The organism is Woronichinia naegeliana WA131, from assembly GCA_025370055.1.
GTDB classification, from domain to species: Bacteria; Cyanobacteriota; Cyanobacteriia; order Cyanobacteriales; family Microcystaceae; genus Woronichinia; species Woronichinia naegeliana.
Genome location: CP073041.1, coordinates 4,844,405 through 4,902,075 on the forward strand (window position 1 = coordinate 4,844,405; position 57,671 = coordinate 4,902,075).

Genomic DNA, 57,671 nt, shown 5'->3' on the forward strand with positions numbered 1-57,671 from the left:
TGAGCAATTTTTTGATGAGACAATCCCTGACTTTTTAGCCATAAAACTTCCATCTTTAGCTGCACTCTAGGATGCGGGTGATTAAACCGACCGTAAGACAACAGTCTTTTGTCTTCTTCTGTAAATTCTAACTTAATCATTTCTCAGCCTCTTGACTAATTTTTCTATTTTTATTATATTATCTCTTATTTTTAGAATTCGCAACCTGTGACCGTGTTTAGTATAGCTTAAAAAGAGGGGAGCCGATAGGCAGGGTCTTACAATTTTTAACGTCTAGCCACTTAGTTTAGGGATTAATGGGGCTTGGTTTGGCTGTAGATTCGGCGGATTTAGCCCAAACAAAATGTTCACAGGTTTCTTTGGCTTCCCAGGCGACATCGGTGCTGGGTTCCTTGAGGTTGGGATGATTTTGTAATTGGTTGCAAAGGATGGGGAGCAAATATTCCCAGGAAATATGCCAAATCCTTAGCGTATTGTCATTACTACCACTGACGATACGCTTACCATCGGGACTAAATGCCACTGAAATCACTTCTCCTGTATGACCTTTGAGCGGTTTACCAATCGCTTTTCCCGTCTCTGCATCCCAAAGTCGTAGGGTTTTATCATAACTACCACTGGCGATACGTTTGCTATCAGGACTAAATGCTACTGAATTAACTTCTCCTGTATGACCTTGCAGAGTTGTGAGCGTCTTTCCCGTCTCTACATCCCAAATTCGTAGAGTTTTGTCTGAGCTACCACTAACTATACGTTTGCCATCGGGACTAAATACCACTGAGTAAACCGTATCTGTATGGCCTGGAAGAGTTGCGATCGCTTTTCCCGTTTCTGTATCCCAAATTCGTAGAGTTTTGTCTAAGCTACCACTGACGATACGTTTGCCATCGGGACTAAATGCTACAGTCCTGACCCAATCTGTATGACCTGAAAGAGTTCTGATCGCCTTTCCCGTTTCCGCGTCCCAAATTCGCAGAGTTTTGTCGTCACTGCCACTAACTATACGCTTGCCATCGGGACTAAATGCTACTGAGTTAACCTCACCTGTATGACCTTGCAGAGTTGCGATCGCCTTTCCAGTCTCGGCATCCCAAAGCCGTAGGATGTTCTCTGAGCCACCGCTAACGATGTACTTTCCATCAGGACTGTAGGCTAATGCTCGAACTGGTGCTGTATGACCTTGAAGGGGGTTCCCAATCGTCTTTCCCGTATTCCCATCCCATAATCGTAGAGTTTTGTCTGGGCCACCACTGACGATCTGATTGCGATCGGGCCTGAAGGCGACTGCAAAGACTTGATCCTCGTGACCCCGCAAAGGTTGGCTAATGGGGGGTTCCTTGCCGTTATCCCAGAGGGCTTTTACCTCCCAAATCCGTACCGTTTTGTCCGCACTCCCAGAAGCCAAGGTCTTGCCATCGGGGGGAAAACTCACACTAACTACCCCATTTTGATGCCCATTGAGGGTTTTGAGTTCTTTTCCCGTCCCCACGTCCCACAATTTCACCGTTTTGTCCAAACTCGCGGCAGCCAAGGTTTTGCCATCGGGGGAAAAACTCACACTATTGACCGCTTCTGGATGCCCCTTGAGGGTTTTGAGTTCTTTGCCCGTACCTACGTCCCACAATTTCACCGTTCCGTCCCCACTCCCAGAAGCCAAGGTTTTGCCATCGGGGGAAAAACTCACACTATTGACCTCTTCTGGATGCCCATTGAGGGTGTTGAGTTCTTTGCCCGTACCTACGTCCCACAACTTCACCGTTTTGTCCCAACTCGCGGAAGCCAGGGTTTTGCCATCGGGGGAAAAACTCACACTAGCGACCCCATTATGATGCTCATTGAGGGTTTTGAGTTCTTTTCCCGTAACCACGTCCCACAATTTCACCGTTTTGTCCGCACTCCCAGAAGCCAAGGTTTTGCCATCGGGGGAAAAACTCACACTAGAGACCGAATCTTGATGTCCGTTGAGGGTTTTGAGTTCTTTTCCCGTAACCACGTCCCACAATTTCACCGTTTTGTCATAACTCGCGGAAGCCAAGGTTTTGCCATCGGGGGAATAACTCACACTAATGACCTGATCTTGATGCCCGTTGAGGGTTTCGAGTTCTTTTCCCGTCCCCACGTCCCACAATTTCACCGTATTGTCCGCACTCGCGGAAGCCAAGGTTTTGCCATCGGCGGAAGCCAAGGTTTTGCCATCGGGGGAATAACTCACACTCCAGACCTGCGATGGATGGGATAAAACTTTTGTCGATTGCTCTGCCTGGATAATCTTCAGCAAACTTTCCTCCACCGAGGGAAAAGGAGGATATTCGGGAAATTGCACCAAAGTTGAGTGACTTAGCCCTGTGGCAGTAATCGCTTCAAACACATTGTTCACAACAGATTCCCCCGTAGAAGTCGTTTCCGCCGCCGTCAATAAAGCTCCCACTCGCCAACGATGCCACTGTTGCAGCCCAAAAAGCGGTAAGAGCGTGGCCCCTGTGATGATTACCGCCGCGACGAGCCATTCCCCGAAAGTACGAGGCAGAGTTCGAGGCAGCAGGTTTTTTCGTTTCAGGGAATCCCTTAATTCATCGGGTACTTTCGTCGCCAGAATCGGTTTTCCCTGCATAAAGTCCAGAAAAAGATAGTCGCGTAAAGGACTGCCATCCTCAGACCTTTTACTCAACAAGCGAAGCATCGGATTGAGCAAATCGGGCAACATTTTTTCGTACTGAGTTGCCACTTCTAATTGCTGTTGATTTACCGTTCCCTGCACCGAGCTAACCAGTAAATTCTGGAGGGCGGAACGAATGGTTAATTCCTGTTCTTTAGTCAGTTTTAAAATCAGCAAACTCCTCAACCAATCAGGCATATAACCCGACCGAAACCAGGGTAAACGGGCCAACTTGATGGGGGAACAAACTTCGGCTAGGGATTGGTTTGATTGCGTTTTTAGTTGAGTTCCCAGATAGAGGGTAATATTCCAATGTAGCTCTGGAAATACCGCACAGGCCGTAAACCAGTAATAACCATCGTTTCCCAAATATTCTTCTAGAGACTTGAGCATTGAGGTAATTTCTGCGGCAGTGGGAGGAGAGCGATCTAACCAATGGAAAGAATGGATCAACAATTGCTCAGGTAAGGGCGTTTGCACCTGCCCAGAAAGCAGATAGGATTTGATCACTTCGGGGTTCAAAACCTGGCTTAAGACCTGTAAACCCTCCGCCGTTGCAGGTAAAACAATGAAATTTTGGGCGAGGAAAAATTCCTGATTACTCCAATTACTGATGGGATTGGGAGTCAAAACCGCCCGTTTCTCCCAGGTTTTAAGCTGACTTACCCAGGGTTCTAATTCACCGCTAATGTCACTAAAAAAGCGATCGCTATCGGAAACCACAATCAAACAGCGATCGTGATATTGATGAATAATTTCCTGGAGTTTGCGAGGAGAATTATTACGCTCTTTAGAAAAACAAATGCGGGGATCGCCTTCAAAAAAATAAACCGTAATCAAAACACCATCTTTTTTAAGACAGTTAATCATCTCCTCCACAAATTGGGCTTGATGATCCCGAAAACTAGCCGAATCTACCAGAAAAAGATACTCCACCAGCGTTTGGTAGGTTCCATAGACGGGTGAGAGCCAACTACCTTTTTTCAGGGTTGCCTCAATCGTTTTATTTACATCAAGCTGCTGAGAGGGAATATGAACTCGACGTTTTAAACCCCGCGCAATTTGGTTAAAGATTAGGGGAGGAAATAAATCTTGCTCAACCCCCTGAATAGAAATTTTCTCAAGTTTTGGTTCCCGATCCATTCCCAAACGTTTTAGAAACAAATCAGCCTGTTGAGACCAGAGACCACGCCGAAGGGCATAAAGAAAAACGGTAATAGGTACAGCAAGGATAAAAAAGATCAACCATTTTTGTTGCCAACCACAGAAAAAAGGTGATGAAGCGTTGACAACAGGTTTGAAGACAAGCTTCGAGGATTCAGACGGAGGAGAAGGTTTAATTGAGGGTTTGGGACTAGGGGACGGAGTTGGGACAGAACTCGAAGCTTTTGGAGTGGGTGAAGCTAAGGTAGGTGAAGGAGTTGCGACGATGGTTGGTGTTCGAGACGGATTCCAGATCAGGGGGAAAAGGGCGGCAATCAGAACAGTGGCCACAATCACTAAGCCAACGGTTAACTGATTAGCGTGAGACTGTATATCGCTCAACTCCTGGGACAAAACTTGAGCTTTAGTATCGAGGGAATGAACTTCTGAAGTCGTGGTTTCGGGTGCGGGGGAAATGGGTATAGAGTCAAGCCAAAGCTTAAATCGTTGCTGAAAATCCTCTTGTTCAGTAGGGGAACTACAAAAAATTGGCCCTAAATATCCTCCCAGAGAACCTGGACTATCCAACGTTTCTCCCTGGTCAATGAGGGTAAGAACAAGCTTTTGGGCAGCAATATATTGAGAAATGCCGATTTTGTAGCCTTCCTCTCTCAATTCTTCAATAAAATCTGTCAAACGATCAGACTTTATCCAATCAGGGATTTCATGGGTTATTTGCTGATCCATTGCTTTGTTCTTTGATCCATTGTTTGACAATTTCTTGCGCTTTTTCCTGATCCTCAGTGGTTTTAATTAAACTGCTCAGGGTTTGACGAATATTGGTTTCCGTCAAGACAATTTCTGGCTCCGTTTTAAACCCTTGTAGGGCCAATAACCAACTTAACAATTCCGCCGTTGCTGGTTTCTTTCTCAGTCCAGATTTGCGTAATCGTTCAAATAGGGCGATCGCATCTTGCAGAAATTTGCTGTCACTTGCCAGGTCTAAATGATTAGACACAATCTCCTTAAGGCGATCGGGTTCAGGAAAGGGAATATTGTAATAAATACAACGGCGTAGAAAAGCTTCAGGTAAATCCTTTTCAGAATTGCTAGTAATAATAACAATCGGTTGCAGCGTGGGATCGGCTTCAATCTTGACATTGCCTAACTCTGGAATCCGAAAATATAAATGCTCTAACTCATTGAGCAGATCATTGGGAAAATCACGGGGAGCTTTATCCATTTCATCAATTAAAACCACAGAGCGGGACTTGCCAACATGGGCAAATTCTGCCGACAAAAGACTTTTAACTTCACTGGGTTCCTTCGTCTTTAAAATGGCTAATCCTAAAGCTTGATAGGTAATATAATGTAATAATTCAGAAGAAGAAGAGGTCTTACTTTGAATATCCTGAAAACGCTTCAAAGCATCATAGGTATAAAACAGGTCTCTAGCGGTGCTAGTGGATTTAATTTCAAACTTTAACGGTGGCTCAAAACCGAGTTCCCACGCTAAACTAGCCGCAAATTGAGTTTTACCTGTGCCTGGTTCTCCTGTCAGCAATAAAGGTTGTCCTAGCAATAAAGCGACATTACAAGCATCCTTCAACCCTTGATCGGCAATATAATTTTCGGGTTTAAGCAACTGCGATCGGCGAGAAATTGGCAGCGTAACAGGGGCTGAATCATCTAATTTCTTACCCCTACCTTCGTAAAATGGAAATTTCATCAAATCCTCCTAATTATAATTAACAGTAAAATCTTTTAGTAATTTAGTTAATTCTTGAGCTAAATCACGCATAGGAATTGTATCAGATGGATGGTTTTGGAAAATTTCGTCAATTTTTGCCATAATTGAGTCTTCGGCTATCTTTTCACCGAAAGCTTTTTTAACATCATCTCTGGCGACCCAATTATAAACGTCTGATTGAGCAATTCCTGTTAATTGTGGCAAAACGATCCCCGACAGACCACTAAATTGTTGAAAATTTTCTTTGGAAAGTTTTTCAAGTTCTGCCTGAATTTTTTTATTTTTAGATTGACAATTCTTACATTTAAAATAATTAATCAAAAAACCAAAAAAACGTGTAAAAACAAATTTTTGACTACTGCTTTTTTTCCCAGTTTGATATTTAACTAAAAGGAAAATAATAATTTTATTGCCAGAAGTTAACTTGGGCCAATTGTGCCAAAAAGACAATAATTCATTCAATATATCACCTTGTTTTTGCCAATTTTCAGTAAGTAATTGGATATTAATCAGGGCTGGTGATGGGGATTGACAAAAGAATTGATTGATTTCCTCTTTCGTAGAATTATTATGATTTAAAAATTTTTTCGCTAAATCGTTACACAGCCAATATTCTAAGTCTTTCATCTTGTTGCGATCAAGATCATTCGGCCATTCAATTGGTTTTCGCCTAATACCTTCATCACTTGAACATAATCCTGTCTGTTCAAAAAAAGAACTATCTATAAGTCTATCTAAAAATTCAACATGGCATTGGTATTGATCACCATGAAGAATACAAATCAGAGGCTTAAGATGAGCTTGATCGAGATGTTTTTTGACTGCCTTGGCCAGTTCACGCTCTTGCTGATTGCGGTCTGGCATATAGGGCAACAGAGGGGGGACTTTGTTAGAAGGGGTGCGACCTTTAGTTGATAAAAGCTGTTGTAATCAGGGTTCTACAGGGAACCCATATTGATCAAGTTTTGCCCAAAATTGACTCCATCGTTCCTTGGTCAATACCAAAGCTCGTAGGCTCAAAATAATTCCTGCTCCTTTTTCCTTCCATCGCATCCCTGAACAACATAATCGTTGTTTGACCAACGTCTTACAAGCTGCTTCCGTAACACCTGAACCAATCGGATACTTTTTCTCTAAGTATTCAGCATAATCCATTTGATGCTGATGATTCTCGTAATAAGTAATCGCCGCTTGTAGTTTCTCGGTAAGATTCTTAGAATGACTTTTTTCTTCTTTGACTTCTTTCATCAGATTTAGCAGTTCTCCTGCTTTTCCTTTTTCATGCTTGAGTTCTCGACAATTTTCAGTCAACCATTCTTTTTGTTTTGACACGGTATTCGGATGCAACGCTTCTGCCAAGGCACCTAAGTAACCAGAGGCATGATAGAAATCTAATATCTGTTCTTCCGTTTGCTTTTCTAAAAACTTCCAATTTGATTCTGCCCCGTCTGCTATCCCGACCAATGTTGCCTCTGGATAACGGTTTTTCGCTCGCTCAATTTCTCTTTCTAATCTTTCTAGAAAACTCTTTTTTCCATACTCTGGTGCCGCACCTAGATAGATTGTAGGTTGACGTTCGCCTTCACTATCGTATAGGGAAACGGTTCCCACCATTGCTTCACGGTAGCCATCCTCACACATCAGCATACAGGTTCCATCTAATCCTATTCCCACTGTTGCAATTTGGCTATCCTCCTTGGGCGGGGCATAACTCCACGCTTCTTCTTTTGCCTGTACCACACTTCCTACTGCTTCACTCAATCTTTGGATATAGGATAGCGCTACTTTTCTACCATGATTTTCTAATAAATCATTTTTCACCTCTTTGCCTGCCATCCCTGACATTTTTGAGGATACCTGTTTTGCCAATAATGGCGTTGATGTTATGATTATCCTTGCTTCTCTTTCTAAGGGGCAATACGTTTTTCCTCAAAGGTGAACGCTGATATACATGACGATTCACTATAACCTCACCATAAGGTGTTTGATATTCTTTCGGTTGCTCTCCCTTACTCTTCCAGATTTCTTCACCGATTTTTAAGGGTGAACCATCTGTATCTAAATATTTCAAGGCTTCTTTGCTGGCGATGCAACCTACTTCGTTTAAGCCTTTTTGAATATTTATTTCTGTATCCAACATTGAACGACTGAGTTCTAATGTTAGTTCTATTTTTATCTTTGAACCCTCTACATTAATTAGTTTTGCTGTCATCATTGTTTCCTCTTTGTCACTTTTCATCCCATGTTAACACTTTTCTTTTCCTTCATCAACTAAAGGTCACACCCGTTAGAAGTTAGAAGATGCTTTTGGGTCGGCTTTCTCTTCAGAATTTTTTTGCGGAGAGATGGCAACTTGTCCTCCACCAGATACACTCACAACAATACCACCGTTCACTTGCCCGACAACTTGGTTCTTATCACCCTTCGTATTCTGTTCAATTTGGGAGCCGATATTGGAAGGATCGGTTGCCAACGAATTATCAGTCATTGATTATATTTCCTTAAAAGGCTTGCTACGGAACGTTACTCTGAAAAGTACCGCCACTCATCTGGCCAATAATCACGTTTTTATCCCCCGTTGTCGTCTGAGTAATTTGTACTGCTGCAATGACCTCTGGGGAAGCCTCTGCCAGAATTTTGGCGATCGCTTCAGCTAATTCTTTATTCTGCTCTAGTAGTTTCTTCAACTGTACCCGTAGAGCGGCTTGTAAGTCTTCATCGTCTGGATTATTCGCTACATCTATTGCGGCCTCCTTAGCTGACTCCTTAGCTTCAATCCGAGGACTCAACTTTGCCCAGATTTTTTTGACCGTTTCCCAAGTATCGGCACCAACCTTGCTGGCGGCACTCTCGGCGGCCTTACCACCAAGTTTCATCAAAGTAGGTAAATGGGGAGCGAGAAGGGCTGTCAAAGTTACAATATCCATTTTGTTTAAATGAGTACCAATAAATTCTCGTATCATAGCATTTCTTCTGTGATACAACACTTTATAGTCCAACAAAAAATTGGGGATGACTTTAACCAGCCCCAACCTTCTCCCAGTCTCCTAGTCCCCTAGTCCCCCAGTCTCCTAGTCCCCCAGTCTCCTAGTCCTCTAATTAACAGCAGACTGAACCGTTGAACTTCCCCCTTTAGCAACCTGTTGTTTGAGGATCTCAAAGGCTTTAGCAAATTGGGGATCAGCTAAGGTGCCAATTTTCTCCCGATCCTTTTGCAGGGCTTTGCGTTGGGCATCGGTTAACTCAATTACCACATCGGGATCAATGCCATGCTTATTGATATCGCGTCCATTCGGTGTTAGATATTTGGCGATCGTCACGGCTAAACCGGAACCATCCCCAAGACTGCGAACGGATTGCACCAGACCCTTACCAAAGGTTTTTGTCCCCACAATCACGGCCCGTTTATGATCCTGTAAGGCTCCCGATAGAATTTCACTGGCACTGGCCGAACCCCCATCCACTAAAACCACGAGGGGTTTATTCGTTAATTGCTGATTATTGGCACTTTGCTGCTCAACTTCCCCTTGGCGATCAACCGTAGAGACAATTTTGCCATCCTTTAACCAGAGACGACCAATATCGACACTGGCATAGAGTAAACCGCCTGGATTAGACCGTAAGTCCAAAATATAACCCTTGACATTTTGCTTCTCTAAAGCCTGCATAGCTGTCCGCATTTCATCTCCAGCGTGAGCACTGAATTGATTTAAGCGGATATAACCGATCTTGCCGATCGCCGTATTCTCTGCTTCAGCCCGGACAGGATGGATTTCGATCTTGGCTCTTACTAAGGGATAATCAATGTTGCGATTGCCGCGTTTAATGGTGAGAACCACTTGAGTCCCTGGCTTACCACGAATCAACTTCACCGCATCATCCACTTCCATCCCCTTAGTCGATTTGCCATCAATTTTGACAATCACGTCTTTGGCTAAAATACCTGCTTTATAGGCCGGGGTTGACTCAATGGGCGCAATGACGATTAATTTTTTGCTATCCTTATCCTGGGCTAACTGGATACCCACACCTGATAATTCTCCAGATGTATCGATTTGCATAGCCTGAAATTCTTCTGGGTTCATAAAGCGGGTATAGGGATCGCCCAACTTTTTCAACATTTCCCGAATGGCTTTGTAGGCCTCATCTGGATTTTTGTAGGTACGACCCAAATAATCCTTGCGGACGGCTCGCCAATCGACCTGATTAAAAGTGCCATCCACGTAGGTTCGATTCACGATTTGCCAAACTTCATCCACCACCTCTTTGGGATTATCCTGAAAGAAAGCCTGAGAGCGAGCCAAACGAAGTCCCACGCCTGTCACCGTTACGGTGGTTAACAACAAGGCCGTTGCTCCTAAAATTAGCCCGCGTTTCTGCTTATCCATAATGTTTCCTTTTGCCAATGGTGAAGATTGATGAAGAAAAAAAACTACTTTATTTTGAAATAGTCACCCAATCTAGTTATAACATTTCAGGATAGTGGTTGTAGTGATTGTATGACGGATCTAGTTGTGTCTGATTCTCTCAAAGATAGACGGCGAACCTTAAAAAACCAACGTCAGTTGAAAGTATGGCAATCGCTTTGGCGTTTTTCTGTACTTTGTAGTGCCGTGGGGGGGTTGGTTTGGCTGATGAGTTGGCCAGAATGGAGCATTCGCGATCGCACTCAAGTTCAGTTAAAGGGGAATCAATGGGTTTCCTCTGACCAATTATACAAGCAAGTACCTTTAGTCTATCCCCAATCCATTTGGCAACTTTCCACTCAGCAGATTAGCCAAAAAATGTCCACCATTCCATCTTTGGAGAAGGTGGATGTCACCCGTCAATTATTGCCAGCCCAATTAACCATCACCGTAAGGGAACGTCGCCCTGTGGCCCTAGCGGTGACAACTGAAGGGCCGGGATTTGTCGATAGAGAGGGCATTTTTATTCCAGCCGCTTCCTATGAAAAAACTGCGATCCAAGTCAAACTCCCCAAATCGCCGTTGTTTCTTGGCTATGATCCCCAATATCAAACATTCTGGAAAAATTTATATCCGCTTTTAGCCCAATCTTCAGTCAAGATTGACATTATCAACGGTCGTAATCCTAGCAATCTGACCATGAAAACCGATCTGGGTATGGTTTACCTTGGCTCAAACCTCTCCCAATTCCCCCAGCAACTTCAGGTGCTAAATCTCATGAAACAATTGCCTTCGCGTGTTCCACCCCATCGAGTTGCTTATATTGACTTGACTCAACCCAAAGCACCTTCTGTCCAAATCACGATGCCATCTCCAAAGCAATCACCTGCCAGTAATGTCAAGAAGCCATGACAATCATTGATGCCCTCTAGACTTGCCCTACCGGAATCATCTCTCTTTGTATTGACAAACTTCAGCAATGTTTCTAATCTAAGGACGTAAAGCTGAGTTTAGGCAATTTTAAACAATTTGTAGATAAAAAAGGTTTATAGATTTTATAGAATTGCTGTTCAACTCTGGTGATACTGTTGATAAACTAACCCTATCCCCAAATCTTTATTTCCGTCTCTAAAATTTTATAGCGTACTGCATTTATCCTTTTCCCACTACAATGATTTTTAACAATGACATTAACCATGATTTTTCCCTAGATCATCCCAGCCTCAATGGAGCAGAGAGCGGGGAGTCGTCTGATAGCCTAGACGATTTGTTTGCCGATCAAGACGATTTAGCGATCTTTTCTACTCCTGCCGATCCCAAAACCTCGATTCAGTTAGATGCAAGGAGAAGTCAGATTGTGCCTAGTAGTGTTGCCAGAATTAAAGTAATTGGTGTTGGTGGTGGCGGTTGTAATGCAGTCAACCGTATGATTAACAGTGGTGTAACGGGAATTGAGTTCTGGGCAATTAATACGGATTCCCAAGCACTAATACAAGCGGCGGCTCCCCAGCAGTTACAGATCGGCCAAAAATTAACCAGGGGTTTAGGGGCGGGTGGTAATCCGGCGATCGGACAAAAGGCTGCGGAGGAATCCCGTGAAGATATTGCCAAAGCGTTAGAAAATACGGATTTAGTCTTTATTACGGCTGGCATGGGTGGAGGCACTGGCACTGGCGCGGCCCCGATTGTGGCCGAAGTGGCCAAAGAAATGGGCTGTTTAACGGTTGGTATTATTACTCGTCCCTTTACTTTTGAAGGACGACGAAGAGCCAATCAAGCAGAAGACGGGATCAATGCCCTCCAATCCCGTGTGGATACTTTGATTGTCATTCCCAACAACCAATTACTGGCTGTGATCCCCGCAGAAACCCCGTTACAAGAAGCTTTTCGGGTGGCTGATGATATTCTGCGTCAAGGTGTACAAGGAATTTCCGATATTATTACTATTCCGGGTTTAGTCAATGTGGACTTTGCGGATGTCAGGGCTATTATGGCGGATGCAGGTTCGGCCTTGATGGGAATTGGTGTGGGTTCAGGTAAGTCTCGTGCCAAAGAAGGGGCTACGGCGGCGATTTCTTCCCCGCTTTTAGAATCATCTATTGAAGGAGCCAAGGGTGTTGTCTTTAATATCACTGGCGGTTATGATTTGACCCTTCATGAGGTGAATGTTGCGGCGGAAACTATTTATGAAGTAGTTGATCCCAACGCCAATATTATTTTTGGGGCGGTTATTGACGAGAAAATGCAAGGGGAAATGCGCATTACGGTGATTGCAACGGGTTTTAGCGGAGATCATCGCCCTGTTAAGGAACTTGAGGTCGTTGCCCCCAAACCAGTTGTTCCTTCCCTATCGATATTAACCTCTGCCCCTGTCGAGAATCCCCCTCGGCGTGAGACCGATATTCCTGGCTTTTTACGTGATCGTCGTGATCGTCGTTTTCCGAAGTCTTAAGGTGGATTTGGTGAATTAATTTGTTGCATTGGTTGGTTTTTCGCGCTTGCTCAACCAAAGGTTTGCTTGAGGCTGATCTCAGAAGAGGTGAGCCTAATTTGGCGTGACAACCTGGAAACCGTCCGTCAAATGTTAAGTTTGTTTGCAGAAACTTGATTTATGTGTTAAGTTATGTTTCAAGGGGCATACCTTTGACCACGCTGAATCGATTATTAGGAGGCGTAAAACCATGCTCTGCTGTTCAGTCCACTCACTTCATCCCTACAGTTGCTGATTGAACCTTTAGAAATTTTGACCAGATAATATCGCCATCTGCCTTTAAGTCTTCACAAGATCAAGGTTTAGACCGATTTGGAATAGACCGATTAATGCACCGAACAGAACAAAGAATCTTGTTTAGGCATTCATTCGGTTAGTTTACTCCTAGCTTGCGATGGGGATAGGCTCCAAATTGAAGACTAGATGGTTTAGACATCTCACCTCAACCATAGGAGGTTGCATTATGAATTTACAGGCAAAGACTGCTTTAGTAACTGGGGCATCCAGAGGAATTGGCCGGGCGATCGCCCTTGAATTAGCTCTATCGGGATTACAACGTTTGATTGTGGTTGCCCGGAATCAGGAAAATCTGGTACAACTGGCTCAGGAAATTGCACAGCTTAATGCCAACATTGAGGTTGTGGTTCTGCCGTTGGATCTCACTCAACCGGTGATGGTAAATACGGCGATCGCCAAAACCTGGCGGGATCATGGCCCCATCCATCTTCTGGTTAACTGTGCGGGAGTTGCTCACCAAAGTTCCTTTTTAGAAAGTCGTTTTCCAGAGGTCTATCAAGAAATTTCTCTGAATCTATTAGGACTCTATACCATTACCCGTTGTGTTGCACGGCGAATGGTTTCCCACAAAGAAGGAACGATTGTCAATGTCTCCAGCTTAATGGGGAAAGTGGCCGCTCCGACAATGGCGACCTACTCTGCTACAAAATTTGCCATTCTGGGTTTTAGTCAGGCTCTCCGCAGTGAACTCGCTGCCCATAATATTCGGGTTGTCACCTTACTGCCCACCCTGACCGATACCGATATGGTCAAAGAACTCAAACGCTTCCGTTGGGTTAGGGCTATGACTCCTAAGCGAGTTGCCACGACTTTTATGCGAGGACTTCAACAAGGAAAGACAGAAATTTTGGTCGGTTGGCAGAGTCACTTAGCGGTGTGGTGTCAGCGTTTAGCCCCTTGGCTGATGGATCAGATTCTCGCTTTCTCGGCTCCCCAATCCGTCTAATCTCTAGGTAATTTTTTAGCCCCTCTTCAATCTTCAGAGGCTTCTTCCTGAAACCTTTCTTTAAGGAGCCTCTATTCTCCTGGGAACGCTAAGGCCTACAATATAAGGGGATAAGCTTATTTCCCATAACTCAATTTTCCAGGTGTTTCTCGTTGATCGATATGAATGATAATTTGCCCGTTGTCTATCTATCAGGTTTACTTCTCCTATTATTTGGCCTCACCATTTTTGTTCTACGTCAAATTATTAAAAGTCGTCGTATAGAAAGTACTGCCTCTAAATTACAGAAAAAAATTAAGGATGGTGGTGGAGTTGCCCAAGATTACTACCAGTTGGGGAGTATTTTTCTTGATAAAAAACTCTATGTTCAATCTATTAATCTTTTTCAAAAAGCCTTAAAGTTGGCCAATGAAATAGAACCAGAAAATAAGGCATTAATTTATAATGCCTTGGGTTTTGCCTATTTTGCTCAGGAACAATATGATCTGGCCATTCGTAATTATAAGGAAGCTCTAAAACTCTATCCAGATTATGTGATTGCCCTTAATAATTTAGGGAACGTTTACGAGAAAAAACAGATGGTTAATAAGGCCGTAGAAGTCTATGAGCAAACCTTAAAATTTGATCCTAAAAATAGTATTGCAAAGCGTCGTTTTGAGTCTCTTCAAAAACGGTTAGTAGAATCCAATTAATTTAGTCTTTGTGGTTCAAATATCTTGGACTAGAATTCACTGCAAGCGACTAACTTCTGTAAAATAGCGATTTAGAGAGGACGTAAAATTCCTATGACTAAATATAAAGAACTCTGTCAAGCCTATGCAAATGCGCGCCAAGCCTCTCTCCAATCTATTGAGACATGCCAAGGGTTTGCGGAAATTTTCATTGATCACATGAGTGAGTATTTTCAATGTCGAGTGGAAATGCAAAATGTTAGTTTTGATGAACAGGGATCTATGCACTTTTATCCGGCTATTACCCTCTATACCAATCCCCATCAACCCGTAATGGATAATGGTGAGGTGGTCGTTGTTTCCCTGTCGTTAGAAAAAATGGAAGATATTTATTTAGTCACCTTATTTCCCTGGGAGAAGCCTTTCCCTTTGAGAAAAAGCCAATTAGAAAAGCTAGATGATTTCACCCCTGTTTATGATTTCATCTATGAACAAATTTTAAATGCCTATGCTAATGCCATGATTTCGGTTCGGGATAGTCAAACTAATATTCGTAATTTAGGCTGGGATTTCTAAATCGGTGATGATTTCCTAACCAATGCAGAATCATTTAAGGTTTAGGTCTAAATATTTAGGTTAGGATCGGTAGCAAGCTTAAGGAGGCTAAATCTTATGTCTGAAACGATTGAAGAACTCTATACAGAACTAGAGAATCTTGACCAAGCTGATCCGGTTGAGGGGGCAAAGTGTCGAGAACAGGTTCAAGAAATTTTTGCTAATCCTTCTATTGCAGTACGGATTAAAACCGCGATCGCCGATCTGCTGATGCAAGCCAACCAAGCGTTAGTCCTTAAAACCGTTAAGGAAGAGGATAGTTATTAAGTTTTGACATTGGATTAAACGAGATTGAAACATTGGTGGCGATTAATATTGATCCTCGGTTTGCCTGGCTGTAGTCAGGCGATTTTTATTCAACCCCAATTACCCAGTGGTGGGATTAATAGTTTCGCGCCGGATGAGTCTCCCACTTATAGTGCTGATGGTCGCTATTTAGCTTTTGCTTCGGATCGCAACGGACGACGGGAAATTTTTCTTTATAACTTAGAGCAACGTCGCCTTATCCCTTTACCGAATTTGAATCAGCCTAATAGTACTCAATCTGAACCGTCTCTCAGTGCGGATGGTCGTTGGTTAGCCTACGTTTCTACGGCTAGGGGCAAAACCGATATTATGCTCTACGATCGCGATCTCCAACGTTCGGAACTGTTAACGGCCAATGTGCGAGGTTCGGTTCGACATCCGACGATTAGCGGTGATGGTAAACAAGTTGCTTTTCAAAGTAACCAATTAGGACAATGGGATATTGTTTTAGTCAATCGTTAATTGGGGTTTGCCGAATAAAGGCAGAACCTTTATCAGATAAGCTTTTCAGCCATTTTGAACACGATTAGGTGCAAGCTTATGGCATTTGAAGGCTCAAAATCCATGCACTTTGCTAGAAAATTGTGGGTTAAAATCGGAAACTGATTTCTGAAGTCACCATTTTTCGCGCCCTGTGGCATCTAGGTTCGATTTGCAGACTTATTCAGCAAGCCCTAATTGGTTAATAAAACAGTCAAAATCAACTAACGCAAATAATCAATAATGCCGGCCGCGATCGCCTCTGCCATCCGTTGTCGATAACGGGGATTAGCCAAATTACGATTATCTTTTTCGCCGGTGACAAATCCCACTTCCACTAAGGTAGAAGGCATTGAAGATTTTCGCAATACATAAAATCTGGCTCGTCGGATGCCTCGATCTGCAATATCAATACGCCGTAGCACACTGCGATGAATACTTTTAGCTAGACCATAGCCGCTTGAATAGTGATAGGTTTCCAAGCCATTGATCTCTGCTCTCCCCATTCCCATGGAATTGGCATGAATACTGACAAAAATAGTGGCATTGACCGCTTCAGCCCGCGCCACTCGGCCTTTAAGGGAAATAAAAGTATCGTTAGCACGGGTTAGCACGACTCCAATCCCCTGTTTTTCCAATTCTTTGGCAACGGCTAAGGAAATCGAGAGAACAATATCTTTTTCCTGTTGACCCCTTAGTCCGATCGCGCCTGGATCTTGTCCCCCATGACCGGGATCAATAATCACCGTAAACTGTTTAATGGGCCGAGGTGCTGGTTCAGGAACGGCGATCGCCACAGGCTCGGTCGGAGGCGTATATTCTGACATCATTAAAAACTTGGGCAATTGGGCCGCCCAACGGTTCGGAGCTAGACCCCGCACTTCCACTTCCCAGGGACGCATACTATAGGCTTCGTTCAACTCCACCACAATGCGAGTGGTTGCACGGTTCACCTGACCGACCCGTACCATCTTTACATAGCTACTGATCGCTTTTTCCAAAGTGGGGCCGCGATGATAGATACCCGGTAAATCAATGACTAAACGAGTTGGATTGGCTAACAGTTGCACCTGGGGTCGGACATTATCATCGGTAATAATGTCTAAACGACTATCTTGAAGATCAAATTTCCAGTACTCCAGCGATCCTGCCAGGACAGAACTGCAAAATAGAGGTAAGGCCAACAGATTGGCTACCAGATAAGCAAAGCTTTTTTTCACTAACACACTCCTCACCCTTGCCAAACCATTCAATCCTCGGCAACAGCGTGATTATAGCGCATTAGTTCCAGACTCTCCTCACCGTAAACTCCCTCAATCTGTTGACAGCAGCAGTCTATGGCAAAATCATTAAAATCTTCTGCCCCAACGCCAAACATGCTCGCAAAGGTATCAGGTCGCACGCGACAAAAACGAGGACGGTCTTCATAAATGCGACATTCTCGCAATTCCGCATCATAGTTAATACACCAGCCATCCTCACCCACGAGACTCAGGTACAAGCCTAAGTCCTCCGTCGTGAGATAACTCTCCAATTCGGGGCGATCGCTGGGATCGAGATTACAACAGGCTCCACAGCCCTGAATACATTGCCAAGTTGCCATAATGCTTCTTCCTGAATAACTTGTAACAAAACTTTATAGATTTTTGTATCTTTACTGAAAAAGAGAGAAACCAACCCAGGTATTATAGACAAGGGTTTTCTTTACATATTGTCCTTCGAGTTAATACCATCGGTAAATTTTCAGGAGAAAACATGGATTTAATAGCCGCTCTTAACCTACAACCTATTTTTCAGCTAACTTTTGTCTCTCTCATTATGATTGCTGGCCCTGTTGTCATCTTTCTGTTAGCCTTTCGAGGTGGCGACCTCTAGACCGACTCAACGGAAGACGTGGAAAAGCAAGCTAGACAGTCAAACTCAGCGATTGTTGGTAAGTACCTTCCCATTGGAGGGTATTTTTTTTATTATTTTTTAGCGATCGCTATCTAGCTCGAAACTATCCGATTAGTTAGCAACAGAGAACTCTAATTGGCTATATAGGCATCAAAAAAATAAGCTTACGGCGATCGCTTTTTTGTAAACTGTTAAAATCCACATTCAGCAGCTTGAAATTAGGCGTTGCACATTGACAAAATCTCAATAAAGTATAATTAACAGAGAGATTTTTATTAACACCTCAGTTCACGTCTCAATAGAAGGTTTTAACAAGCTCTCAATCTGTAAATATTCTCTTAAGGATTGGCATCTTTTTCGCAATACTGAATCAGGTTCTTTTAAAGATTGCTCTAGACTAATATCTTGATCCACTAGGGTGATAATTTTTTCGATTTCTGGATAGTTTTGTAAATTGGTTAATTGGCTATTTCCTGCTAAGATGATCACTTTTCGCTGATACTTTTTGGCCAAGGCTAAAATTCCTGAAATGACTTTCCCCTGTAAGGATTGCTGATCAAAGTTACCTTCTCCTGTAATCAGGCGATCGCTGTTGGTCATCTGTTGAATTTTTTCTTCCAAACCGGTCAAGCTGGCAATAACCCTAAAACCACTTTCAATCGTGGCATCTAAACCGAACTTTGCTCCAGCCCCTAACCCTCCGGCGGCTCCAGCTCCAGCAAAGTTTAAATCCATACCATACTGCTTTTTAATCACTGCGGCAAAATGTCGTAGTCCTTGATCTAATCTTTCTAGCATAGGGCGATCGCCCCCCTTCTGTGGCCCGTACACAAAAGCGGCTCCCTGTTCTCCATAAAGTGGATTGGTGACATCGCAAAGTACTGTAATAGGAGGAAGATGTAAATTTTCAGGAGCTATAAGGCGATCGATATTTATTAAAGCTTGACCACCATAGCCTACTGATTCACCTTTTTTATTTAGAAATTGCCAACCGAGAGCCATTAACATTCCTAAACCAGCATCGTTAGTAGCCGAGCCACCGATCGCCAAATAAATTTTTTTTGCCCCTTGTTTGAGAGCATGACGAATCAACTCTCCTGTTCCATAGGTTGTAGTGAGTTCAGGATTACGTTCTTCCGTTTTTAATAAGGTTAAACCACTGGCTTGGCCCATTTCAATAAAGGCTTCTTGCGATTCTATTAGCCAAAGATACTTGGCTTTAACTCGTTGTTTGGGTAACGGGCCACAAACCTCTAATTCGATCCATTGACTATTCGATAAACTCGTAAAAATTGCCTCTAAAGTTCCTTCTCCGCCATCAGCCAGGGGATGACTAATAATTGGAAAAGTATGACCCAATTCCGCCTCGATAATTTGGCAGATTTCTAGGGCAGATAAGGTTCCCTTAAAAGAATCCGGTGCAACTAATAAACGCATTTTTGACACTCTCTTAAACGCATTTTTGACACTCTCTGATCTCTGGGAGCATCCCACCATTGTAACTCTCAAATTAGGTTTTATGTCAAGCTATCTTGAAAGCCTTGCTACAAGACAATTTCGGACATAAGTACAATTACCTGATTGCATAAGCAAGTACAATTACTTGATTGCATAAGTGAGATGCTCCCTAGCTAAGGCTTACACCCCGTATCGGCACCCAAGAGACCATCGATGGTGTCGTTATATGAGGTACCAAACAGTATGTCGTTGCCATTAGTTCCTGTAATTGAGGCCATAAATTTAACCTTCTACTTTTGAATTAGCGAAATAGAAAAACACATGATTAGAAATTAGAATTGTTGTTGATAACGAATCCTCGCTTGATTAAGATTATAGTCATAATCCACTCGAATTACTTGATTTTTATCGAGACGATATTGAGTGGAAAGAGTCGGATAAATCTGTAATGTATCCAGACCGATTTGATTACCCCAGGTAATAAACTGCATATTGGCATCAAAAATCCAATTTTGTACCGAAGGAATCACCGTTGCTCCCACCTGAGGAAATCCTGCTTTAACCAGTGGTTGATCATTTTGTTCCTGCAAACTGATATTAGGATATTGATTGGCAAATAGCGTTAAATATTGATTGCGCGTCATCGGCGGAACACTGGAAATAGAAACGAGCGGCGAACGAACTAAATCCTGCATAGAACTAATTCCCAAGGAATGATTTTTAAGACAATCACTAACTTGAGATAGGTTTGTGGGTGAAAGCAGAGTTTCGGATGAAAAAGGTGGTTGCTCATTTGATAATACAAGACAGCGATCGCGTTGTAGCCTGGCTAATTTAGGTAAAGCTTGTTCCGGTAATAATTGGGCTGCATTACCTTGAATGCCAATATTTAATAATAGAGATTGAGACTGCCCACTTTGCACCAAATCATCAGGAATACTATTATCTCTGGACGTGATTAAACCCAGATCAAATAAATACATTTGCAACTTTAAATCGACGACGGGATTGAGGATGCCCTGGCGAGGAGAAAAGGTTAGGGTATTAGGTTGATGTTCATTAATAAACACACGACTGGGAAAGAAATCCATAAAACCTTGATTAACTCGAATTTCTCCCCTGGGTTCAATTGAATGGAGACTATTTAACAAGCCATTAAACATTAAAATTCCACTAACATTAAAGGCAAAACGAGGAAATTTTTGTTCTTTTCTGAGTTCAACCTGATCCAAAACAATTTCTAGATCTTGGAATTGGGGAACCTCTAATAAAAAAAGCTGAGGATTTTTCTTTTCAAACCATTGTACTTGAATAGGAGAAGTTGAAGAAAAAATCGGAAGGGAGGCTGGAAGGGATAAAATGCCATCTTTTAGGAGAATTTTTCCACCGATAATCGGGGTTAAAGCCGAGCCCTTAATCCTGATATTGCCCTGAAATTCGCCTCGATATAAATGACTCGGATCATCATCTCGCTGAGTGAAACTAAGGGTTAGGGGATTGCTTAAGCTCGCCTTGTCTTTAGGGGGAGGAAATAACGGCAAAATACCTTGACTGATGATACCTTGACCACCAATATTACTCTTAAAATTTTCAAAAATAAAATGATCATCCTTGAGGATAAGGTTGCCATCGAGGTTTAATAATTGACGGAAAAAGGGCGTTTTCAAGGCAACATCGGCCAGAGAAAGACGAATTTCACTCTGCGGATCTAAATTTAATTGTAAAGGATTGCCAGGGGTTATTGTCCCCTTGGTTTGGAGGTGCAAGCTACCTTCTCCTTTTTTCCAGATGAGGCGATCGCTGGTCAGATTATCTAGTAAGGCTAGGGCCTCGGTGGTCAGCGTAACTTGCACAGCAAAAGAATAATCTGTATTACTCTGATTTGGTAAGGAAAGATTGGTTGCCAATTGAATAGCATCAGGAGCCGTAGTTGCCAGAGAAAAATTCCGATCTTGATAGGCAAATTTTCCGGCAATATCTTGGCGCAATAATTGACCATTCCATGCTAAATCCTGTAAATTAAAAATACCTTTCAATTGGGGTTGTTTAAAACTACCTTTAACGTTTCCCGATAGGTCAATAAAACCACTAATATCGAGGGGAAATTTAACAAAATCTTGGACTAAATCTAAAGACAAATTATTCACTCTAAAATTGGCTGATTCTAGCTGCAATTCTGAACCTTGGCGAAGGGCTTGAAGATTTGCTTCTCCTTCCATACCACTGCTTTGTAAATAGGATTCCAAAGAAAAATGATGGCCGTGCCAAACCCCCTTAACTGAAAATTGATCAAGGGGGATAACTTGAGACGATTTAATCACTAAACCCAAGGGATCAATTAAGGCAGGAGCAGGAGCCTGGGTTTGCCAGAGCCAATGCTTACCCTGTACTTGAAAGTCTAAGGTCGGCACAAGTAAGGTTCCCCCTAAATTAAAATTGGCGGTAAATTTTCCCCGTAAATCTAACACCTGCGGCCAAGGATTTTCGCGCTGTTGTTGAGTCTGTTGTCGAATGAGCCGATCAACCTGCCACAGTTGATTTAATTGTTCGGATAAGGGAGAATTTTGGGGATTAATAACGGTGTTTTTGACTGTTCCTAAGGAAGTTTGTAGCCTGGCTAGAAGAGGAGCAATTTCATAAATATTCCATTCTTGCAATAGGTCGTGAATATTGGCATCCCGAATGCTTAAATTTGCTAAAAGTGCGCCCGATCGCAGATTTAATGAACCGTTGGCGATCTCATAGTCTTGTTTACCTAGCCTTAAAATCGTCTGCTGAAGTGAAATCAATTGATCCGCATAGCGAAAATCAGTATTAAAACGCTCGGCTTGTAAAAAGTTGAAATGGGGACGATCAATGCTTAAAGTTCCCAAGGCAGTGCTATCGGCTAAATTAAAGATAAGATTTCCCTGGGCCATTCCTCCCAAGGGTTGATCAATGCCGAGGGGCTGAAGCCAAGCTAATTCTAATAATTCAACGGGAAAAGATTTGATCTGCGTTACAAAGCGATCGCGATCGCCTTGTCCTGTAATAATTATGGGTTTATTCTGGCTATTAAACTGTTGAATATTAAGGGATTTAGGAAAATAAGGAAAGGAACAGTTGCTCTGGAAACAGGCTTGCCATTGAGTTGAAATTTGATCTCGTTTTCCCTTGAGATTAAGACTAACTACTTGACCATTTTTAATAATAATTGGGCCGCTTAATTGCGGTTCAAAGGCAAAGCGATTAACTTGTAGATCTCTCAGCTTTACCTGACCTGTGAGTTGTAGATTATCGAATAAAAAAGGATGGGTTAAAAGTTGTTTTCCTAATAACACTCCTGTAAAATCAACCTGACCTTGTAATTTTAGATTTTGGGGTAAAAGATTCCGTTGAACAGCTAAACGCTCTAGAATCGGATTGAAGTTAATTTTTGTCAGGGGAGAACGAGTCTGGAGGGAAAGTTTTACTTCTTCAATATCAGGTTTTGTCCAGGATTTTGTGAGTATAATATTTCCCTTACCTGTAAGTTGATAAGGATAACTAGCTAGGCTAAAATGATCGAGGTTTACTGGAACAAAGGTTTTTGCAAAAAGTAGGGTTTGCAAATTTCCCGACAGTTCTAGATTGCTATTGAGAGGTAAAGCCATTAAGGCTGAAGAGATAAAATTTGGTAACTTTTTGATGGGTTTAAGTCTAATATTTGGAGCCTTGGCCTTAGCTCGCCATTGATTATTTTGGATCGTAACTAAGGCTGAAATTGGCTGCTCTGCTACTAAAATCTGAGAGTTTATTTTTCCTTTTAAATAATTTAAAAAATTGCCTAAGTTGTTAAGATGAATTTCTTGAGCGAGAAAAGTATCGAGAGAATTGGTTAACTGAAAATGAGTATCTTGTAATTTAATAGGTAATGTTATGCTAGGAAAAAGAGCATTTAGATTTAAGCGAGGTAAACGTCCGAATACTTTGATCTGATTCTGGGCTAAACTTGCCTGAATATTTCCCGTTTCTCTGCCTATCTGAAATTGGGTTTGTAGGGAAGAGTTAATGGCATCAAGGTTAAGTTTAAAATTATTCGGCGATCGCCTTAACCATAAATCTTGAGTTACAACGATATTTTGTAATCGACCTTGCTTGACTTGTAACGAAGGAGCAGCCGGATCAAGCCAAGGATTGAGTGATAATTTATCCCAGGTAATGGTATTGGTTAAGAGTCCACCTTGCCATTGTAAATTTGCGATTAAAGGAGACTGCTGAAAACGGAATTGAGCTAACCCTTGAGCTTGGGTAACAGTGGGCAACCAGTGAGCAAATTTTCCTTTGACAAATAATTTGCCCTGCTCTAGTCGAAGATTTCCCTGACAGAATGCCTGGTAAAACAACAATGATGAAGAACAGCGATCGCCTAAATAGTCCTGAACTGCGATCGCCTGACTAGTGGCGATTAATTGCCATTGATGTTGTTGAAAATCACTTTTGCCAATAATTTTAGCAATTGTTTGATTATTATTTTTTAAATAATTAATGAACGATAAATGCTGTTGAGTTAAAGTCAATTGACCTGAAAGAGAAAGCAATGGCAGATTAGAAATATTAGTGCTAGATAGGGGTTGCCAGGTCGCTTTGATTTGGAGATTGCCTAAATTACCATTGATTTCAGCTTGAGTGAATAAATCAGTAACCTTTAAATGAATAGGGCGAGGTATCACGGTGGCGAGAGATGAAGCTAGAGAGACTTTGCCCTGTGCTGAAAAATGGAAGGGAATTTTTTGCCAACGGATAGATTGATGACGAATAATATCTTGCCATAATTGCAGAAAATTGGGTTCTAGATAGCCCTTTACTAAAAATCTCCCCAGATCAGAGATCCAACTTACCTCTTTAATCGTGACACGTTTTTTATCAATTGTAAAAGCGGCTGTTAATTGACCTAAAGGCACTCTATTGAGGTACAACGGTTGACTGGTTTTAACTAAACCCCTTACCAAGGGAGTGGTTAAAGTTCCTGTCAAATGGATCTGAGATTTTATCTGACCTCGAAGAGAAATTCCTTGAGGTAAAAAATTAGTTAAAGTTGTTAAAGCATTTAATTGATTAAGGGTAATCTCACTATAAAGATTAAAACCTGTGACAAAATGATAATAGCCTATTAGTTTCGTGCTTAAAGTTCCCCAGGTTAGTTGGGTATTGTCAAAAATAATCCTTTGGTCTTTGAGCGCAATATTAAGATTTAAAAATAGCGGTTGTTCTAGTTTTTTTAACCTAGCTTCTAAGGGATTTAAGTTAATCGTACCCCTTCCCTTGGCTTGGGATAAATGATCAAGATTTGGTAGGAATAAACTCAGATCTGCAATGATATTACCCTGTTCTATTTTGAGCCAAGAAGCCGGTAATAAAACACTAAATTCTCGAAGAGAAAGCTGTTTAATCACGAGAGCCAATTGACTTTGGCTATTGGCACTAAGGGTTTCTCCTGTGAGGTCAATATCTGTCTGTTTACCTCGGACATTTAACACATATTGCCAACGAGAGGAAGCAGATTCGAGATAACGAACTTTGCCTGTCACCTGTAACGAGACAGGGGGCGATTTTGCTGATTTTTGAATTTGAATAGCTGCTTTTTCCGTCTTAATGGTTAAATCCAGGGGAAGCGGTAATTTGACTTCTTCTACCTGAACATTCAACCATTGCCCCTGATCATTAGGCTGAATCTGGCCCTGGGCTTCCTGAAACTGAACCACGGCCTTGAGAGTTCCTCGATGTAGCAGTTGCCAAGGCTCAAGGGTAATAACAACGGATTGTGCTTTAAAACTGTTGGCATTCTGGGGAGTTGCCGGTAAAAAAGCTGGCCCCAGAGTCAATTGAGTCAGAGAAAGCTGTTGAACCTCGGAAATCTGAACGGGGCGATGAATAATACGAGTAGCTTGGCTTGCTAACCAGTCGGGTAGTTGTTGCTTTAACCAACGATGAAGTTGCCAGGTGCCAATACTCCCTAGTCCCACCAACGTAATCCCTAATACGAGGGTCAGGGGATGGCGAATAATTCGTTTTAACTTAGTCAATCTTCCTCAATACCTACCATCACTCAACCACTAATAGGAAGAAACGGGGAGAGGAAAGGACGACGGTGCTGGGTTTACCATTTTTAAATAGCTAGGATTTTCGATCAAAGAGGTATTGAAGGGATTGGCCAAGTCTCTGGTACGAATATTCTGTCCGGTTGTTTGTTGGGCCAGGGCATCGTGGTAAATGGCTTCAAAGGTTGCTGCATCATTGGCAATTTGATTATCAAAGAAGGAGCCAGGAAAGGTTCGCCAGCCAAAAATCTTGTTGGCTTGTCCTGATATATTAGTGCCGTCATAAAAACGTTCTGTTTCGTTATAAAAGGCCCGATTAAAAACGTTAATTAATTGATCACCAGGTTGTACTCCTGTTTCGCCTGAAGAAGTCATACCAGCGTCGATCATCGGACTACTGGAAACATTACGGCTCTGACCCCGTGCTTCTAGAATGCGTTTTTCGATTTGAGTTAAGCAGGCATTCAGTCCCGCCGCAAATTCATTACGGGTTAAGGGGCGATCGCCGCGATAGGTGCGGTCTGGATAACCGACAATACAGCCATAATTTTCGACTAGATTTTTAAGGGCTTCATAGGACCAGGATTGAGGCGACACATCGCGGAGTTGGTCAATGCTATTAATCTGGTTAATCATCCCAGTATAGTTAGTATAATCTTGGGAAAGGGATGGAGAGGATGATGGGCCGGGGACGGGGACGGTTTTCCCAGGGTTCATCTCCTGGGAGATCGCTGGCATTCCTAGAGCAAGAAGGCTGAGAACGGTTCCGAGGGAACTGGCGGATAAAAATCGAGACACTAGGCTTTCCATAGCGATTGGCTCCTCACAATTTGCCTAAAAGAGTTGAACGATGGGCCTGACTAAAGTTTATATTGAGACTAGCTTAGTTTACAGGACTGTTTTTTCCCAAGCGTTATTGACCTTTTCTATCTCAATCTTACCGAAAATTCCCCCATTCCCGAAGGGAGCCTGCGTTAACATTTGCGAATTATTTGATTATGACCTCTGATCCGCTCTCTCCTCTCTCTTTAGCAACTGCCCATCTGTCGGCCCTCCGTCATCATCTTCTGACCCTTTTCGCCAGTTTGGCCTATCAAGAGGGGGATTTTGTTTTGTCCTCCGGTCAGCCGAGTCCCTACTATATCAACGGCAAAAAAGTTACTCTTACCGCAGAGGGGGCTTTGGCAGTCGGTCGTTTGCTCTTAGCTGAATTACCTCCAACGGCGATCGCGGTAGCTGGTCTAACCTTGGGGGCCGATCCGCTGGTGACAGCCGTCAGTGTGGTTTCTGCCTACGAAAACCGTCCTGTGGCTGCTCTGATTATTCGCAAAGAGGCGAAGGGTCATGGAACTAAAGCTTACATTGAAGGCCCCAATCTTCCTGCCGGTACCCATGTTGTCGTACTAGAAGATGTGGTAACAACGGGCAAATCGGCCATGTTAGCGGTCGAGCGTCTCCGTGATGCGGGCTATCAAGTCAATGAAGTGATTACTTTGGTAGATCGAGAACAGGGAGGGGCTGAATTTTACCGTTCCAAGGATTTAACATTTCGCGCACTTTTCTCCATTACCGAGATTCAGGCGATCGCCAGGGATCTGTACTCATAAAAATAAAAATACGATGATGAGTGGCAACGCTAATTGGCCTATTTCATGCATATGATCCTGTAAAACCGCGATCGCGATGAATGGATAATTATCAACTATTCATTATCAACTATCAATTACAAAGCGATCGCGATGAATGGATAATTATCAACTATTCATTATCAACTATCAATTACAAAGCGATCGCGATGAATGGATAATGGGCAATTGACAATGGATAATTATCAACTATTCATTATCAACTATCAATTACAAAGCGATCACATTTTTCGTAATAGAAGATGGCGATCGCGTTATCCAGACACAAATTTCCTATTTTTGCGGTAAAATGGGCTTGTTACTTTTACATAGCATTAAATCATGACAGTAAAATTTTATTAAGAGTATAAACTTGGAGCGGATTTTCTAGTATTGAGTGAACTTATTTGCTGAGTCAAAAATTATGGAAATTTTACTAAACCCAGAAAGTCAAAAATTTATCCAGAAGCAATTAGAAGTAGGAAAGTATCGCAACCATGACGAAGCCATCAACGTGGCCCTTTTTTTGCTAGAAAAACTTGATCGAGAATATACAGAATGGCTAGAAGAAACTCGCCAAAAGGTTGCCATCGGCATAGCTCAACTAGAACGAGGTGAGAGCCTTGATGCGGAACAGGTAGTCGAAGGGATTCTTGACAAGTTTCGTGAAACTAAGGAGACGGCTAAGTGATTCGTCCACAAATCTCTAAAGCCGCTTGTCAAGACTTGGATGCGATCGCTGAATATTTTCTGATAAGAAATATAGATGCAGGAGAAAAATTTTTTCAAGAATTTAATCAAAAATGCAAGTATCTTGTTAACTTCCCTTTTATCGGAAGGAGTTACGCTTCAATTAGCAATGGATTAAGAGGATTACCAATACAAGGATATATTATCCTTTGCCTTGTTACCAAAGATAATTAACTCGAAATTGTACGGGTTGTAAATGGTAGGCAGGATCTAGAAAATTTATTTGATGAAAATTAGGTAGAAATCTAATTAGGCGATCTCGTTCTATATTTTTGCCTGATTAGGCGATCGCAATACATTAATTTTGTTTAAATACTTCCTCCATATCTCTTGAACCATGAAGCAATCGAATCACATCAATTCCATCCTCAATCTGTTGATAAAAGACAACATAATTATCAATGGGAAAACTCCGTAAATCTGGCAACAAATCGGGTCTTTTCCGACCTAAACTAGAATTTTGAGCCAAGTTATCAACTTACTTTCTATTCGATCTAAAAAATCATCCGCTCTATCTGGACTATCATCGGCAATGTAATCCCAAATATCCAGCAAATCCAATTCAGCAAGCGGACGCTTCAAAAGGATTGCCATTTTTACACCTGTTTCTGTTGCTTGTGTTGCCGTGCTTTTGCTTTCACGCTCTGCATATCAAGAGGGGTAGCATCACCACTATCTAAACCTACCTGAATATCTTGGCGTAATTCTTGCAAACGCAATTGCTGAAGTTGATCCCGTTCTTGCAACAATCTCAAACCTTCGCGTACAACTTCACTAGCAGAATAGTATAAGCCAGTGTTGACTTTTCCTTGTATAAAGCTTTCTAGCTCAGGGGTCAGAGACACGTTCATAGACCTAATCCTCTAATCATCTTGATATTAATATTTTCGCTGCAATAACAACAAATAGCAATAACTGTTATCAAATTTATTGGTGAGTAGTTAGGCGATCGCGGTTTGATGCTAAAATTCCGACAAGATGAATAGCCAAAACGACGACTACGATAGTCCTTGGAAAGAAGCCCTAACCCGTTATTTACCCGAATTTTTGGACTTCTACTTTCCCCCGGCCCATCAGGCGATCGACTGGACTCAACCCCACACCTTCCTCGATCAAGAACTCGCTCAAATTGTTCGAGATAGTGAACTCGGTAGAAGACGGATTGATCGCCTAGTCCAAGTTACCACCCTAACCTCGGCCATAGAATGGGTTTATATTCATATCGAAGTTCAAAGCCAAGTAGATTCAGACTTTGCCGAACGATTATTTACCTATAATTATCGTCTTTACGACCGTTATCATCGCCCCGTAGCGACCCTAGCCGTACTAGCTGATGAAGGCTTAAATTGGCGACCGAAGGGATTTAGTTACAATCTATTTGGGAGTCAGATGAGTTTGCAATTTGCCAGCGTTAAAATTCTTGACTACGCTCCCCAACTAGAAGAACTTCTAGAAAATCCTAATCCTTTTGCTTTAGTGACAGCCGCTCATTTGCTAACTCAAAAAACCCGTAAAGATGTGCAAGCGCGTTATGCGGCAAAATGGCAACTGGCTAAGTTATTATACGAAAGGGATTGGGGTAAACAGCAGATTATTGACTTATTTTCGGTGATTGATTGGCTGATGACCTTACCGCCCGAATTAGAAAAACGACTCTGGACTTCAATTAGTGAATTAGAGAGGAATATCAGAATGCCCTACGTTACATCAGTAGAACGAATTGGCATCGAACAAGGCATTGAACAAGGCATTGAACAAGGCATTGAACAAGGTATCGAACAGGGTGAAATGATGCTATTACGTCGGATGTTGACGAAGCGTTTCGGTGATTTACCTTCAGCAATAGAGATGCGTTTGAGCCAAGCTTCGATCGCCGATTTAGAGTTATGGGGCGATCGCCTTTTAGATGCCAAAACTTTAGCTGAAGTATTTAATTAATCATAGATTTACAAAATTAAGATGATCGCGGTTTTGAATTGATAATGGACAATTGACAATTGATAATTATCAGTTATCAATTATTAACTATCAATTATTAACTATCAATTATTTGGCGATCGCGTTCTATTTTTTGTCTGATTAGGCGATCGCATTTTAGGGTTATTGCTTGGGCGATCGCAATTTAAAATATTTTTGCTAGTCCAGCTTGTTTTAAAACAGCATTAGCTGTGTGACGGGACTTGATCGAATTATCAACAACAAAACGACGATTAGTGATCGGACTATACCAAATTTCATGATCACCTTTCCCTGCTCTTTCAAAATAGCAATTTGCCTCTAATAATCGTTTTTTTAACTCAGGTGTAAAAGATTTTGCCATTAGTTTAAGCTACTTGAATTAACTCTTGACGATGGGCAATAAGCTCAAAAGTAATATTTTGTTGGTGATTTTGGTCAATTCCATGATTAGCGATCAACAAATCGGGAATAATTTGTTTAAGTTTATGGGTTAATTGATCAAGGGTTTCTGCCTCTGTTACTAAACCCTGAATATCCTGGCTTTCAGCAACCCAAACTTCTGCTTCCCGATCCCAAAATGCTTGTATTGTGTATAAATTAGACATAATCAAGGACTTATTTGCAATATATTTTGGCTTCATTATAATCTATATCAAGACAGCGATCGCATTGTGTTTTTTGTCTGATTAGACGATCGCGTTCTGTTTTTTTGCCTGATTAGGCGATCGCATTTTGGGGTGATTAGTCGGGCGATCGCGTTTTGAGGTGAGTGGTTGGGCGATCACGGTTTGATGCTAAAATTCCGACAAGATGAATAGCCAAAACGACGACTACGATAGCCCTTGGAAAGAAGCCCTAACCCGTTATTTACCCGAATTTTTGGACTTCTATTTTCCCCTGGCTCATCAGGCGATCAACTGGACTCAACCCCATACCTTTCTCGATCAAGAACTCGCTCAAATTGTTCGAGATAGTGAACTCGGTAAACGACGGATTGATTGCCTAGTTCAAGTAACCACCCGAACCTTGGAAATAGAATGGGTTTATATTCACATCGAAGTTCAAAGCCAAGTAGATTCAAACTTTGCTGAACGATTATTTACCTATAATTATCGTCTTTATGACCGTTATCACCGCCCCGTAGCAACTCTCGCAGTACTAGCTGATGAACGATTAAATTGGCGACCAGGGGGATTTAGTTACAATCTATTTGGCAGTCAGATGAGTTTGCAATTTGCCAGTGTAAAAATCCTCGACTATGCTCCCCAACTAGAAGAGCTTTTAGAAAATCCGAATCCTTTTGCATTGGTGACAGCAGCCCATTTATTAACGCAAAGAACTCGTAAAGATGTCCAAGCGCGTTATGCGGCAAAATGGCGATTAGCTAAGTTATTATACGAAAGGGACTGGGGAAAACAGCGAATTATTGACTTATTTTCGGTAATTGATTGGCTGATGACCTTACCGCCCGAATTAGAAAAACAACTCTGGACTTCAATTAGTAAATTAGAGAGGAATATCAAAATGCCCTACGTTACATCAGTAGAACGAATTGGCATCGAACAAGGCATCGAACAGGGTGAAATGATGCTATTACGTCGGATGCTGGCCAAACGTTTTGGTGATTTGCCTGAAGCGATAGAAATTCGTTTGAGCCAAGCTTCGATCGCCGATTTAGAATTATGGAGCGATCGCCTTTTAGATGCCAAAACTTTAGCTGAAGTATTTAATGAATCATAGATTTACAAAATTAAGATAATCGCGGTTCTGAATTGATAATGGACAATTGACAATGGATAATTATTAACTATTTGGCGATCGCATTGTCTGTTTTCGCTTGATTATCCACAGTCCCCATCCTCCCCGTCTCCCCATCCCCCCGTCTCCCCGTCTCCCCGTCCCCCCGTCCCCCCGTCTCCCCGTCTCCCCGTCTCCCCGTCCCCCCGTCCCTCCAGTCCCCCATCCTCACAAGAATTTTGAGTAGAATAGAAAAACGGTTTGGAGCTATGGCGATGGGTTTATTCGATTGGTTGAAGGGTAAGGGTTCCCAGCAGTCTGGTTTGGAGGCGATCGCCCCTGCCCCGCTTGAGAAAAGTAGTTCTGATGTTGTGAATCTGATCCCCCCTGCCCCCCTTGATAAGAGTAATTCTGAGAATGATGATTTTGAGGGGTTTTATCGGCAAGGTTTGGCTGAACTTGAGGCGGGAAATTATGAGCAGGCTTTGATGTTTTTTGAGCGGGCTATTGCGATTAATGAAAATCAGGCTGAGGTTTGGACTAAGCGGGCTGTGGCGTTGCAATATCTGAATCGAATTGGGGAAGCGATTGAAGCTAATCAAAGGGCTATTACTTTGATCAAAGGAAATCAGCTTTTGGCAAATAATAATTTTTTGAGTAATTCAACACAATCTAAAGTAGAATCTTCACCTTCTATTCCTGAGCCTGTTATTAATTTAGGTGATGCTGAAAAATGGTTTGAACAAGGCTATGCTTTATATGATGAAGGACGTTATAAAGAAGCGATCACCTCCTTTGACCATGCTTTGAAAATTAAACCTGATAACCACGAAGCTTGGAATAACCGAGGGGCTGCGTTATTTAATTTAGGCAGATTAAAAGAAGCGATCTCTTCCTATGATAATGCCTTGAAAATCAAACCTGATGACCACTTAGCTTGGGGCTACCGAGGGAATGCGTTAGATGATTTAGGCAGAAACGAAGAAGCGATCACCTCCTATGATAATGCCTTGAAAATCAAACCTGATGACCACTTAGCTTGGGGCTGCCGAGGGAATCCGTTAGTTAATTTAGGGAGAATAGAAGAAGCGATCGCCTCCTTTGATCAAGCTTTGAAAATTAAACCTGATTGGCACGAAGCTTGGTACAACCGAGGGAATGTGTTATTAAATTTAGGGAGAATAGAAGAAGCGATCACCTCCTTTGACAATGCCTTGAAATTTAAACCTGATAAGTACGAAGCTTGGGTTAACCGAGGGAGTGCGTTATTAAATTTAGGCAGATTAGAAGAAGCGATCACCTCCTTTGACAATGCCTTGAAATTTAAACCTGATAAAGAAGCTTGGAGTAACCGAGGGGTTGCGTTATTTAATTTAGGCAGATTAGAAGAAGCGATCGCCTCCTATGACAATGTTTTAAGTTTAACCAGAGGAAAATATTGGCAAGCCTGGGTAAATCGGGCTAGTGCAGTTGCTCAATTGGTAAAAAAAAGAACGTTCGTTATCCATTCTTTACCCTTAGAAATGCGCCACCCCGACCTAGAAAAACCTGATTATCAAGGACAACTTGCTTGTCTGCGCGAAGGCTTGAAATATGTAGAACAAGCCACCGATCCCGAAGGTTGGGGAATGCTTTATAGAGAAACAGGAATAGCGCATTATTACTCATCCGTGTCAACTTAAAGGAATGGGTTCCCAAATTTGTTGATTGAGAGCGGCCTTTTCTCGATGTCGCTTTCTCTCAGCTTTGACCAAACCAAATAACTTAGCACGTTCAGCCAGATAGGTTACTGTATCAGGCTTTTCTCCTCTAGCAATAGCCTTCGCTACATAGTATAGACTCCGAAACACCATCTCTACTGAGATTTTTTCTTTCGGTTGATTTAGAGCAATCGCCACTTCCCCTACCAATTGATTTAAGACCGTATAGAAAATCAAAGTGCAAATAATCTGGATTTGGACACCATTCTTATTACCTACCCATAAATAGGCTAGTCCTAAAAGTCTTTTCGTTAATAAAAAGGCTTCTTCGATTGTCCATCGTCTTCGATATAAATCACAGACCTCTTCGGCGGACAGTTGTTCGGGAGACAACACATTTGTTAAATACTGATACCAGATTGTTCCCCATAATACTGAGACTAATCTCACCGGATGCTTGCAAGGATTAGAACGGTAATTTCCCATAATGATAATCTCATCTCTGTAATGACTACCTTGAGACAATACTTGTTTGGTTTTGTAAGATGTACCCGCTCTAAATCTGGTTAGAAAAAACTTTTTAGCTTCTGTTAACAAATCAAACCACACAAAGCTAAAAAATCCCATATCTACGAGAATTAAACCATTTTCTGGTAATTTAGCTGCCAATTCTTCACACCATATTTTATCATTTGATTTATCATTTTCTGTGTACCATAAAGTAACGGGTCTTTGGGTAAAGGCTTCCACTACCATCATTATTTTACCCCCCAATTTACTCTTTTCTTCTTTACTTATTTTCATATTTTTCCTTATCTGCTCTAGCGTTTAGCCATCTGCTATCCACACTGCACTAAACTTTTCTCTTATTTTTTCCCATTTTTCTCCTACTTGGAGCTTCTTCCCTTTTTCGGCTGCTTTTTCTAACACTCCTTTTAGTAATATTGCAAATATTTCGGCTGGCACATTCATCATTCTTTTTGATACTGCCTGTTTGCTTACTTTTAATGATGCTACCCATAGCAATCCCTCTTCCTCTAACAGTCTTACCGCTTCACTTATACCCGCTATTTGACGATACACTATACTTAACACTAATGCCACCATTACTGGTAAATTTAGCACCCTATCTCTCATCATTTTCTCATGAGTTCCCTGTAAATATTTTAATGGTGTAAACATTGTGGGTTCTAGTAATTCAAACAACTCTTTTGTTATTTCAGGGATTTCTACCCCTGGCTGATTTGTCTTACGACGTAAGTCTGGGTTTCCTTTTCTCCGAGGATGTTGTCTTGCCATTTGTTTTTTGCTCACTTTTTTATATACTAACCTTTTTTTCAGCCTACTCTTACTTCCGCCTGCTTTTAGGCTAATCTTTTGTGAGTAGGCATTTTGGCTTAAGTTGACACCAATGATTATTACTACGCACGCCGCCAAAAAAATCCCGCCCATTTTTGGCAAGAAGCGGTTCCTTGCTACGAAACAGCCCTAGAAGCCCTCACGGAAGACCAATTTCCGACGGCTCACCTCAAAACCCTACAGGACTTAATTCGCGTCCTCACCGCCCTCAAAGATACCGAAACCGCCCAAACCCTGTTACGCAAAGGAACTGACCTACTAGAGCGACTTTTAAGCCAGAAAACAGGAGCCGCTCAAGACCAGTTTGAACGTCAATTTAGACCTGCTTTTAATGAATTAACCGTCGTGTTGGTGGTGCAGACGGGGGATTGGCCCACCGCCCTAGAAATTGCCGAACAGGATAAAAATGCCTTGTTGCGTCAGGGACTATTGAGCAATCAACCCGCCCTGAGTCCCGACTATGGCCAAATGCAAACCTTTTTGCAACTGCAACCCCATACCGCCATTTTGTACTGGCATCTTAGCGCGAATGCCCTGACAACCTTTCTGCTCACGGGCGATCAACTTGAAGCGATTACCTCTGATTTTCCCCAATTAATCGCACTCGAAAACTGGATCAAGAGTTGGAAAAAAGACTATCCCACCGACAAAAAAGAAACCAGCGAAAATTCTACTAAATTCCCTCAAAATTCTCCAAAAAGCGGTTTGATCCCCCCTAACCCCCCTTCAAAAGGGGGGAACCGAGCAGAAGTTCAAGATGTGAGTATTGTGTTCTCTGGAAAAACGGTAATTATTCAAAACAAAAGGGAATCAGAGGCGAGCAACTCAGTTATTAACAACTCCCCACAAACAAGTACACCCCCCTTATCAAGGGAAGCAGACGTTAACAACTCCATTATTGACAACTCCCCACAAACCAGTACCCCCCCTTTTTTAAGGGAAGCAGACGGTAACAACTCAGTTATTAACGACTCCCCACAAACAAGTACACCCCCCTTTTTAAGGGGGGCAGGGGGGATCAACCCTCAAAACGAAGCAGGCGAGATCAACTCAGTTATTAACGACTCCCCACAAACAAGTACACCCCCCTTTTTAAGGGGGGCAGGGGGGATCAACCCTCAAAACGAAGCAGAGGGAAACTCCTGGCGCGATCGCCTTTACCAAAGCCTCAAAAGCCTAAAAAATCTCCTCTCCATCCCTGAAATTGAAACAAAACTAGCCCAATTTCCCCAAATTAATCGCCTAATTCTCATTCCACACCGCGATCTGCACCTCTTCCCCCTCGATAGCCTCTTTACTAATCAATACACCGTCTCCTATTTGCCCAGTATTCAAGTCGGTATTAACCTCTTGGCCCACCCGACTAACCCCGAAAACCGACTCCTGAGCATCGAAAACCCCGATAGTATCCAAACCAATGACGATGGAACCGTAACCAAATTTCCGCCCCTGACCGCCGCCGAAGCCGAATCAGAACTGATTTGTCGCCTGTATCCCCAGACGACCCGCCGCCATAAAAGTCAAACCACCCTCTCGCAAGTTACCGCCCAACTAAACCAACCCCATAGCGTCCTCCACTTTACAGGTCACGGTTACTATAACTTTAAACAACCTCTGCAATCTGCCCTCGCCCTGAGCCAAGCCGATCGCCTGACCCTCAACGAGATTATTAAACTCGATTTGAGTCCCTACGATTTGGTTTGCCTCTGTGCCTGTGAAACCGCGATCGCAGGCAATCAAACCATTACCACTGAGTATATCGGTATTGTTAGTGCCTTTCTCTATGCAGGCGTTGCCAAGGTTGTTAGTACCCTCTGGACAGTAGAATCGGTTGCCAGTGCCGTTCTGATGGTGGAATTTCATCACCGCCGTTTAACAGGCAAACCTGAAAGTCAGGCCCTCAGCGAAGCCAAACATTGGCTCAGAACTGCCTCCGTTGCCGAACTAAGTCATTGGTATCAACAACAGATGGATGCACTACCCGACGACCATAGCCTGCGACCCTGGCTCTGCGATCGCCTGGATGAACTTGCTACAATGAAATCAGACTCTATTCCCTACGAAAGCCCCTATTTTTGGGCAGCTTTTACCCTGACTGGACTATGAAAGACCACGAAGCCGTTACCCTCAAAGCCTTTTTAGTGGCACTCACCACCCAATCCGAACCCCTTACGCCCGATCTGCAAAATCAATTGCATCTTTTAAGCGAAAACTTATTAGCAAATCTGGTTAAATTAGATGCGATCGCTCGTCAATCTTCGGACTTATCGGCAATTTATAAATCAGCCCGTCAATATTTCGATGCCCCTAGCGAACGCAATAAAGGCAGACTTAATTTAGTCAATGATCCCCCCTGAATCTTCCAATACAGATAATCTTTTGATTGATAATATTACCAAATATAGTCAGTCAACTAACTTAGAAAAGATTTTAGAGAAATTAAGGCAACTTGACGCGGAAAAAGCCCTTCAAATGGCTAAGGAGGGAATCGTGGCAGAAAACCCTGTTCAATTTTTTAAAGATCAATTTTCCTAATTATCCAATTAATTTTATGATAAAAACCGTAGGGGTTTGGTTCCCAAATCCAAATAATATGAATATTAAAAACCGTAGGGGTTTGGTTTCCAAATCCAGACAATAAATCATTAATTTGACCTTTTGGGCGCACGCAATGCGCCCCTACCAGATGTTTTAAATGACAAATAATTTGCTGATTTATCCCACTATTGATCTGTTTGTTTATCAACTAGCAGAAGGTCTTGGCCAAAGCGATTTAGAAATCGACGAAAATTCTCGTAACTTTTGGAAGGAAATTTATAGCGACAAGCTGAATGATCTTCAATTAAAAGAATTTCAACAAAGAGAAGCTAAAACTTCAGACTATATTCCGCTCTTCAAAACAGACGTAGAAAAATTATTCCTTGAACCCCAGGATGGCTTTTATAATCCTGTTAAAATTGGCGATACCTACGCTCTACAAATCAACTGCTCTAGCGATAAAAGTGAAGATTGTGAACCACTTGATCCCCGTGAAATCAATAGCTTTCAAGCCATTAAAAAGACTATTGAGCAAAAATATAAAACTACCGATATAAGTGAGATCAAGTTTGGACAAAGTTGGTTTGTTTGGGCAAAACTAACATCTCCTGAACAAAAGCCCGAAATAGTGGCCAAAAATATCTATGAACAATTGCAGTTATTTGATGATTTAAGTTGGGAAGATACCTTAAAAACCGATCTTAATTTAAGTGATCAAAATGCTTTTGGTGCAACTTTTTTTGAATGTTGGCAATTGCCCAGCGATCGCGGCGATCAAAACCGTCATCTCTTAATTGCCCTATTTCCCCCTAATGAAAATAACCAATTTTATCAAACTATTAACAAAAATTATCCCCAACTAACAAAATTATTTTTGTATCGTAATAAAATCATTTGGGCTTACCAAAGAAGTCGTCATTATAAAGCTAATTTAAAAGAAGCGGCCAAAGAAGTCCAAAAAAGAGTTAAAGACTTACCCAATAAAATTGACGACTCCGTTAATCCTCAAATAGATGCCGATCTAGGCTTATTACAACGAGAATTAGCCCATACCTTAAATTTAATGTCAAGTTATGCCGAAACCCTCAGTTATTTAGAAGAACAAAAAAATACCATTGAAGCCAATTTTAAAAACTATCAACGTCTCGTTACCGAGCTCAACGTACCCTGTTTACAAGCCTTTACTCCCATTGTCAGCGAAAAATATTTACCCCAAATTAGCTCCGATCTAACCAGTCTCAGTTCAGGCTTAAGATTATTAGAAAATTCTGTCCGCACCATCGAAGGCATTATCAATATTGAACAGGCCAAAGGCGATCGCGCTCTCAATGAAACAATTTTTAAAGCCAGTCAGAAACAAGCAGAAGATGCCCTTAAACTAAATGAAACGATGAGAAAAGATAGTCAACAACAGGCAGAAGATGCGCTTAAACTGAATCAAACAATTTTTAAAGCCAGTCAGAAACAAGCAGAAGATGCGCTTAAACTGAATCAAACCTTTATTGCAGCAACGGCGGGTTTAGCCACCAGTCAAGTTGTTTCTACCCTCGTAATTGCTTACTATCCTGCTAAAGATAAAGACGGAAACTCTGTCAGCAATCCAATTTTTTATCTGGGATCAATTTTTATCCTTAGTTTGGTTTGTGGCTCGTTAGTTTTTGGGTTAGTGCGAAAAATGCTTGCCAGCAAAGCAAGTTGAATTTAGCCTAATCCTAATTCTCGTTTGAGAATATTAATCGATTTTTCGCCAATATAATTTTCGCTACAAATTACCTCTGGCATCCGAATTAAGTCTTCTCGTTGCGCCGCGATCGCCTGAAGAACTAGGGGATGACTGGCCGGATCGGTGATAATCGTTCTGGCAGTCCGCACTAATGCCCGTAATTTTTTAACATCATTAACCAAAGAAGATTTAACCAAAAGTTCATCACCCCGCAAACTGTGAATCAAGATCTCGGCAATGCTTAAAATCCCTGGACTTAAGCTGACAATTCCCAGACAAGAATCCTTGGGTAATTGTTTAATCATCACCAATTCCTTGCTGTAGTCATAAATATCAACACTCATCACCCGCACTTCGTAGGGAGCGGCGATCGCTTCTGCTTCGGCAATAAAATAACGACTAGTGACCACCGTGCCAGATTTTGTTTCCGCCAGGGTTTCGGCTAAGTCCTCCATTGGTACTAATTGGACGGGAATCACCAAAGCCTGTTCTAATTCCTTAAGGATTAATTCTCCGGCCCCAAGATCCCGTAGGGGAACTGTGACCAACACCTGAGCAGTACAACGTAAACGCCAATCAATGGTGGCTAAAAAGAGTTCTTTGACCTGGGATAAATTTAATCCTTGGCAGAGTAAATCATCCACACTTTTTTGAATTAATTGGCTGGCTTGGGGATACTGCTGAAAAATGGGAGAGTCTAAATAAATCCCTTCTTCGCTTCGTTCTGTTTTCACATAAATCCCTGATCCGGCGATCGACTCCACTAAGCCCGATTCTTCTAGTTGTTGATAAACCTTGCTAACGGTATTGCGGTGTAGCCCTGTGATCATCGCTAATTGTCGGGTACTCGGTAGGCGATGGCCTGGTGAATATTGACGGGAGGCGATCGCAAAGCGAATCTGGTCAAAAAGCTGTTTAGAAGCAGGAATCTCACTATCACTGTGGATTTGGAATTGCAGCATAGAAATTCAGGAAACAACAATAAAGGCAAGTTGCACAGTTTTAGACTGGGAAAGTCTGGGGGAAGTTCAAAGGCAGGATCAATTGCCCTAAAAGTACTAGCAAGATGGGGCAGAGAATTACTGCGGATTGTTAAATCTGCTTCCTCTGAAGCCCCGAAAGCCTTACACTGGAGTCTGGCCATTTTTACGTTTTCAAAGAACTTTTAGAAGAAACCGTGCGGAAAATTATCATTGCTGGGAACTGGAAAATGCACAAGACTCAGGCGGAGTCCCAGGCGTTTTTGCAAGTGTTTAAGCCTCTATTGGAGGAAACTGAGGAAGGAAGAGATGTGGTTCTCTGTGTACCCTTTACGGATCTGGCATCCCTATCTCAAAGTTTACATGGCGGTCGGATTAAGCTAGGAGCCCAGAATCTACACTGGGAAGTACAAGGAGCCTATACGGGGGAGATCTCTGGCCCGATGTTAACGGAAATTGGTGTTCAGTTTGTTGTCATTGGTCACAGTGAACGTCGGCAATATTTTGGTGAAACTGATGAAACGGCCAATTTACGAGTATTAGCGGCCCAAAAACATGGGTTAATGCCAATTCTCTGTGTTGGAGAGACCAAGGCTCAACGGGATGCGGGTGAGACAGAAAATGTCATTATTAATCAGATCAAACGGGGTTTGGTCGGGGTTGATCAGCAAAAATTAGTGATTGCCTACGAACCGATTTGGGCGATCGGCACAGGAGATACCTGCGAAACGAAGGAGGCCAATCGGGTGATTGGGGTAATTCGAGAACAATTAAGTTATGCAGACGTACCCATTCAGTACGGTGGATCGGTGAAGCCAGATAATATTGATGAAATTATGGCCCAACCAGAAATTGACGGGGTTCTAGTTGGTGGAGCAAGTCTTGATGCCCCAGGCTTTGCTCGTATTGTCAATTATCAATGAAGTTGAGTCAATGGCTGGGATTAGCAATTGTTGTCATTGTCGCGGTACTGCTGTGGCAAGTTCGGCAACTGTTGCTCCTCTTGTTTTTAGCTATCATTTTTACCATTGCTCTGAATCGCTTAGTGCAGTTTTTAGAGCGTAAATTTGATTTACAACGCCAATGGGCTAGTTTTTTAGCTATTTTAGCCACAGTGCTAGTGGTACTGCTCTTTTTTCGGTTGGTTGTACCGCCTTTTCTGGAGCAGTTTCAATCTTTGGTGGCTTTAGCTCCCCAGGCTTGGGTTAAGATTCGGGATTTGGCGATCGCGTTACAGCAAAAGGAATTGGAGTGGGGGCTGCCGTCAGTTTTCCGTAATGATAACCCCTTTCAACCCTTGCAATCGTTGGGGCCACAAATTTTTAAAAATTTCTTTGCTTTTTTTTCTAATTCGGCGATCGCTGCCCTACAGATCCTATTTGTTGTCACCTTAGCAGTGATGATGTTAAGGAATCCCCAGTCCTATCGTCGGGCCATGCTCAAATTATTTCCGGCCTTTTATCGTCGTCGAGCCGATCAGATTTTCACCCTGTCGGAAACCGCCCTGGGGAATTGGTTAACGGGCATTATGATTAGCTCTTTTTTTATTGCCGCCATGAGTGGTTTAGGGCTTTGGGCCTTGCAAATTAAACTGGTCTTAGTCCATGCTTTAATGGCGGGTATTTTAAATTTTATTCCCAATATTGGCCCGGCTGCCAGTGTGGTTTTTCCGATCATGATTGCTTTACTAGACGACCCTTGGAAAATTGGCGCAGTTTTAATTTTATACTTTATTATTCAAAATATTGAGAGCTATTGGTTAACGCCCATTGTGATGGCAAAACAGGTTTCTTTACTGCCTGCTGTCACCTTAATGGCTCAACTTTTTTTTGCCAGTTTATTTGGTGTTCTTGGTTTATTATTGGCTTTACCGTTAACGGTGATTGTGAAAACCTGGGTGGAAGAAGCATTATTTAAGGATATTTTAGATCAATGGACTTGAGGAATTGCCCGTCCTACTGTCCTATTTTTTCTAAACTTTGATGGTACTGGGTTGATTCATGGCGGCCACAATTCGATGATAACCCGATTCGGGTTTAGCCCAATCATACTGATAATCTTGAGGATTGCCCCAACATAGTCCTAAAAATAACTCGCTTTGCGTGGCATCTAATTCTGCCCATTCTGTTTCCTGAATAAAGTCGGCTAAGGAATCGGGGTGCAGGGGACGGTGATGGCGGGCTGCTAACCAAAAGCCCATACCCTGGGTACAAATCTGCCAAAATTCGAGAATCTCAGTTTTTGCGGCCATGAGCCTTTCCTTGTCTCCGGCTACGGCAATTAATTGATTATGGAGTTCAGGGAAACGAATAGAACGCCCTTGAAAATGACAATCGCGCCAGATGAGTCCCGAAACTTGGTATTCCTGTTGATACTCATGGACTTGACGACGAAAATCTTGATAGGCAAAGACTTTTCCCACTTTCTGCATATCTAAGGCCTTGGCCACCACCGGATTATCTAAACGCTCCGCCGATGACAAGAGGATGCGCTTGCCGTTCCAGGTGGCTCGCAGTTCTTGATCGAGGATATCGAGCAGTTGTTGGGTACTGTAGGTCATTCTTGGCCTGAGGAGAAAAGAGCTAGGACTTCAGCCAGTTTCGGGCGCGGTTCACTTTTTCGTCATGATACAGAATTTTTTTCTAAAATTCAGCAAAATATTTTCCCCCGATTGGTAACGGTCATTGCCTAGAGATCCTCATGTTAAGATTGGTGAATAACCAACAGTCCCAGAGATCCGAACTGTTCAACTTTTTATGACTGCGACCCTCATTGTTGACAAACAAAAATTAGAAAAGCCTCCCTTAGATCTGCATTTTCTCGGCGATCGCGTCCTTCGTCAACCAGCTAAACGAATTGCCAAGGTAGATGAGTCGATCCGCAAATTGGCCAAGGAAATGCTGCAAACCATGTATAGTTCTCAAGGTATTGGTCTAGCGGCTCCCCAGGTAGGGATTAATAAACAATTAATGGTGGTGGATTGTGAACCGGATCAGGCAGGCAATCCTCCCCTGATTTTGATTAATCCTCAAATTACCCGTATGGGTCAGGAACTCTGTGTTGCGGAGGAAGGTTGTTTGAGTATTCCAGGGGTTTATCTCAATGTCACTCGTCCAACGGAGATCGAAGTTATCTACAAGGATGAGTTTGGCCGTCCTCAAAAACGACAAGCGGATGGCCTGTTAGCGCGGGTTATTCAGCATGAAATGGATCATCTTAATGGGGTGATGTTTGTGGATCGGGTTGATAATGCCTTGGCGTTAGCTGAATCCTTGAAAAAACAAGGCTTTTCTGTTCACGCGGTTAAACCGATCCATTAAAATGCCCTTAATTTGACTGTTGACTGACTACAATCGTCTCTTTTCAACCTGCTAATTCTGACTTAATCAATGTGGAGGCTTTCTCTCTGTGACCCCTAAAAGTGGCGTTTTTTTGCTTGGTTCCTGTATCGCGGCGATCGCGGCAGTGGGTTCCATTTTTGAGTTAACTTCAGGTAATCCTGAACTGGGCATGACCAATACTGGCATTATTTTAGCGGGCAGCATTCCTCTAACTGTCTTATTGTTTTTAGCAGCCGTCAAAGATACCAAAGCTAACATGAAATAAATATTGTTTTTCTAAATAACTGTCAATTATTAATGTCCCTGGGCGCAAGTTTCTCAAGTTTCTGAGCATAAGTTTCTGGACGCACGCAATGCGCCCCTACAGGCTTCGCAATTGTTAATTATCCATTATCAACTATCCATTATCAATTATTAACTAAATGTCCTCTAATTCTCCTCAATCCCATTCCGGTCTAGAAGAAATTCGTGCTACTCGTCTTGAAAAAGTCGCTCAACTTAAGGATTTAGGCGTTAATCCCTATGCTTATAAGTGGGAATCGACTAATACGGCGGCTGAACTTCAAGAAAAGTATGCTGATTTAGGCAATGGTGAAGAGGTTGAGGTGAATGTGGCGATCGCCGGTCGCATTATTGCCCGTCGGATTATGGGGAAATTAGCCTTTTTTAATCTTCAGGATGAAACCGGAACAATTCAGTTATATCTAGAAAAAAAACGCATTACGGAAACAATGCCCGATGAAGAAAATCCTTTTAACCACCTAACCAAATTAACTGATACAGGGGACATTATAGGGGTACAAGGAACCATCAAACGCACCGAAAAAGGGGAACTTTCTGTTTATGTAAAAACCTATCAATTATTAACTAAATCTCTCTTACCCTTACCTGATAAATGGCATGGGCTAACCGATACAGAAAAGCGTTATCGTCAGCGTTACGTTGACCTGATTGTTAATCCTGAAGTCCGCCAAACCTTTCGTCGTCGCGCCCAAATTACGGCTTCCATTCGTCGTTATTTAGATGATCAGGGTTTTATTGAAATTGAAACTCCTGTATTGCAATCCGAACCAGGGGGAGCCGAAGCCCGTCCTTTTGTCACCCACCATAACGCTCTAGACCAGGAATTTTATCTCCGTATTGCCACAGAATTACATTTAAAACGCTTAGTTGTGGGTGGTTTTGAAAAAGTGTTTGAATTGGGTCGAATTTTCCGCAATGAAGGGGTTTCCACTCGCCATAATCCCGAATTTACTTCTATTGAAGTATATCAAGCCTATGCCGATTATTTCGATATGATGGCCTTAACAGAAGCATTAGTCACAACTGCGGCTCAAACAGCATTAGGAACGTTAAAAGTCACCTATCAAGAGCAAGAAATTGATTTAACAACGCCCTGGAAACGGATCACCATGCACGAAGCAGTACGGTTACAAACAGGGGTAGATTTTAGTCAGTTTACGGATTTAGAAACAGCCAAAGCGGCGGCAGAAGAAGCGGGAATTGGTGTTCCCGAAGATTGTCCTTCTATTGGTAAATTATTAAATGAAGCCTTTGAACAAACCGTAGAAGCGACGTTAATTCAACCCACTTTTATTACCGATTTTCCTGTGGAAATTTCGCCTTTAGCTAAACCTCATCGTTCTAAGCCTGGTTTAGTGGAACGTTTTGAATTGTTTGTAGTCGGTCGGGAACTAGCCAATAGTTTTTCCGAGTTAACTGATCCCATTGATCAACGTCAACGTTTAGAAGAACAATCTGCTAAAAAAGACGCAGGAGATTTAGAAGCTCACGGAGTAGATGAGGATTTTCTCACGGCGTTAGAATATGGAATGCCACCGACGGGGGGGTTAGGGATTGGCATTGATCGCCTAGTAATGTTATTAACCGATTCACCCAGTATTCGGGATGTAATTGCTTTTCCGTTGTTGAAAAGTCAGGTAAGCAGTCAAAAAGAGGTTAATTTTGAAGAGGATAATTAGAATGATTTTAATAGGCCATTACCCTCGACTAAATTGGAGATGAAGCGAATATGGGATTCAATTCAAAGCCAAAGCTAAAGAAACGCACAGAGCGTGGTGGGAAACCAGAAGTTTATCAGTATGACCATCTGCCAATAGAGTTTCGACGACAAGTAATACATCTCTGGATTAGTTGTATTGGTTCTTATTCTCCTACAGATTTTTCTCGGTTCTTACCTCCTTTAGAAAACCTAGTTTGGGATAAAATTCACAATTTCCTAGCGAGAAACGTAGGGGAATTTTATTTTGGAAATGAGAGATATAATTCTTTTGCGCAATGTCAGTATTTTTTACTTGACTCAAATACTCCTTTTGATTATCTTCTAAAGTTTATTGAATATACATTTCGCTTCATAGAGAACGATCTTCCTAGAATCAGGCAAAGAAGATATGATGAATTGGGAGAAATATCGTATTCTTTTCAATCTTCCGAAGACGCAATCAGTGAGTTAAATCATCGCTTTCATCAACTGGACAGTGGAAAGTTTATGGATGGCAGAGAAGGTAATGACTATGCGGCCAAAGTAAGTCTATCAGGACTTGGAAAAGGGTCAAGTTTAGCGGCAAGGAATTTAGGCAAAAGCAGACTAGGTGGACTTTGAGGAAAAATCATTGGGGCTTGATGTTGGATGGCTAGTTGAGCAATGCGTTCACTAGGATAGCCATGGGAGGGTAGAGTCCGAAACCAGCGAGGGAAATTAGCCCAAATCCCCTGGGGTAACTCTAAGGAAAGAATTTGAAGTAAGCCGAGAACAATGACATGAAGATTAACAAAACGCTCAAAGGCTTCTACTTTGTTTAAAATCTGAGTCTGAACAGTTTGGGGATAGTCAGGGAGGATAAGATTGCTAGGCCAGGTCGGTAAAGTAGGAAGAGCCTTAAGCCAAAAACGATAGGCAAAGCCGCCCAAAAGATGGATTAATTGACGAAAAGTGACTTCAATCTTAAATCGGAGACCGTAAACGGCAATAATCTCAGGTCCAGTCAAACAGAGGTCAGTAGAAAGCAGAATCAGTCTTTGTCCGTTGGGCAATTGGGTGAGGACAAACTGGTAGTGTTCTGAATCTGTGGAAGCACATCTAAATAGGGCTTGCTGAAAAAAGCTGAGACCTTTACGGAGAAAAATAGTAGGCGAATTAAGAACCGCTAGAATGCACGAAAATAGGGTAGAATGCCTCAAAACCATTGCATTAAGAAGAGAGAAAGCAGATGTACCGAAAGCAACAGTACTCAATTGAAACACCAGAAAACTTGAAAAATCTGTTCGGCGGGCAGTTAGACGAAGAAAATCGTTGGATAGAAATGTCAAAAATGATTCTTTGGGAAGAATATGAGGAAGAATATGCAAAAAACTTCACAGAAAAAAAAGGAGCCCCAGCCAAATCATTTAGAATGGCATTAGGAGCATTAATTATCAAAGAAATTTCAGGAAAAAGTGACAGAGAAACAGTAGAACAAATAAAAGAGAACCCTTATTTACAGTACTTTATAGGAATGGAAAGCTATAGTAGCAAAGAAGCATTTAATGCGTCAATGATGGTTCATTTTCGTAAAAAAATAGGAATGGAATTAATAAATAGGGCTTGCTGAAAAAGTCAAAAAACGAAAGAAATGTGGGTTAGGGAAGTATGGACTGAAAAAGCATAGATAACTTATCCTTATGGAAACAAATCAAAATACAGATTTTGTTTAATCTATTGTTCCTTTCTGTCTAAAAAGGTCAACACAAATCACTCCTCACAAAAGAGAGGAAAATTAACACCATTTTTCACAAGAAAAACGACTCTACAACTTTTTACTTTTTGTCTTCTGAAGTAGAGTAGAAAGATTCATTACCAAAAAGTTCATCGCAATTACCGTTTCCGAGGTCTCAGGTAGTTTGGCCATCACTCGACCAAGACTAAATTTCCTCTTTCCCTGTCCGAATTTACCCTCAATGGCATTACGCACTCTTTCATCTGAGCGTGCCTCTTTCTTTTTTTCTTTGCTCACCTCTTTCGGCGGTCTTCCCAATCGGGGACCACTCATTCTTATATCCCTTTCTTTACAATAAGCTCGATTCGCTTTTGTTCGATAGATTTTATCCACATGAACCGATTCCGGATAACATCCTGTTTCCCTTTTATATTCTTCTATTCGCGCTTGTAAATCTCCCGATTCGTTGTAATTATCCCAACTTAATTTGTCTAAGAAGACAAAGCCATTCACATTACTTGCCGATATTTTAGCTCCAAACTCTACTGCTTTTCCCGCTTTTCCACGCACTATTGGACGCACGTGAGGTTGGCTTACACTCACAATTCTGTTTTCTACTTTATTTGTCTTTTTTTCATACATTTCTAACTGTTGCTCATACACTTTTCCTATCGTTACAAGCTCTTCTTGCTCTTTTTTCGTTAGTTTTTCTAACTTTGCTCCCTCTTCTATCATTTTTTCTATATGAGACAAGTTTCTTTTTATATATCCTAGTTGTTTTTTTGTTCCTTTTCTTCTTTCTTTTTTTGACACACGACGTTTTTTTGCTATGGCTAAGTACTCTTTTCTTGCCACTTCCCTATAAGTCCTCGGCTTTTCTTTCCTTTTCTCTTTTATTTCTTCATACAGCTTATCTATTATTTTTTCTGTTTTTTCTCTGGCATCATTCAATATTCCTATATCCGTTGGATATTTTATATCTGCTGGTGTACAAGTCGCATCTAACAATAACTTTCCTTCATTTTCTTTTTTTTCTGACGCTACACCCGTCGCTTTTTTTTCTATTTCTTTATTAATTTTATTTATTAATTCCATTCCTATTTTTTTACGAAAATGAACCATCATTGACGCACTAAATGCTTCTTTGCTACTATAGCTTTCCATTCCTATAAAGTACTGTAAATAAGGGTTCTCTTTTATTTGTTCTACTGTTTCTCTGTCACTTTTTCCTGAAATTTCTTTGATAATTAATGCTCCTAATGCCATTCTAAATGATTTGGCTGGGGCTCCTTTTTTTTCTGTGAAGTTTTTTGCATATTCTTCCTCATATTCTTCCCAGGGAATCATTTTTGACATTTCTATCCAACGATTTTCTTCGTCTAACTGCCCGCCGAACAGATTTTTCAAGTTTTCTGGTGTTTCAATTGAGTACTGTTGCTTTCGGTACATCTGCTTTCTCTCTTCTTAATGCAATGGTTTTGAGGCATTCTACCCTATTTTCGTGCATTCTAGCGGTTCTTAATTCGCCTACTATTTTTCTCCGTAAAGGTTTCAGCTTTTTTCAGCAAGCCCTAAATAAAATTAATAAAGAAATAGAAAAAAAGCGACGGGTGTAGCGTCAGAAAAAAAAGAAAATGAAGGAAAGTTATTGTTAGATGCGACTTGTACACCAGCAGATATAAAATATCCAACGGATATAGGAATATTGAATGATGCCAGAGAAAAAACAGAAAAAATAATAGATAAGCTGTATGAAGAAATAAAAGAGAAAAGGAAAGAAAAGCCGAGGACTTATAGGGAAGTGGCAAGAAAAGAGTACTTAGCCATAGCAAAAAAACGTCGTGTGTCAAAAAAAGAAAGAAGAAAAGGAACAAAAAAACAACTAGGATATATAAAAAGAAACTTGTCTCATATAGAAAAAATGATAGAAGAGGGAGCAAAGTTAGAAAAACTAACGAAAAAAGAGCAAGAAGAGCTTGTAACGATAGGAAAAGTGTATGAGCAACAGTTAGAAATGTATGAAAAAAAGACAAATAAAGTAGAAAACAGAATTGTGAGTGTAAGCCAACCTCACGTGCGTCCAATAGTGCGTGGAAAAGCGGGAAAAGCAGTAGAGTTTGGAGCTAAAATATCGGCAAGTAATGTGAATGGCTTTGTCTTCTTAGACAAATTAAGTTGGGATAATTACAACGAATCGGGAGATTTACAAGCGCGAATAGAAGAATATAAAAGGGAAACAGGATGTTATCCGGAATCGGTTCATGTGGATAAAATCTATCGAACAAAAGCGAATCGAGCTTATTGTAAAGAAAGGGATATAAGAATGAGTGGTCCCCGATTGGGAAGACCGCCGAAAGAGGTGAGCAAAGAAAAAAAGAAAGAGGCACGCTCAGATGAAAGAGTGCGTAATGCCATTGAGGGTAAATTCGGACAGGGAAAGAGGAAATTTAGTCTTGGTCGAGTGATGGCCAAACTACCTGAGACCTCGGAAACGGTAATTGCGATGAACTTTTTGGTAATGAATCTTTCTACTCTACTTCAGAAGACAAAAAGTAAAAAGTTGTAGAGTCGTTTTTCTTGTGAAAAATGGTGTTAATTTTCCTCTCTTTTGTGAGGAGTGATTTGTGTTGACCTTTTTAGACAGAAAGGAACAATAGATTAAACAAAATCTGTATTTTGATTTGTTTCCATAAGGATAAGTTATCTATGCTTTTTCAGTCCATACTTCCCTAACCCACATTTCTTTCGTTTTTTGACTTTTTCAGCAAGCCCTAAATAAGACATCCAAATTCAAAGCGATTGATAAATAATCCAAGGACAATATCGTGCATCACAATAGATTTGGAGAAACAAATCGTTTTTCTCGCTAATCTCTTTATTCGAGTTCTCAATGTCAAGTGCTTTCGTTCGATTTTTTGAGTATTATACTTACCCACCTCATGCAATGCTGGCTCAATATGGCGTTCGTAAGCCCCCCATCCATCTGTATAATATTGAGTAATACCAAAAGGTTCTAACAACTCTTTTAGCCTTAGAAATGCTTCGTCTTTGTGACCAGACAAAACATAAGCTAATATCTCACCTGTCTTATGATCAATAGCGTGCCATAACCATCTTTGCTCTTCACAAAACCCCACATTTCGTCGAGTTCTGCTTCCACGTCATTCCATTGGCAGAGCGTTACAATACTCTGACTGGGTTCCAGTTCTGCTAGTTTTTTTTCGTTGACGAATACTAAACTAGACTCTTTTTTTTTAGTTCACTAATCACTGTTGATGGACTAATCCTCAGCACACGGGCTGTATCCCTTATGCCACTACCATTCATTGCCATTTCGGCAATCTTTTCCTTTACTTCTGGCAAATAACCTTTATAAGTATAGTTTAAGATAAATGTGCAACGCTTACATTCTGTATTACGACATCTGTAACGCTCTTTCCCCTCCCCAGAGGGGCCGTGTTTCACAATATCCGTACTTTGACAACTTGGGCAAACAATTGCTTTGAATAGCATGGCACACCAATTTTAAGATTTACATTTATTTATTATTACTCTTTTCCACAGGTTTAGAACACGACCCAATTTCTAACTCGACCGCCTTGTCGGCTAGTAACCTCAATGTCCAACGGGCTTGACCAGCAGGCGGTTCTCCACAACGTAAGGCGATTAGTTTTGCTTCTACCTCTCCATCAATAATCGGTTGACGAGGCGGCGTTTTGCGGGGCTTGCGGCTTAATGCTGACTCCACACCTTCATTGACCAATCGCTCCCTGAGATTGGCGACTGTGTTACGGTGACAACTAAAGGCGGCGGCAGCTTCCTCATCCGTCCATCCTTGTCCATTCACATCAATGTTTAACAGAATATTGGCGTGCTTAATTTTGTAAGCCGCTCCTTTGCCGATGGATACCAAATCTTTTAGGGTCTGACGTTCTTCTTGACTTAATCGGACAATATAGGTCTTGAGCATGGTTACTTATTACGATATCTGTTGAGGTAATGAATAGCCTCTCCATTTTCCCTCAAATTCACAATCTTTAGCTTGACAGACCACTAGACTTCGATTTTCTCGGTGATCGTTGCCTGGTCTTCTGAATTTTGCTCTGCTTTAAATGCTGATTCTTCTCGCAGATGATTCAGAGATAGAACGAATAAATCCTCTACGCCATTGATCACTGCACCTAGGACGGGAATTTCAGCTTCAATAAATTGGTCAATGGCCTCTCTGAACAGGCTAGAACGAGTATAACCAGGACGAGTCACCATCAGCAAACCATCGCTGGCCGGTTCTAACAAAAGCGCATCGTTGCAATGGGAAAGGGGCGGTGTATCAATAATGACGAAATCGAAACGGCCTCGAATATCCTTTAATAAAAGCTGCATTTCACTGGATTCCAACAGGGCAACCGGTTGTCGCAGTGGCCCCGGACTGGGCAAAATATAAAGATTCAGAATCGAAGGCACCAGATAAATAGATTCACTGCTATTAGCATAGTACTGTAGAGGATCTTTCTGAACACCGATAGGCACGTCAATTTCTAGCCAGTCAGCCTTAGAGGTAGTTCTTAAGTCTGCTTCGATTAAGAGGGTACGTTTATCGGCATTGGCCGCCGCGATCGCCAAATTATAGGCAGTTAAACTTTTTCCTTCCTGTTCACTCACACTGGTCACCAGAATCACCCTGGGAGAATCGGAAACCCGATAGCGTAGATTACTCCGCAGACGTTCATAAAAAGCAAGGTAAACAGAGTCAAGCTCTTCGCTGACTAAAGCGGGAACTTCCTGATTGTGGAGCAAGCGTTTAGGGAGAACAGGCAGTTGACCCAATAACATCACGTCTCGCTCCGCTAGGGCTGTACGGATTTCCTCTGGGGTATGGAGACGATCATCTAACAGGGCCAACAAAAGGATGATCCCTAGGCCGGCCAGAATCCCCAAAACAATGCCGCCGATCAGAATCCAAGTGGGACTATAAATACGCCGTTGACGTTCTGATAGAGGTTGCACCGTTGCCGGTAAGGCGATCGCTAAACTTCCGGTTGTTTCCGCTTCCGCTGATTGAGCATCGGCCAGGGCTGTCAAAATATTTTGATAAACGACCCGTTGAAATTCCACCGCCTGTACCAAACGAGCCTGGGTCAATTGTTGATCAGGAAATTTTTCGTATTGCTGCCGTAATTCCTGTTCCGTCTTAACTACTGACTGCAATTGTTGTACTATACCAGCGCGCTGCGTTTGCAATACCAATAATTGAGAAGCCAACTGTTGACGACGCGGATCTAAACTACTATCTTGGCGAATTTGGGCCAATTGATTCGGAGCCGCTTTCAGACCTTGACGGCCAATTAATTCCTTAGCCCGTTCTTCGAGGAGTTTCTCATTCGACTTTTTCTCCTTCATTAGCTTGATTAGCGTCGGATGCTCTGGACGAAGATCTAATTTTAATCGTTCTAACTCTAGCTCTGTATTCAGAATCCGTGCTCTTAGGTTGCCCAGAATCGGATCAGCACTGAGGGCAACTGCCGTGTAGGCCTGTTCGGGCGTTAGTCCCAGTTGTTTGACTAAATTCTTAATTTGACCGTCAATTTCCTGAAGTTGGAGATTGAGATCCCGTTGTTGTTGCTGACTACTGGTAATTCCCGTAAACAGGCTGCCATCTTGAATCGCTAGTAAACCGGCTCCCTGTTTGCTAATGTATTGATAAAAGCGAGATTCCGCTAGTCTTAAGTCTTTTTGTACTTTGCTTAGTCGTTGCGTTAAGGCTTCAATCCGACTGCGTAATTGGGAGGTATTGAGCCAGCGACTATAATTCACCATCTCCTGCATAAGCGTATTGAGAATTAACTGGGCTTTTGCGGCTGAATCCGGATCGGTTAATTCCAGTTGAATCATATCTGAAACCGCTTCTTTGCTACTATCTTCCGTTTTAGGAAAAGTAATTAGCAGTCGCTTATCCCGAATCACCAAGATTTGGTCAGAGGTTAACTTTAGTTTATCGGCTGTGTTTTTTAAAATATTGTAGGAAAGCAACATTTCCCGCGTAATGACTTTCCCTTGCTGTTGCAGTTGAGTTCCAGTACTGGTAAAAGCGGGGGGAGGGGTTCGGAGTGATAATTGCCCAACAACGCTAAAAGTCGGACGGGGAGGTATGGGAGGAGGTTGGGTGGCAATGACCGCCGCAATCCCAATTACGCCTGCGGTCGTCATCAAACCTAGCCAGGCATTTTGGCTAAGGGAAATCCAAAAACGTTTGATGATGGGAGGAGCCATAGGAGAACTTCGAGTTGCAACTTAAGACTATCATTTTAGAGGAACTCATCGTTGCTGAGTCAAGGAGAAAGGCGATCGCCGCTTTAAATATTCCCTATACCCGATCCATGGCCAGTTCTTCGGTTATCCCTCGTTTAAGGGGTATCAGCCTCATTTCTAATGGTTGAAAAGACTTAGATGCTTTTATTTGTCAAACTGACCAAGTTCTTTATTGAGCTAAAATTTAGGGACGCGATCGCGCAATTAGCTTATAGAAACCAAATCCTCGTTGTCTCTTAAATATTTAATAGATGAAAATGTAAATCCCCTCTATCCCACTCAACTACGATTAAAGCGACCTGAATTAGTCATTTTAGTTATTGGGGAACCTCTAACACCCAAAAAAGGGACTAAAGATCCTGAAGTATTAGGCTGGTGTGAAGAATATGATTTTATTTTAGTCACTAATAACAGACGCTCAATGCCTGTTTACTTAAAAAACTATCTTCAGCAAGATAGACATATTCCCTGTATTTTTATTCTTGATCCTCAGCTAAATATTGGTGAAAATATAGGGGAATTATTGCTTGTTGCTGAAATCTCCTTCGCTGATGAATATCGGGATCAAATTATTTATTTATGGGATGACTTTTGCTTCTCCTCTGCTTAGACTGACAAAAGAGAGATAATCATTGATCGGCGATCGCTGATTTTGCTTCCGAGAGACGTTTAAATTCTTCATCAGCATTTGTAACAAAATTTAACATTCGCCCTAACCCTTATATCTACTAGCTTTGTAGTAATTGACCATTAGAACAGGGGGTTGCTTTTTTTGTATTTATTGTTGCTTTTTTTGTATTTATTGATAGACTATCGAAAGTTAGCCCACTCAGAATCCTATTTAATTTCAATATTGCTGGAATAACTTCTGTTGTTAGAGATTCTCTTTTTCGCGGCTCTAAAGTTTTTAGATCATTCTCAATCAATATAGTCACTTAGCTCATTACTTCTATGACCATTAACTCTACCTTGACTCTTGCCTATGACCAACTTGGCAACTTTGCGGGTTTGGAAAATTTCTGGAGTTTGTTTGATACGGCGTTTGGAACCAATTATGATCGCACAATGGCTTTAACCTTTCAGTCGAAATGGTTGGCGGGAGATTTTAGTCTGTTTCCCACCATTGAGGTGGTGGGTGATGAGGTGTTGGGAACGGCTAATGGGGCCTATGGCAGCAATAATACGATTTATGTATCTGAGCAGTTTTTGAGTACGGCAAGTGAGTTGTCTTTAGTGGCTTTGCTGTTGGAGGAGTATGGGCATTTTGTGGATGCTCAGGTTAATGCGGTGGATAGTGCGGGGGATGAGGGAGCGATTTTTGCAGCTTTGGTTGCGGGTGAGAGTCTGGATGTTTTGGCTTTACAGACTTTGAGGGCTGAGGATGATCATGGAACTATTACGGTAAATGGGCAAGTTATTCAGGTAGAGAAGCAGGATTTTACGGGAACAGATGGTGATGACAATCTTACAGGAACTTCTGGGAACGATAATATTTATGGCTTGGCGGGTAATGACACGCTAAATGGTGTTGCAGGCAATGACCTCTTACAAGGAGGTTATGCAAACGATACTCTCTATGGTGGGGCAGGAAATGACTTATTCGCTCTAGAGTATTTTAGTGCTTCTGGATACACCCAAAATACTGACATCATAGAAGACTTTGTTTCTGGTCAAGATAAAATTGATGTAAGCAGTTTAGGGATAGGAGACTTTAATACTATTCTGGTTCTTTTAGGGGAGGATGAGCTTGGTACTGCTCAATTAACGACTCAATACAACTTGTATGATGGTGACTACTTCTATCGTCTTAAAGTCAATGATTTTCGAGCTAATCAATTACAGGCAAGCAACTTTAATTTTAATACCTTAAATGCTAGTACAATAATCACAGGAACAGATTATCGAGATGATTTATTTGGTGGGTTAGGTAATGATACTCTCAACGGCAACAATAGCAATGATCGTCTCTTTGGTGAACAAGGTAATGACCTTTTACGAGGAGGTTATGCAAACGATACCCTCTATGGTGGGGCAGGAAATGACTTATTCGCTCTAGAGTATTTTAGTGCTTCTGGATACACCCAAAATACTGACATCATAGAAGACTTTGTTTCTGGTCAAGATAAAATTGATGTAAGCAGTTTAGGGGTAGGAGACTTTAATACTATTCTGGTTCTTTTAGGGGAGGATGAGCTTGGTACTGCTCAATTAACGACTCAATACAACTTGTATGATGGTGACTACTTCTATCGTCTTAAAGTCAATGGTTTTCGAGCTAATCAATTACAGGCAAGCAACTTTAATTTTAATACCTTAAATGCTAGTACAATAATCACAGGAACAGATTATCGAGATGATTTATTTGGTGGGTTAGGTAATGATACTCTCAACGGCAACAATAGCAATGATCGTCTCTTTGGTGAACAAGGTAATGACCTTTTACGAGGAGGTTATGCAAACGATACCCTCTATGGTGGGGCAGGAAATGACTTATTCGCTCTAGAGTATTTTAGTGCTTCTGGATACACCCAAAATACTGACATCATAGAAGACTTTGTTTCTGGTCAAGATAAAATTGATGTAAGCAGTTTAGGGGTAGGAGACTTTAATACTATTCTGGTTCTTTTAGGGGAGGATGAGCTTGGTACTGCTCAATTAACGACTCAATACAACTTGTATGATGGTGACTACTTCTATCGTCTTAAAGTCAATGGTTTTCGAGCTAATCAATTACAGGCAAGCAACTTTAATTTTAATACCTTAAATGCTAGTACAATAATCACAGGAACAGATTATCGAGATGATTTATTTGGTGGGTTAGGTAATGATACTCTCAACGGCAACAATAGCAATGATCGTCTCTTTGGTGAACAAGGTAATGACCTTTTACGAGGAGGTTATGCAAACGATACTCTCTATGGTGGGGCAGGAAATGACTTATTCGCTCTAGAGTATTTTAGTGCTTCTGGATACACCCAAAATACTGACATCATAGAAGACTTTGTTTCTGGTCAAGATAAAATTGATGTAAGCAGTTTAGGGGTAGGAGACTTTAATACTATTCTGGTTCTTTTAGGGGAGGATGAGCTTGGTACTGCTCAATTAACGACTCAATACAACTTGTATGATGGTGACTACTTCTATCGTCTTAAAGTCAATGATTTTCGAGCTAATCAATTACAGGCAAGCAACTTTAATTTTAATACCTTAAATGCTAGTACAATAATCACAGGAACAGATTATCGAGATGATTTATTTGGTGGGTTAGGTAATGATACTCTCAACGGCAACAATAGCAATGATCGTCTCTTTGGTGAACAAGGTAATGACCTTTTACGAGGAGGTTATGCAAACGATACTCTCTATGGTGGGGCAGGAAATGACTTATTCGCTCTAGAGTATTTTAGTGCTTCTGGATACACCCAAAATACTGACATCATAGAAGACTTTGTTTCTGGTCAAGATAAAATTGATGTAAGCAGTTTAGGGGTAGGAGACTTTAATACTATTCTGGTTCTTTTAGGGGAGGATGAGCTTGGTACTGCTCAATTAACGACTCAATACAACTTGTATGATGGTGACTACTTCTATCGTCTTAAAGTCAATGGTTTTCGAGCTAATCAATTACAGGCAAGCAACTTTAATTTTAATACCTTAAATGCTAGTACAATAATCACAGGAACAGATTATCGAGATGATTTATTTGGTGGGTTAGGTAATGATACTCTCAACGGCAACAATAGCAATGATCGTCTCTTTGGTGAACAAGGTAATGACCTTTTACGAGGAGGTTATGCAAACGATACTCTCTATGGTGGAGCAGATGACGATACTGCTATTTATTCTGGGACTCGTTCTCAATATTCCTGGACGACTATTTCTGGGGGATTTCGTATTACCGATTCCGTTAGTAATCGAGACGGAATTGACACTTTGTACGGTATCCAAAAACTAAAATTCTCTGATCAAACTGTAACCATCGCTCCTGTTGAAAATATTCTCCCAACTCTTGCGATTAATGACATCACTATCAGTGAAGGCAATAGCGGTACAAAAAACGCAACTTTTACTGTTACTCGCACTGGTACAGCAACCAACTCCATCACTGTTAGTTATGCAACTACTAACGGCACAGCAACAGCAGGTAGTGACTACACCTCCACCAACGGAACCTTAACTTTTGCTACCACCGAAACCAGCAAAACCATTAACGTTGTAATTACTGGTGATACCACCGTAGAAGCCAATGAAACCTTCTTTGTTAATCTCTCTGGTGCGACCAACGCCACAATCGCTGATAATCAAGGGCTAGGTACAATCACCAATGATGATTTACCCAGTATTAATCTTAGTCCTAATGGTCAAACCATTGTCGAAGGCTTAACCAGTCCCCAAAACCTGAGTTATACCGTTAGCTTATCTGGCAGTAGCACTCAAACCATTACCGTTCAGTATAACACTGCCAATGGAACCGCTTTAGCTGGCTCAGACTATACCGCAACAACGGGAACCCTCACCTTTAACCCTGGTGTCACCAGTCAAACGATTTCAATTCCCATTCTTAATGATTCTGTTAATGAAGCCAATGAAACCTTTACGGTTAAGTTAACGAGTCCTACCAATGCAATCTTAGGGGGAACAGCGACAGTAACAACCACCATTAGCGATACTCTTTCCGCTTCGACTACCACGACCCTACCCACTAATGTCGAAAATCTAACTCTCACCGGCTCTAGTATTATTAATGGTACGGGCAATAC

General features: G+C 41.7%; 49 protein-coding genes and 7 pseudogenes (2 of these 56 running past the window's edge). 29 read left to right on the forward strand and 27 right to left on the reverse strand.

Annotated elements, in window-relative coordinates:
* The 8 genes and pseudogenes from KA717_24245 to KA717_24280 form a co-directional block, all read right to left on the reverse strand.
* Window positions 1–140, reverse strand: partial view of an IS630 family transposase gene (locus KA717_24245; protein ID UXE59050.1) — the 5' portion only. Its footprint begins 904 nt before the window's first position; the window shows 140 of its 1,044 coding nt (coding positions 1–140); the start codon lies at window positions 138–140; the stop codon falls past the left edge of the window.
* Between the two features lie 146 nt (window positions 141–286).
* Window positions 287–4,495 carry a WD40 repeat domain-containing protein gene (locus KA717_24250; GenBank protein ID UXE59051.1) on the reverse strand — a complete coding sequence of 1,403 codons (4,209 nt, stop codon included), beginning with the start codon at window positions 4,493–4,495 and terminating at the stop codon, window positions 287–289.
* A 28-nt stretch (window positions 4,496–4,523) separates the two neighbouring features.
* Window positions 4,524–5,528: a MoxR family ATPase gene (locus KA717_24255; protein UXE59052.1), complete on the reverse strand. Its 1,005-nt coding sequence runs from the start codon at window positions 5,526–5,528 to the stop codon at window positions 4,524–4,526.
* 9 nt (window positions 5,529–5,537) lie between these two features.
* Window positions 5,538–6,413, reverse strand: coding sequence for a hypothetical protein (locus KA717_24260; GenBank protein ID UXE59053.1), 876 nt, complete (start codon window positions 6,411–6,413; stop codon window positions 5,538–5,540).
* Window positions 6,414–6,479: 66 nt separating this feature from the next.
* A pseudogene (locus KA717_24265) lies at window positions 6,480–7,761 on the reverse strand (ISKra4 family transposase).
* A gap of 75 nt (window positions 7,762–7,836) precedes the next feature.
* Window positions 7,837–8,037: a hypothetical protein gene (locus tag KA717_24270; GenBank protein ID UXE59054.1), complete on the reverse strand. Its 201-nt coding sequence runs from the start codon at window positions 8,035–8,037 to the stop codon at window positions 7,837–7,839.
* A 25-nt stretch (window positions 8,038–8,062) separates the two neighbouring features.
* Window positions 8,063–8,476 carry an SART-1 family protein gene (locus KA717_24275; GenBank protein UXE59055.1) on the reverse strand — a complete coding sequence of 138 codons (414 nt, stop codon included), beginning with the start codon at window positions 8,474–8,476 and terminating at the stop codon, window positions 8,063–8,065.
* 168 nt (window positions 8,477–8,644) lie between these two features.
* Window positions 8,645–9,937, reverse strand: a complete 1,293-nt coding sequence (locus KA717_24280; protein UXE59056.1) for a S41 family peptidase — start codon at window positions 9,935–9,937, stop codon at window positions 8,645–8,647.
* 177 nt (window positions 9,938–10,114) lie between these two features.
* Between KA717_24280 and KA717_24285 the strand changes: the two genes are divergently transcribed.
* From KA717_24285 to KA717_24315, 7 genes are all read left to right on the forward strand, one after another.
* Window positions 10,115–10,867, forward strand: coding sequence for an FtsQ-type POTRA domain-containing protein (locus tag KA717_24285; protein UXE59057.1), 753 nt, complete (start codon window positions 10,115–10,117; stop codon window positions 10,865–10,867).
* Between the two features lie 259 nt (window positions 10,868–11,126).
* Entirely contained in the window at window positions 11,127–12,407 is a 1,281-nt protein-coding gene (gene ftsZ, locus KA717_24290) for a cell division protein FtsZ (protein ID UXE59058.1), read from the forward strand.
* Window positions 12,408–12,909: 502 nt separating this feature from the next.
* On the forward strand, window positions 12,910–13,689 hold the full coding sequence (locus KA717_24295) for an SDR family NAD(P)-dependent oxidoreductase (protein UXE59059.1): 780 nt from the start codon (window positions 12,910–12,912) through the stop codon (window positions 13,687–13,689).
* 161 nt (window positions 13,690–13,850) lie between these two features.
* Window positions 13,851–14,381: a tetratricopeptide repeat protein gene (locus KA717_24300; GenBank protein ID UXE64770.1), complete on the forward strand. Its 531-nt coding sequence runs from the start codon at window positions 13,851–13,853 to the stop codon at window positions 14,379–14,381.
* Window positions 14,382–14,474: 93 nt separating this feature from the next.
* Entirely contained in the window at window positions 14,475–14,936 is a 462-nt protein-coding gene (locus KA717_24305; protein ID UXE59060.1) for a hypothetical protein, read from the forward strand.
* Between the two features lie 96 nt (window positions 14,937–15,032).
* On the forward strand, window positions 15,033–15,242 hold the full coding sequence (locus tag KA717_24310) for a hypothetical protein (GenBank protein UXE59061.1): 210 nt from the start codon (window positions 15,033–15,035) through the stop codon (window positions 15,240–15,242).
* A gap of 24 nt (window positions 15,243–15,266) precedes the next feature.
* Window positions 15,267–15,743 (forward strand): biopolymer transporter, encoded by a 477-nt coding sequence (locus KA717_24315; protein ID UXE59062.1) that lies wholly within the window; start codon window positions 15,267–15,269, stop codon window positions 15,741–15,743.
* 242 nt (window positions 15,744–15,985) lie between these two features.
* On the opposite strand, the gene KA717_24320 is transcribed toward KA717_24315, so the two are convergent.
* Window positions 15,986–16,981 carry an N-acetylmuramoyl-L-alanine amidase gene (locus KA717_24320; protein ID UXE59063.1) on the reverse strand — a complete coding sequence of 332 codons (996 nt, stop codon included), beginning with the start codon at window positions 16,979–16,981 and terminating at the stop codon, window positions 15,986–15,988.
* A gap of 29 nt (window positions 16,982–17,010) precedes the next feature.
* On the reverse strand, window positions 17,011–17,364 hold the full coding sequence (locus tag KA717_24325; GenBank protein UXE59064.1) for a YkgJ family cysteine cluster protein: 354 nt from the start codon (window positions 17,362–17,364) through the stop codon (window positions 17,011–17,013).
* 152 nt (window positions 17,365–17,516) lie between these two features.
* Here KA717_24325 and KA717_24330 point away from each other — a divergent pair, with 152 nt between their 5' ends.
* Window positions 17,517–17,636 carry a photosystem II reaction center protein Ycf12 gene (locus KA717_24330; GenBank protein ID UXE59065.1) on the forward strand — a complete coding sequence of 40 codons (120 nt, stop codon included), beginning with the start codon at window positions 17,517–17,519 and terminating at the stop codon, window positions 17,634–17,636.
* Window positions 17,637–17,945: 309 nt separating this feature from the next.
* On the opposite strand, the gene KA717_24335 is transcribed toward KA717_24330, so the two are convergent.
* From KA717_24335 to KA717_24345, 3 genes and pseudogenes are all read right to left on the reverse strand, one after another.
* On the reverse strand, window positions 17,946–19,094 hold the full coding sequence (locus KA717_24335) for a glycerate kinase (GenBank protein UXE59066.1): 1,149 nt from the start codon (window positions 19,092–19,094) through the stop codon (window positions 17,946–17,948).
* Between the two features lie 353 nt (window positions 19,095–19,447).
* Window positions 19,448–25,159, reverse strand: a complete 5,712-nt coding sequence (locus KA717_24340) for a translocation/assembly module TamB domain-containing protein (protein ID UXE59067.1) — start codon at window positions 25,157–25,159, stop codon at window positions 19,448–19,450.
* Between the two features lie 441 nt (window positions 25,160–25,600).
* Window positions 25,601–25,912 (reverse strand): annotated as a pseudogene (locus tag KA717_24345) (iron uptake porin).
* Between the two features lie 260 nt (window positions 25,913–26,172).
* On the opposite strand from KA717_24345, the gene pyrE reads away from it, so the two are divergent.
* The 3 genes from pyrE (at window position 26,173) to KA717_24360 (ending at window position 27,723) form a co-directional block, all read left to right on the forward strand.
* Window positions 26,173–26,781 (forward strand): orotate phosphoribosyltransferase, encoded by a 609-nt coding sequence (gene pyrE, locus KA717_24350; GenBank protein UXE59068.1) that lies wholly within the window; start codon window positions 26,173–26,175, stop codon window positions 26,779–26,781.
* A gap of 442 nt (window positions 26,782–27,223) precedes the next feature.
* Entirely contained in the window at window positions 27,224–27,490 is a 267-nt protein-coding gene (locus KA717_24355) for a type II toxin-antitoxin system ParD family antitoxin (protein UXE59069.1), read from the forward strand.
* Window positions 27,487–27,723: a type II toxin-antitoxin system RelE/ParE family toxin gene (locus KA717_24360; GenBank protein ID UXE59070.1), complete on the forward strand. Its 237-nt coding sequence runs from the start codon at window positions 27,487–27,489 to the stop codon at window positions 27,721–27,723. The genes KA717_24355 and KA717_24360 overlap by 4 nt, the downstream gene beginning before the upstream one ends.
* A 124-nt stretch (window positions 27,724–27,847) precedes the next feature.
* On the opposite strand, the gene KA717_24365 is transcribed toward KA717_24360, so the two are convergent.
* Genes KA717_24365 through KA717_24375 form a run of 3 tightly spaced genes read right to left on the reverse strand, consistent with a single transcriptional unit; the run spans window position 27,848 to window position 28,400 of the window.
* Window positions 27,848–27,976 carry a type II toxin-antitoxin system RelE/ParE family toxin gene (locus tag KA717_24365; GenBank protein ID UXE59071.1) on the reverse strand — a complete coding sequence of 43 codons (129 nt, stop codon included), beginning with the start codon at window positions 27,974–27,976 and terminating at the stop codon, window positions 27,848–27,850.
* A 20-nt stretch (window positions 27,977–27,996) separates the two neighbouring features.
* Complete coding sequence (locus tag KA717_24370) at window positions 27,997–28,143, reverse strand: hypothetical protein (protein UXE59072.1); 147 nt, start codon at window positions 28,141–28,143, stop codon at window positions 27,997–27,999.
* A gap of 2 nt (window positions 28,144–28,145) precedes the next feature.
* Window positions 28,146–28,400, reverse strand: a complete 255-nt coding sequence (locus KA717_24375) for a type II toxin-antitoxin system ParD family antitoxin (GenBank protein ID UXE59073.1) — start codon at window positions 28,398–28,400, stop codon at window positions 28,146–28,148.
* A 127-nt stretch (window positions 28,401–28,527) separates the two neighbouring features.
* Here KA717_24375 and KA717_24380 point away from each other — a divergent pair, with 127 nt between their 5' ends.
* Window positions 28,528–29,487, forward strand: a complete 960-nt coding sequence (locus KA717_24380; protein UXE59074.1) for a DUF4351 domain-containing protein — start codon at window positions 28,528–28,530, stop codon at window positions 29,485–29,487.
* Window positions 29,488–29,671: 184 nt separating this feature from the next.
* On the opposite strand, the gene KA717_24385 is transcribed toward KA717_24380, so the two are convergent.
* A complete protein-coding gene (locus tag KA717_24385; protein UXE59075.1) occupies window positions 29,672–29,869 on the reverse strand; it encodes a type II toxin-antitoxin system HicA family toxin in 198 nt (65 codons plus the stop codon).
* Window positions 29,870–29,873: 4 nt separating this feature from the next.
* A complete protein-coding gene (locus KA717_24390) occupies window positions 29,874–30,113 on the reverse strand; it encodes a DUF1902 domain-containing protein (GenBank protein UXE59076.1) in 240 nt (79 codons plus the stop codon).
* 205 nt (window positions 30,114–30,318) lie between these two features.
* Between KA717_24390 and KA717_24395 the strand changes: the two genes are divergently transcribed.
* Together KA717_24395 and KA717_24400 are read left to right on the forward strand one after the other, a co-directional pair.
* Window positions 30,319–31,248 (forward strand): DUF4351 domain-containing protein, encoded by a 930-nt coding sequence (locus tag KA717_24395; GenBank protein UXE59077.1) that lies wholly within the window; start codon window positions 30,319–30,321, stop codon window positions 31,246–31,248.
* Between the two features lie 236 nt (window positions 31,249–31,484).
* Window positions 31,485–32,927, forward strand: coding sequence for a tetratricopeptide repeat protein (locus tag KA717_24400; protein UXE59078.1), 1,443 nt, complete (start codon window positions 31,485–31,487; stop codon window positions 32,925–32,927).
* Here KA717_24400 and KA717_24405 read toward each other — a convergent pair.
* Window positions 32,919–34,244 (reverse strand): annotated as a pseudogene (locus tag KA717_24405) (IS4 family transposase). The gene KA717_24400 and the pseudogene KA717_24405 overlap by 9 nt on opposite strands.
* Window positions 34,245–34,649: 405 nt before the next feature.
* On the opposite strand from KA717_24405, the gene KA717_24410 reads away from it, so the two are divergent.
* From KA717_24410 to KA717_24420, 3 genes are all read left to right on the forward strand, one after another.
* Window positions 34,650–36,410 carry a CHAT domain-containing protein gene (locus KA717_24410; GenBank protein UXE59079.1) on the forward strand — a complete coding sequence of 587 codons (1,761 nt, stop codon included), beginning with the start codon at window positions 34,650–34,652 and terminating at the stop codon, window positions 36,408–36,410.
* Complete coding sequence (locus tag KA717_24415; protein UXE59080.1) at window positions 36,407–36,661, forward strand: hypothetical protein; 255 nt, start codon at window positions 36,407–36,409, stop codon at window positions 36,659–36,661. Before KA717_24410 ends, KA717_24415 begins: the two co-directional genes overlap by 4 nt.
* 338 nt (window positions 36,662–36,999) lie before the next feature.
* Window positions 37,000–38,541: a hypothetical protein gene (locus KA717_24420; protein ID UXE59081.1), complete on the forward strand. Its 1,542-nt coding sequence runs from the start codon at window positions 37,000–37,002 to the stop codon at window positions 38,539–38,541.
* A 2-nt stretch (window positions 38,542–38,543) separates the two neighbouring features.
* Here the strand turns inward: KA717_24420 and KA717_24425 are convergent, their stop codons facing one another.
* Window positions 38,544–39,527 (reverse strand): GntR family transcriptional regulator, encoded by a 984-nt coding sequence (locus KA717_24425; protein ID UXE59082.1) that lies wholly within the window; start codon window positions 39,525–39,527, stop codon window positions 38,544–38,546.
* 215 nt (window positions 39,528–39,742) lie between these two features.
* Here KA717_24425 and tpiA point away from each other — a divergent pair, with 215 nt between their 5' ends.
* Complete coding sequence (gene tpiA, locus KA717_24430) at window positions 39,743–40,468, forward strand: triose-phosphate isomerase (protein ID UXE59083.1); 726 nt, start codon at window positions 39,743–39,745, stop codon at window positions 40,466–40,468.
* Window positions 40,465–41,487 (forward strand): AI-2E family transporter, encoded by a 1,023-nt coding sequence (locus KA717_24435; GenBank protein ID UXE59084.1) that lies wholly within the window; start codon window positions 40,465–40,467, stop codon window positions 41,485–41,487. The genes tpiA and KA717_24435 overlap by 4 nt, the downstream gene beginning before the upstream one ends.
* A gap of 30 nt (window positions 41,488–41,517) precedes the next feature.
* Here the strand turns inward: KA717_24435 and KA717_24440 are convergent, their stop codons facing one another.
* The gene (locus KA717_24440) at window positions 41,518–42,105 is read right to left on the reverse strand and encodes a hypothetical protein (GenBank protein ID UXE59085.1); all 588 of its coding nucleotides are present in this window, start codon (window positions 42,103–42,105) and stop codon (window positions 41,518–41,520) included.
* 196 nt (window positions 42,106–42,301) lie between these two features.
* On the opposite strand from KA717_24440, the gene def reads away from it, so the two are divergent.
* The 4 genes from def to KA717_24460 all read left to right on the forward strand — a co-directional run bounded on the left by def (window position 42,302) and on the right by KA717_24460 (window position 45,509).
* Window positions 42,302–42,865, forward strand: a complete 564-nt coding sequence (def, locus tag KA717_24445; protein UXE59086.1) for a peptide deformylase — start codon at window positions 42,302–42,304, stop codon at window positions 42,863–42,865.
* An 88-nt stretch (window positions 42,866–42,953) separates the two neighbouring features.
* Complete coding sequence (locus KA717_24450; protein UXE59087.1) at window positions 42,954–43,151, forward strand: hypothetical protein; 198 nt, start codon at window positions 42,954–42,956, stop codon at window positions 43,149–43,151.
* Window positions 43,152–43,308: 157 nt separating this feature from the next.
* Entirely contained in the window at window positions 43,309–44,868 is a 1,560-nt protein-coding gene (gene lysS, locus KA717_24455) for a lysine--tRNA ligase (GenBank protein UXE59088.1), read from the forward strand.
* 50 nt (window positions 44,869–44,918) lie between these two features.
* Window positions 44,919–45,509, forward strand: a complete 591-nt coding sequence (locus KA717_24460; protein ID UXE59089.1) for a hypothetical protein — start codon at window positions 44,919–44,921, stop codon at window positions 45,507–45,509.
* On the opposite strand, the gene KA717_24465 is transcribed toward KA717_24460, so the two are convergent.
* Window positions 45,419–45,940 carry a hypothetical protein gene (locus tag KA717_24465; GenBank protein UXE59090.1) on the reverse strand — a complete coding sequence of 174 codons (522 nt, stop codon included), beginning with the start codon at window positions 45,938–45,940 and terminating at the stop codon, window positions 45,419–45,421. The two genes, KA717_24460 and KA717_24465, sit on opposite strands and share 91 nt — an antisense overlap.
* Window positions 45,941–46,116: 176 nt before the next feature.
* Between KA717_24465 and KA717_24470 the strand changes: the two are divergent.
* A pseudogene (locus KA717_24470) lies at window positions 46,117–46,488 on the forward strand (transposase).
* Window positions 46,489–46,713: 225 nt separating this feature from the next.
* Here the strand turns inward: KA717_24470 and KA717_24475 are convergent.
* A pseudogene (locus KA717_24475) lies at window positions 46,714–48,051 on the reverse strand (IS5 family transposase).
* Between the two features lie 172 nt (window positions 48,052–48,223).
* Between KA717_24475 and KA717_24480 the strand changes: the two are divergent.
* Window positions 48,224–49,147 (forward strand): annotated as a pseudogene (locus tag KA717_24480) (IS5 family transposase).
* A gap of 226 nt (window positions 49,148–49,373) precedes the next feature.
* Here the strand turns inward: KA717_24480 and KA717_24485 are convergent.
* The 4 genes from KA717_24485 to KA717_24500 form a co-directional block, all read right to left on the reverse strand.
* Window positions 49,374–49,739, reverse strand: a complete 366-nt coding sequence (locus KA717_24485) for an IS1 family transposase (GenBank protein ID UXE59091.1) — start codon at window positions 49,737–49,739, stop codon at window positions 49,374–49,376.
* Between the two features lie 97 nt (window positions 49,740–49,836).
* The gene (locus KA717_24490) at window positions 49,837–49,965 is read right to left on the reverse strand and encodes an IS1-like element transposase (protein UXE59092.1); all 129 of its coding nucleotides are present in this window, start codon (window positions 49,963–49,965) and stop codon (window positions 49,837–49,839) included.
* Window positions 49,966–50,140: 175 nt separating this feature from the next.
* The gene (locus KA717_24495; GenBank protein ID UXE59093.1) at window positions 50,141–50,572 is read right to left on the reverse strand and encodes a helix-turn-helix domain-containing protein; all 432 of its coding nucleotides are present in this window, start codon (window positions 50,570–50,572) and stop codon (window positions 50,141–50,143) included.
* 83 nt (window positions 50,573–50,655) lie between these two features.
* Window positions 50,656–52,872 carry an AAA family ATPase gene (locus KA717_24500; protein ID UXE59094.1) on the reverse strand — a complete coding sequence of 739 codons (2,217 nt, stop codon included), beginning with the start codon at window positions 52,870–52,872 and terminating at the stop codon, window positions 50,656–50,658.
* Between the two features lie 14 nt (window positions 52,873–52,886).
* Here KA717_24500 and KA717_24505 point away from each other — a divergent pair, with 14 nt between their 5' ends.
* From KA717_24505 to KA717_24520, 4 genes and pseudogenes are all read left to right on the forward strand, one after another.
* Window positions 52,887–53,039 carry a hypothetical protein gene (locus KA717_24505; GenBank protein ID UXE59095.1) on the forward strand — a complete coding sequence of 51 codons (153 nt, stop codon included), beginning with the start codon at window positions 52,887–52,889 and terminating at the stop codon, window positions 53,037–53,039.
* Window positions 53,040–53,140: 101 nt separating this feature from the next.
* Window positions 53,141–53,521: a DUF5615 family PIN-like protein gene (locus KA717_24510; GenBank protein ID UXE59096.1), complete on the forward strand. Its 381-nt coding sequence runs from the start codon at window positions 53,141–53,143 to the stop codon at window positions 53,519–53,521.
* Window positions 53,522–54,390: 869 nt separating this feature from the next.
* Window positions 54,391–54,507, forward strand: a pseudogene (locus KA717_24515) (hypothetical protein).
* 183 nt (window positions 54,508–54,690) lie between these two features.
* Window positions 54,691–57,671, forward strand: partial view of a hypothetical protein gene (locus tag KA717_24520; GenBank protein ID UXE64771.1) — the 5' portion only. It continues 2,767 nt past the right edge of the window; 2,981 of the gene's 5,748 nt are visible here — the first part of the coding sequence; the start codon lies at window positions 54,691–54,693; its stop codon lies off the right edge, out of view.

Excerpts from the sequence above, each read along its gene's own strand:
- ftsZ (UXE59058.1), top strand. The coding sequence starts at position 11,127 with ATGATTTTTAACAATGACATTAACCATGATTTTTCCCTAGATCATCCC.
- KA717_24420 (UXE59081.1), top strand. The coding sequence starts at position 37,000 with ATGACAAATAATTTGCTGATTTATCCCACTATTGATCTGTTTGTTTAT.
- KA717_24440 (UXE59085.1), bottom strand. The coding sequence starts at position 42,105 with ATGACCTACAGTACCCAACAACTGCTCGATATCCTCGATCAAGAACTG.
- KA717_24310 (UXE59061.1), top strand. The coding sequence starts at position 15,033 with ATGTCTGAAACGATTGAAGAACTCTATACAGAACTAGAGAATCTTGAC.
- KA717_24495 (UXE59093.1), bottom strand. The coding sequence starts at position 50,572 with ATGCTCAAGACCTATATTGTCCGATTAAGTCAAGAAGAACGTCAGACC.
- KA717_24395 (UXE59077.1), top strand. The coding sequence starts at position 30,319 with ATGAATAGCCAAAACGACGACTACGATAGCCCTTGGAAAGAAGCCCTA.
- KA717_24425 (UXE59082.1), bottom strand. The coding sequence starts at position 39,527 with ATGCTGCAATTCCAAATCCACAGTGATAGTGAGATTCCTGCTTCTAAA.
- KA717_24435 (UXE59084.1), top strand. The coding sequence starts at position 40,465 with ATGAAGTTGAGTCAATGGCTGGGATTAGCAATTGTTGTCATTGTCGCG.
- KA717_24255 (UXE59052.1), bottom strand. The coding sequence starts at position 5,528 with ATGAAATTTCCATTTTACGAAGGTAGGGGTAAGAAATTAGATGATTCA.
- KA717_24500 (UXE59094.1), bottom strand. The coding sequence starts at position 52,872 with ATGGCTCCTCCCATCATCAAACGTTTTTGGATTTCCCTTAGCCAAAAT.
- KA717_24275 (UXE59055.1), bottom strand. The coding sequence starts at position 8,476 with ATGGATATTGTAACTTTGACAGCCCTTCTCGCTCCCCATTTACCTACT.
- KA717_24270 (UXE59054.1), bottom strand. The coding sequence starts at position 8,037 with ATGACTGATAATTCGTTGGCAACCGATCCTTCCAATATCGGCTCCCAA.
- KA717_24370 (UXE59072.1), bottom strand. The coding sequence starts at position 28,143 with ATGGCAATCCTTTTGAAGCGTCCGCTTGCTGAATTGGATTTGCTGGAT.
- KA717_24385 (UXE59075.1), bottom strand. The coding sequence starts at position 29,869 with ATGGCAAAATCTTTTACACCTGAGTTAAAAAAACGATTATTAGAGGCA.
- KA717_24280 (UXE59056.1), bottom strand. The coding sequence starts at position 9,937 with ATGGATAAGCAGAAACGCGGGCTAATTTTAGGAGCAACGGCCTTGTTG.
- KA717_24325 (UXE59064.1), bottom strand. The coding sequence starts at position 17,364 with ATGGCAACTTGGCAATGTATTCAGGGCTGTGGAGCCTGTTGTAATCTC.
- def (UXE59086.1), top strand. The coding sequence starts at position 42,302 with ATGACTGCGACCCTCATTGTTGACAAACAAAAATTAGAAAAGCCTCCC.
- KA717_24260 (UXE59053.1), bottom strand. The coding sequence starts at position 6,413 with ATGCCAGACCGCAATCAGCAAGAGCGTGAACTGGCCAAGGCAGTCAAA.
- KA717_24335 (UXE59066.1), bottom strand. The coding sequence starts at position 19,094 with ATGCGTTTATTAGTTGCACCGGATTCTTTTAAGGGAACCTTATCTGCC.
- KA717_24415 (UXE59080.1), top strand. The coding sequence starts at position 36,407 with ATGAAAGACCACGAAGCCGTTACCCTCAAAGCCTTTTTAGTGGCACTC.
- KA717_24380 (UXE59074.1), top strand. The coding sequence starts at position 28,528 with ATGAATAGCCAAAACGACGACTACGATAGTCCTTGGAAAGAAGCCCTA.
- KA717_24355 (UXE59069.1), top strand. The coding sequence starts at position 27,224 with ATGGAAATTTTACTAAACCCAGAAAGTCAAAAATTTATCCAGAAGCAA.
- pyrE (UXE59068.1), top strand. The coding sequence starts at position 26,173 with ATGACCTCTGATCCGCTCTCTCCTCTCTCTTTAGCAACTGCCCATCTG.
- lysS (UXE59088.1), top strand. The coding sequence starts at position 43,309 with ATGTCCTCTAATTCTCCTCAATCCCATTCCGGTCTAGAAGAAATTCGT.
- KA717_24390 (UXE59076.1), bottom strand. The coding sequence starts at position 30,113 with ATGTCTAATTTATACACAATACAAGCATTTTGGGATCGGGAAGCAGAA.
- KA717_24300 (UXE64770.1), top strand. The coding sequence starts at position 13,851 with ATGAATGATAATTTGCCCGTTGTCTATCTATCAGGTTTACTTCTCCTA.
- KA717_24305 (UXE59060.1), top strand. The coding sequence starts at position 14,475 with ATGACTAAATATAAAGAACTCTGTCAAGCCTATGCAAATGCGCGCCAA.
- KA717_24295 (UXE59059.1), top strand. The coding sequence starts at position 12,910 with ATGAATTTACAGGCAAAGACTGCTTTAGTAACTGGGGCATCCAGAGGA.
- KA717_24330 (UXE59065.1), top strand. The coding sequence starts at position 17,517 with ATGGATTTAATAGCCGCTCTTAACCTACAACCTATTTTTCAGCTAACT.
- KA717_24460 (UXE59089.1), top strand. The coding sequence starts at position 44,919 with ATGGGATTCAATTCAAAGCCAAAGCTAAAGAAACGCACAGAGCGTGGT.
- KA717_24375 (UXE59073.1), bottom strand. The coding sequence starts at position 28,400 with ATGAACGTGTCTCTGACCCCTGAGCTAGAAAGCTTTATACAAGGAAAA.